The organism is Aquimarina intermedia, from assembly GCF_008124785.1.
GTDB lineage: Bacteria > Bacteroidota > Bacteroidia > Flavobacteriales > Flavobacteriaceae > Aquimarina > Aquimarina intermedia.
Genome location: NZ_VNHU01000004.1, coordinates 230,687 through 288,357, shown reverse-complemented (window position 1 = coordinate 288,357; position 57,671 = coordinate 230,687). Strand labels below are relative to the sequence as shown.

Genomic DNA, 57,671 nt, shown 5'->3' with positions numbered 1-57,671 from the left:
AAAAATACCACAGCGAATGATTCAGAATTTATAGAACTTTTTCATAAAATGAAATCAAAGGACATAATTTTTGAACCAACATTATCTGCTTGGAGCCTAAAACTTCGACCTAGAAAGGCTAAAACAGAAAATAATTCAGAAAGTGATAATCCAACTAAGCATCTTTCTATAGCTGGAAGTAAAATGGATGTAGCCTCAATGGATAACTGGGCACAGAGAATAACCACAGAAGCATATAAAAATGGCGTAACCATAGCTGCGGGAACTGATTTAAATCAAAACATTAAATGGGTTCAAGATGAAGTCAAATTACTGACTGAATGCGGATTTTCTAATATCGAGGCTATTAAGGCAGCAACTCTAAACAATGCAAAAGTTATTGGAATTGACAATATGTATGGTTCTATTTCGGAGGGAAAGGTTGCAAATCTTTTAGTACTTTCAGAGAATCCTTTAGATGAAATTGAGAATATTAGGACAGTAGTTTCGGTATTTAAGAACGGAATTGAATACAAAAAATAAAAAGGTATGCTAACAACTAAGCATTCATGCGGTTGGTACGACCGAGCATGAATGCCGTGTTGACTAAACTGGATCACTATTAGTTAGTATTGGGATTGCTGTGCAAATAACCACGTGCTATGATGCCATGGTAACTGGTGTAGACAGAACTAGCAAATTTAAAACACTACAACAAGCAGGCGATGATGCAGTCATCGACTCTACAAAGAAGACTTTATTAAAAGTGGGATGAAGTACAATTACAACCTGAATATGGCGAGGCATTGGCCCATGTTAGACAACAAAAAGCACTCAATAAAGAGGGCAGATGCCTGCCCGTTGGTTGCTCCTCTCTGCTCATACTGAAGTGTATCTTATTCGGTCACTGTTTTCTCTGTTCAGCGGCAAAGAGCTATAAATCTTGGCTCATCAATCAAATAAATACATAGATGAGCTGCTGCGTATGGAAAGCGGAAGAAATCTTAAGACGTACGTAGACGGTATCTTTTCCTTGCAGATGAACTATTTTGGGGATGGGAAATGCCTGGGAAAACTGAATATATCAATAAAAAGACTCATTGCAACTAAAATCATTGGCTTCCTTAGGACCTATGTGCTAATAAAGGGCTACAATAAGCAGTAGATATAGGTTGAGACTAAAATGAAGAAATAGCCATGCTTACTGAAAAGCGAAGCATTCAGCAACATATTCAAAACTCTTTCTTTAGGATAAGTGAATCCAATTTATAGACCTCAATTCTGGTGGTGTCTCCAGCACGATTAAAAAATACCCAAGTAGAATCCTTTAAGTATGGCCCATTTGGCTCCAGCCTTTTTCGGTAGGTTAAAGAGACGGGCTTACCTCCTCTATAGGTTACGAGGCGCTCTAATGTTTGACCACCCTCAAGAAAACTGAGCTGTTTACCCGTAGTTTCATACGGATTGGAAGAAATGTAAACCACTGCAATAGGCACCAAAATACTCATAAATAAAAGAATGATCGTACTTCGTGCTCTTTTATTATTAAACCAGCTTTTCCATTTAACCAGTGACCAGATAATGAAAACGAGTGATGATAAAAACAAGTAAGCAAAAAACGCCAATCCACTAAAAATAGCCATACCATGATTTTGGCTTTCTGAGTTGCTTATCAACTTGATTATGATTATCACATGTATAATTATCAACACAGTTAGCTTCCAATTCCAGTTCTTCCTCATGTAGATATTGCTTAATTCAATGTTTATTTAGTAGCTAGACAAATTCAATTAGCAACAAATATACCAAGATTTAAAGGGTGAACCACATTTAGATTGCTCATAATAAAAAATAAAAACTTATAATATGAGATTTAACAATAAAGCGTGATATCATTGGCACTATAATTGACAAACTTCTGTATCGATAATTAATCTCTTATGAAATATCTCTCATATATCTTCATTGCATTTCTAATTGCCTGCAATGATAAAAATGAAACAACGCGTGAAAAAGCACCAAATATCTCAAAAAGGATAGTTGACATGAAGCAGATGGAGCCGGAGATTGCCGATTATTCACATAAGACTCTTCACTCAAGTATTCAATCATATAAAGCACCTATAGCTTTGCTGGAAACAGAGAAATTTCGCATTCGTATTGACAAACTGGAGGACGGAGGTTATCGCTATGCTTCTTGGAACAGAGGGGCATCTATGAAGGTCAAACCCAGCCTTGCACTGAGGATGGACAAAGAGGAGCTTATCCAAAAGGGTGAAAACGACATCTATTCCTTCAATAATGGTAAATATACCTACACCGTAATAATCAACCGTGAAAAGCAAGACCGCTATCACCTGTCTACCCTACGCGTAGATAATGGCAACAGCAATCTCTTGGAAGTAACAGCAAAATTTCGATCCTACACGGATGAAATCAATTTCCCTTGGGCCGTCCTTACCAGGACAGGTTATAATCCCAAGTTTTATAGTGACTCTACGCTCATCATTGACGAGAAGCTTTATGAAAAGCTTCAAATGAACAAGGTTTTTGACTTATCATCTTATGATCGAACCATCGTAAACTACCTATATGAAACCAATGATATTCATCATGTTGAGATCAATGTTGATAGTATGGAAGAATACTTCTACTTCCTTGTCACTTATTCTCATGATTTGCAGCTGATCGATCATCAGCAGGTAGGCAAGGGTGATCCACATCATGGATTTTGGTATCAATCATATGACATCATCCCTCAAGCAGAGGCCAGTTTAATTGTGAGATCTTCCTACAGGTTGAATGACAAAGAGGACATACTGAAAGCAAGAGACACCTTGATGCTGCTGCATAACGGAACCTTTACCAAACTTAGTTTAAACTCTAATAGGTATGGAGGAACTTTTGCTTATCAATCTGAAGGTGACGGACCTTATGGAACTGCATACCTTTATCCAAATAGTGATAACACTTTACTTTTTCATTTGGATCTTAATCGAGGAGCTCCCTCATACAACATGGGCTCAATCACTGGGCAAATGCATTTAAAAACTAATGGTACAGCATCGTTCATCCAAGTAGAGCCAGCATATTTAAATTGTAATCTTAAGTTTGTTTTTAAAGATGACCTTCTAATGGTGCGGACTGTAGGTCAGGCCAACGCTTGCGGTTTTGGATTTGGGGTATCTGCCAATGTTGACTTTAAGAAAACCAATACAGAGGTGCCACAATATTTTCTGAATGGTGAAGGGGACCAAGTATGGTTTAAAAAACTAAACATGAAATCTTCATTCGGTAAAAAATAGCCAAGAAAGTAAGTACTAACACCAAAATTACAAATGAAGCGGATCACTATTCAGATATATAATGGTATTATTTACCCGTTTTAGCCCAATAGTACTTTAATTACGCAAATCGTTTATCAAATTGTTTTTTGCTAACAAAATAGAAAGCGTTGTTGTTCATATTTTACGTCTAATATCAATATCCTTGAACCGTTCATCTTTTAGTTCTTTACATAATAATCGTGGATCAATTTTATCAGTTTTTTGAAACTGAGCTTTGGCCGGTCTATGAACATCTGCAGGATTTACCACTATACATGTCATCCAAATAATATAAATATACGATGAATAGCTAAACTTATAACTTTCAGACTCATAACAGTAATGTACCTGATGGCCCTTGAAATGTCTATCACAATATTTATTGTAGTGCATAGGCAGTTGAAGGAATGGCAAGAGTCGCCCCATCAAAAAGATCTGTGGCTGTATGAATTTTTCAACTTCGCTTGTGTACGTCGATTACAATAAATAACTTTGGGTTGGTGGTATGCTTTGTTTTCATAATAAATTAGTTAAGAGTTCTTTATTATATAACTTAGTATACCGCTTTTACATTGTTGCTAAAATTCATTGCTAATGTAATCTACTTGTCTAATTGGTAGCTGAATACCTAATTAATTTTACACAGGCTGTAAGAATGGAAATTACAGAATACAAACAAGTGTGGAGTATATGGAATAAATCTAAAGAGAAGTTGTATGGATATGTCTTATCACGATTTGGAAATACAGAACTTGCAGAAGAAGTTACGCAAGAAGTATTATTAAAAATTCATAAATCATGTTGTTCACAGCACGAAATAAACAATTTAAACTCTTGGTTATATCAAATTGCACATAATGCATCCTTAGATATTCTAAAAAAAGAAGCAAAAAAAAGAGAATTGATTGGAATAGATGGAGATCAAGAAAATTTAAACAAATGGGAAGAGTTATCATTGTTTTTAGAACCTCTTGTAGATTTTTTGCCTAAAAAATATGCGGTTCCTTTAAAGATGGCAGATTTTGAAGGGATTTCTCAAAAACAAATAGCTGTTAAACTAGGGCTTGGTATTAGTGCAACTAAAAGTAGAATACAGCGAGCTCGGGTATTGTTAAAACAAGAAATTATAACCTGTTATCATCTGGAAACATACAAATATGGAGTTCCCATACATATTGATCTAAAAGGTACTTGTAAGCCACTTATAGCTTTGAAGAAAAAAAAATAGAATTTTTTGCGTCTTTTTATTACAACTGAAGTCTTGACATAAATAGTAATCATTAAAACAATAAAAATGAGAAGATTTCATGTTCACGTAAGAGTAAAAAATTTTAAAGAGAGTATAAATTTTTATAACGCTTTATTTGGTAAAGCCGTCACATTGGTGAAACCTGATTATGCTAAATGGATGTTAGATGATCCAAGCATTAATTTTGCGATATCAACAGGTCACAAGGAAACAGGTATAGAGCATCTAGGGCTTCAATTAGATACTGCAGAAGAGTTACAAGTTGTATATTCTAATATGGAAAAAGCAAAAGGAGAAATATTTGAAGAGGGAGATTGTACCTGTTGTTATTCTAAAAGTCAAAAGTCATGGATAACAGATCCACAAGGTGTTGATTGGGAAGCATTTTACACACATGGCACCGCAACAGTTTATGGAGAAGGAATTAATGCCAGACCAGCACCGGAGGTAATGGAGGAATGGGAAGGAAATGATGGAATTAATGCAACTATAGATCAAACAAGTGAAACTTGCGATGGAAGTTGTTCAATATAAATAGAGTAGTAACATCAGAAACCAGCCGGTACGCTTATATAAAAACAATAGCGGTTTTTGTGTTTACACAAAAACCGCTATTGTTTTTTAATTTAGTAGGTTACTATTTGAAAACCTAGATTTAATCTGTAAAAGTTTGTTTGCTACTCTCTATGTATTTTATAAGTATAGTACGTCCTATGTGGCTTTTTGATCCTATAAAAGAATCTTAAAAAACTCTACTAGCAAAAAAATGAGTTCATTTTGTAACATTTTTCCGAGTCATCTTGTCCAATTAATATGAGCGCTCAATACATAAAGTATTCACAATTAAAATTGACAAAGATGAACCCATTACCAACCCTAATGAAAAATTCTATAATGTTACTGTTTTGCACAGCATTAGCTTTTAATTCTTATGCCCAATCAAATAAGAAAATGATTACCGCAGTTAATGGAAATAAAATTTCTTCAACTACACTTGACGCAAAAATTGATAGTATCCTTAGAGCAGTACATATGCCCGGGTTATCCATCGCAATAATAAATAATTCAAAAATGGTATATCATAATACGTTTGGAGTTATAAATAGTGAAACTAAAGAAGCTGTTGACAAGCAGACTATTTTTGAAGGAGCTTCTCTAAGTAAGCCTATTTTTGCATACTTCGTTATGAAAATGGTCGAAAATGGCAAACTTGACCTAGACAAACCGCTATATGAGTATTTACAACATCCAGGAATAGCTGAAAACTCAAAAGAAGCTTATAAATTAATAACCGCGCGTATGGTGTTATCGCATCAAACTGGATTTCCAAATCATGCAAACGGTAAAGAAATTGAACTCGCCTTTACGCCAGGTACCGATTTTATGTACTCTGGAGAAGCTTTTCAGTATCTAGCTGCTATTATTGGGATGTTGAATGGTGTTGGTTTTAAAAGCGAACTAAATAGCCTTTTTCGAAAAGAAGTCACCCAACCCTTAGCTATGACCCATACAACATTTGTGTGGGATGAATATTTGGACAAACACAAAGCCTTTGGCCACGATGACGATGGAAAGCCCACACAAAATAACCCATCTTATGGTGGTTGGAGTGGTAACTCTTTTAATGCATATTCCAGTTTACACAGTGAAGCAAAAGAATATGCTCATTTTTTAATTGCATTACTTAAAAGAAAAGGCTTGAAAGATGCAATCTTTAGCGACATGCTAACCGAGCATACACATTTCAGAGATGACAATCCATTGAAAAAGGAAATTGGGCAAACAGGCTGGGGATTGGGAATGGCTCAAAAATCTACCGATAACGGAATAATGCATATGCATACAGGGAACAATCATGACTTTCAATCCTATATGATGATACATCCAAAAAAGAAATTTGGAATTGTTTTCTTTACCAATAGCAATAAAGCAATACCTTTTATCGAAAGTTTAAGTACTGTAATTGGACCTGTCTTTTAAAAAAATAAAACTATGAATACAACAACACAAGAGGTTATTTTTGGGATAGCATTCTTCGCCCTAATAACCACAGTAATTTTTATAATCGCTCGCTATACGTATTTGATACGAAAAGCGATGGCAGAAAGTGGATTGCAAGCCCCTAAAACTCTTACAAAGAGCAGGTTGATGCACATTGGCGGTATTTTAATCGGTCTTGGTCTTGGATTAATGGTTTCCTCTGTTTTTACCTTATGGGAGCTTAATGAGGATACTGCAGACTTGCTCATTTGGGGAACGATAGTGCTTTTCGGCGGCTTTGGGCTAATTGGCGCACATCTTTTGGACGAGAAATTTGGGAGATAAGATACAGGATAGTGATATCGAGCTTATAACTAAGGTACGGAATGGCGATTTAAACGCCTTCCGTAGTTTAGTGAATTTGTATAAGGACAAATCATTGTCATTAGCAGTCTCGATTGTAAAGAATGAAACTGTGGCAGAAGACATTCTGCAAGATGTATTCATGAAGATGTCTAGAAACATTGGAACGTTTAAATTTAAATCAAAATTTTCAACTTGGCTGTATAAAATAGTGGTCAATACGTGCTATACCGAATTAAAAAAGAAGAAAAATAATATTTCACTTGAAGAAAATGAAGGTGCTATTTATTACGTTTCTGTCATGGAGGAAGTTCCAAGTCTAAAACTGGAAGACCAACAATTATATATCCATAAAGCAATGAAGCGATTGAAGGCAGATGAGGCATTGGTATTACGACTCTTTTATTTATGTGAAATGAGTCTAAAAGAAATCGAAATAATTACAAAATTTAGCACCTCAAAAATACGGGTAGATTTACATCGGGGCCGTAAAAATTTACATTTAATACTTAAACAACTGCTTGGGGATGAAATTGATAATTTACTATGAAAGATAAAGATATCAAAAAACTTATAGAAAAGAGTGAAGTAGCTACAAGTGTTGACTTTACCGATAAGGTAATGCAGAAGATTGAAGCTCAAAATGTGCTACCGAGCTCAATCACCATCTGGTCATTGCGTCAAATAATTGTTGGATTTATACTGGTAACAGTAATTTCTATTTATTTGATCCATCATTTTTTAGGACTTAAAATTTTAGCTGGCAATATTGCAGTTCCATTTTTTTGGACGTTACTTTTACTAATGGGTTTAAACTATTTGCTAACAATTAACAGATATAAAAAAATATAGGACCGACTCATTTTGATTATTCGATTCGTCTGCATAGTATAGACATAAAATGCATGTCATGTTTGGCAACTTCAAGGTATACGGCCAAGTACACAGCAGGTTCTAATACCTATTACAAAACGAATTTATTGAGTGAATCTTTTTTTACACTACATACTATTACCAATTCAACTGAAAAAACGTAACTTTTGATCCTCAACGAATTGCTATAAGAACCCATTGTGTTGAAAAACCTGTACTAAAAAAATAAGTTAAATTATGCTGGATATACCTTTTAAAGACTTACAAAAAGATATGCGTGACGCCTACGTAGGAGGCGGAACAGGTGTTTTAGCCTCAAGTATTGTATGGTTTGTCTCAGGAATAGTTGCAATTTATGCAACCAAAGAAATGAGTATTTTAACTTTCTTTCTAGGTGGTATGCTGATCTACCCTTTAGGAATGGTTTCTACAAAGCTATTCAATAGAACAGGTAAGCACCAAAAAAATAATCCTCTCGCTTTTTTGGCTTTCGAAAGTACCATAATTTTGTTTATTGGTCTATTCATGGCGTATGCGATCTTCCAAATAGAAAAACAATGGTTTTTTCCTGTAATGCTTATGATAATTGGTGCAAGGTATTTGGTGTTCCAATCAATTTACGGAATGAAAATATATTGGCTATTGGGACTTTTATTGACAGCATCAGGAATAATATGTTTGATTTCTAATCAACCATTTCAAATAGGTGGAATAGCAGGTGGAGTCGTTGAAGTCATTTTTGGGGGGTTGATCATTCAATTAGATAGAAAATCTAATCAAAGTTGATTCCCAAAGAGCACAGGGCGCTAACTAATTTACTGTGGAAGCCTAATTTTAAACTTATGTAAAGGATGTCTCTTACCGAACGGCTGCACTGAATATCAGATCTATTTTGAAAATTTTTCAACCACAGAATCGCCCCAATCCGCAATGGATTGAATTAACGGAATTAAAGTCTTTCCAAAATCAGTTAGAGAATATTCAACTTTTAAAGGCGGTTTAGAAGTAAAGACCGTTCTTTTAATTAAACCATCTTCTTCTAAAGCCTTTAGTTGAAGGCTCAAGGTTCTTTCAGTTACGGTTGGCATTGATTTTCTCAATTCGTTATACCTCAATTTTTCATTCATCAAATGAAAGAGGATAACTGTTTTCCATTTCCCACCAATAATTCCCATTGTTAAACTTGCACAACAAGGATATACATTCCCTCTAAATTCAAGCATTTTTGGTTCCGCTGTTTCCATATATTTTATACTATCATTTTTGACCGTTATTGCAAAGATAGAATACTATACTTAAGTTTGCAACTATAAAATATATAGCAATTAAAAATCAGCACATTATGAAAGTAATGATTGTCAATGAATATGGGGAAAACGCAAGCTTTGAGTCAAGAGAAATAGAAAATCCAACGCTTAAAAGTGGCCAGGTATTGGTAAGGATTTCTGCATCTAGTATCAATACAGTAGATACAATGATTAGAAATATGGGAAACGATTTACCCTTTGCACCAGCAACACCAGCAATACTAGGAATGGACTTTGCGGGAACAATTGAAAAAATAGGAACAGACGTTACTGAATTTTCGGTGGGAGATGAAGTCTATGGTTGCGCAGGGGGACTTGCAGAATTACAAGGAACATTGGCGGACTATATTGCTGCTGATAGTAAATTGATTGCAAGAAAACCAAATAACCTGACAATGAGAGAAGCTGCTGCGCTGCCTTTGGTAGGTATAACTGCTTACGAAGGTCTAATTCGAGCAAATATCATAAGTGGTCAAAAAGTTTTGGTACATGGCGGAACCGGTGGTGTTGGGCACGTAGCTGTGCAATTAGCCAAACATTTTGGAGCAAATGTATATGCAACAGTTGGCGGAGAAAAACAAATGCAAGTTGTGGAAGATTATGGTGCAAAAGCCATAAATTATAAAACAGAACAAGTAGAAGATTACGTCAATAAACATACAAATGGCGTGGGATTCGATATCGTGTTTGATTCCGTAGGTGGAGAAAATATGCTTAAATCTTTTGAAGCAGCAGCTCTTAATGGTCAAGTGACAACAACAGTGTCTTTATGTGAACTTGATTTAACTACAATGCACTTTAAAGGGCTATCGCTACATGTTGTATTTATGCTTATACCTATGTTACACAATTTCAAAAGAGAACAACACGGAGAAATTTTACGCAACATCGCAAAAATTGCCGAAGCAGGAGCATTGAAACCTTTGTTAGACGAACAACAATTTTCTTTAGATACTGTTCAAGATGCATACGCAAGACTTGAAAGCAAAAAAGCAATAGGAAAAGTAGTGGTGGAAAACTAAGAAATAATGTTATGACTTTAAGATTTGTATACACAGCACTAATTGTATCATTTTTGTTTTTAACCTCTTGTAAAGATAACAGACAGCTAAAAAATGAAGCTGAAAACAATAATTTTGAGCAGGTAGAAAATCCAACAAACAAAGTTCTGTTAAGTAGCGAAATTAAATGGGAAAAATTAAATCCTGCAAGAGGAGATCAAAGTCCACAAGCGGGAACCATTTGGGGTGATAGAAACGATGAAGTTGCCACTGGATTTTTGGCAAAGTTTGTTGACGGATTTTCATCACCACCACATATTCACAATGTAACTTACCGAGCTGTAGTTATTAAAGGAAGTATTCATAATGACGATCCACAGGCTGCAACTATGTGGATGAAACCAGGTAGTTTTTGGACACAACCCAAAGGAGAATCACATATTACTGCTGCCAAAGGTGAAGAAAATTTAGCATTGGTTGAAATTGATAAAGGACCGTATTTAGTGCAACCAATAGAGGAAGCGTACGACAACGGAGAGCGACCAATTAACATTAATGCCTCAAATGTAGTTTGGCTAAACAGTAAACATACAAATTGGATTGATTCTAATAGTAAAGCTGAACTAAGTTTTCTATGGGAAGCCAAGGACTCAAAAGGACTTTTTATAAAACTTCCAAAAACATTTAGTGGAAGCCTACAATCAGATAGATCGGTTTTACATTCGGTGGTAATTGAGGGTGAATTGAACTATACACTCCCTCAAAATCAAGAAACAAAAATATTAGACGCTGGTAGTTATTTTAGTTCAACTAACAAAGCAATTCATTCAATTTCAACCTCAAAAAATGACGTTATCCTTTACATAAGAACAAATGGGAGTATAAAAATTAATTAACTATGAAAACAATATTAATTACCGGAAGTACAGATGGAGTTGGTAAACTTAGTGCCCTAAAACTTACGTTTTTAGAACAAGTCTTGATTCTTATTTTAAAAGAAGATAAAAACTCAATTAAACCAAAGTTTTGGTGATGAACCTATAACCATTTAATGGGGTGTATTGTACCTACTAGTACCTGCTGTAAACAAATTAGACGTGGCCACCGTAATTATTCCTATGGTAAATATGGATAATAAACAGCATAGCCCAAATCAGAATATTAGAATCGGAGACATAAGAGATGCTATAAAGATCAGTTTATATATTCTAAACATGCCTTCAAAATATCATTTAAAGCATTTTGTCTAATAATCTTTTAATAGTTCCAATTAAAGTCCTTAAGTAAGCATTAGCGAGGTAGGTGTTACAGGAAATAAAAACAGCGCTGATTGTACTGAGTTAGTATTTTTACTTTTATGGATTGTATAATGCGCGTAGCTACTTCTTAAGTTCCAGAAGTCTGACGAGATATTTGTCTGAGACATAAGCATACTTTGCGCTACTTTAAATATCGCTAATAGCTGTTTTTTCAAAAAGTACTCTTTACTGCAGACCGTAAAAGAAAAGCAAGTTTCAACCCGCTACTTTTTATATATTCATAAAAGCAAAGGTTAATCCTATGGTTGATCCTCATCCGGACACACAGGACAAATGCCACTACTGGTACATGTCACATCACACGGGTCGCATGTACAACTTTGATAGCCGCCACCGTTAATAAATTGTTGTTCTGACTTACTCAGGACTTTACCTATATTTAATAAGGTTTTCATATTAAAAATGTTTAAAAATTATTTGAAACTATGAACATTTACCGGGAATCACGTAATACACTCTTCCTGTTTTCAAGGATGTATTTACTATCCTAAAATAAGAAATATAAACCACATCACAAAAAGTCTTATCTTTATAAATACTCTAGAACGATGACTACGTCTGTTTGAAGCGCATCACACTAAAATAATATGTAATAGATTAAAACATCGAATCAAATTAACTAAGATTTCTTACGCCAGTTCGTTTAGTTCACATTTTGCGAAATCTCTATTTGGATTTGATTTACTATATTAGTTAGTGAATCAGGTAACGCATTAATACAGGAACACGTCGCTTACAACTTTAAAAATGAATTATATAATTAACAGTATACCGTTTTTAATCATCGGAATCATTTTATATTTCTCATTGAAAAAGCAAATGAGAAAAGAGGATAAATATTTTGGTAAAAAACTACCTCTGACAAAAAGGGAAAATAAGATACTGGAAAATTATAAAGCAGTATATGTGGAGATTGCCTTTGATGCTCGACTACCAACTTTTGAGAAGGATAAATTCGAATTAGTGGATATAGCTAAAACTGCTACTGAAATTATTTATGACCATCCAATTCCAACTAAACAGGAAAAAGAACGAGTGGGGACAAAGCGTTTTGTGAAATTAAAATTCTTGGATAAAAATTTTGATGTAGAAAGAATTTGGGTAGAGATAACCGAAAGGGATGGAAAACTTTTTAAAGGAATGTTGAGAAATGAATCGTTATCAAATGATGCGTTGCAAAGTGAAAAGGAGTTTTGGTTTCATTCAAATCATATATTTCAAATTAGAAATAAATAAAACTGGTTACAGTTGGTTTCCCGATTTATATTTACGTTGCAATAATAGGTCTTGACTAAATCTTCTTAAGTTTGAAAGAATAGTTTGTCTAACCTATTCAGAAGAAATTACAAAACGTGAACAATTACGTAAAACGTGAGAAACTGGAGACCTATAGTATTTAAACATAATGTAATTCTCAATAATCGTTTTAGCTATGCATGATAACTGGACCAAAAAATGGGATGATAGGTATGAGCAAGAAGCGTATGCTTACGGAGTAGCACCTAATGTTTTTTTAAAAGATCAACTTCCCAAACTGAAACCCGGTGTCATACTTTTTGGTGCAGAAGGTGAAGGAAGAAACGCAGTGTACACTTCAAAATTAGGTTGGGATGTTAAGGCATTTGATATTAGTGAGCAAGGCAGGAAGAAAGCACTGCAATTGGCTGAAGAGAGTAGGGTAACTATAGATTATCAGGTTGGTTTGCTGCCTCAGTTAGATTTTCAAAATGCATCTTTTGATGCTATTGCCTTGTTTTATGCACATTTTCCGCCCAAAATTAAATCGGGTTATCATAAAATACTGGATAAGAAGCTTAAACGAGGTGGATTCTAATATTTGAAGCGTTTAGTAAAAATAATCTCGAGTACCGGAAAAAAGACGAAAAAATAGTTGCACCTCCGGATGTAGCTTCCTTACTTTCTATCGATGAAATAAAAGGAGTTTTAATAGGTATGACATACAACTCCTAGAAGAAAAAGAAATTCAATTGCAGGAGGGAGGCTATCATAATGGAAAAGGCTCGGAAATACGCTTTGTAGGAGTAAAAAGGTAGTTCAAAAAGGATACGAGGAACATCCATTAGTAAAATAATCAGAAAGTCACCCGAGCACTTACCTAAGGGAGATATTACGTCAATTACCTCAATAATTAATTCTAAAGGAATCATACAAGTTACATATTGTGTCGAGCGCTTTTAAATAGCTACACGTCATATATTCTGTATTCTCATTGTAAGATTTTTGAAGAAATTTATAACAAATAATGTAATGATAGGAACAAATGAAGAAATTGTCTTGCAGTTGTAATGTTCTGATAAACAACTGTTAATATTTACTTGTATTACTCATGAATATTATATGCGTAACAAAAGATACAAACTTGCGTCACACTATAAATACTTTAATAAAAAGATACAATGAAAAAATATTCTATAGTAGTAATACTCGTATTTTATTTATTTCCATTAATGACTAGGGCACAAGTTGATAAAACACAACTACTTGTGTTGGGAACCTCCCACTTACATCAAATGGCTGGTTTTGAAAATCAAATGTTATCCAATGTTATATCGAAATTAGATAGTTTTAATTTTGAGGTTATCGGAATTGAAAAAATGTCTGGTGAACTATTGAATGACATTGTATCAAGACGTGACAATGCATTTGACGGGATTACAAAAGGAGGTTTTGGGAAACCATATCTTAAAATGGCTGACACAATACAAATTGTTAAAGATTTTACGTTTGTAGAAGCTCAGAAAACTAGTGAAACCTTGTTGAGAAAAGAGCAGCTTACACCAAATGAACGGAAAGAATTAATATATAATTTACTCGCTATTACAGATATTCCATCTGCAGTATTGCAATATACTTACCTTGATGACACGTCAGTTTTTAAAACTGATTTTGATCAATATGTAGCAAAATTCTTGGAACAAAAAAGAACCAATCACAACGAATTTTATAGTTTGGCTGTTTCTTTAGCGATACAAGAAAGGATTCCATCCTTAGTGCCCATCGATAATTTTCAGGATGAGTCATTGTTACTAAAATTTTATCCTCAATTCATGCAGGATTTTCAGAATAATTCTGATATTTTAAAGAATATTGGTCAACAACCAATCTTCCATAAACTTAATAAAATTACCCAAGAAGGGATACAAGTAAAAGATTTATCAGAGTTATATACATTTCTCAATAGTCAAGAATTTATGGATCAAGACTATAGCGCACAATGGAAGGTGTGGCTTGAAACCAATTTTCCGTCAAAATCGGATCGTGCCAGATTTTCTTTGTGGGAAATGAGAAATTTGCAGATTACCGCAAATATCATGAATGTCATAGCACGTAATCCGGGAAAAAGAATATTGGTCATTATAGGTGCATCACACAAAAGTTTCTTGGAAAAATATCTTAAGCAAATAGAATATGTTGAAGTTCTTCAATATTAATAAGTAAACCATATACATCATACAACATTTTGTTTGATACGTGAATTACAGCAAACTACAATAATTTGTTGAAATATTAATTTTTGTACCGGATTACTATCTTAAATTTTTCTAGTTCATTGAAGGATAACACTATTATAGGTATGCAATAGATCAAAGCAGCTAAGTAATAGAGAGAATCAAGAACGGTCGCATTTATAGCAGTACGAAATAAGGTTGAAATATAAAGAAATCAAGTAACCAACGCGCAGATGACGAAAAACGACTCACATCATACTGAATATCAATTATTGTGATTACTCGTGTTCGCCCAAACACGATAATTGATTGAAAGAACTTCATTAAAAAAAGAAATCAATTTGCCAACTACATTGCAAAATTATCACATATGAAAAATAAAATAAGTATATTCATAGCTGTCCTTTTACTTGGGTATGGTATAATTAGAGTTGGTGTTGGTGGCGCATTACTCGCTCAAACATTTGAAATTGTAAATATTTCAGAATTGAATGAGGCGACCTTGGAAGTAAAACAGTTTATTGATGCTAGGGCAAGCAAACAACAGGTATCTTTAACGCCCATAGAATATTTTGCATATATCTCGATGATGGGTGTATTGCTAACTGTGGGTGCTATCGGAATTATTGCTCGCAAAAAATGGGGGTTTATTTTGCTATGGATTTATATAGCAAGTCATGCTGCATTGTTCATAAATTTCAAGGAAATTAACCCTAAAATTTTTGTCCTATTACTGCAAGTGATTTTACTTGTTGTTTTGATTTATTTACGACCATCAAGATCCTCGTATGCTTTAGAAGAAACAAATTAAATATAAATAACAAAATTTAAAATATTTTCAATGGAATGGATTTATAATTTTAAGGACCCACTTTGGGAAACATTTGTAGGAAGTATATTAATTTTTGTGGCTGTCGTTACCTTAACACGGATTATTGGGCTGAGATCTTTTGCAAAATTCACAGCATATGATTTTGCATTCACAGTTGCAATTGGTAGTATCATATCCTCAACGCTAACATCGAGTACGAGCATTTCACACGGTGCAACGGCAATTGCTAGTTTACTGATTCTAACATATATATTTTCCTACTTGCAAAGAAAGTTCTCTATGGTGAGTGCTATAATTTCTAATAAGCCATTGTTGCTTATGAATGGGAATGAAATCCTGTACGATAATCTAAAGTACGCTCGTATCGAAAAAACGCAGCTAATCGCCAAACTTAGAGAGGCTAATGTATTAGATTTTGACCAAGTTGAGGCTGTAGTTTTAGAGTCTACAGGGGATATATCTGTGCTACACAAATCAAGCTCGGAAATGAATTTGAATTCGGATATATTAGAAGGGGTTAGAAAAAAACCTTAATCCAAGTATACTAGTAAGTTATCCTAGCGCACAGTTTACTTTCATAACGACTTTAATTATATGTCATAGTAGATACTTACATTTAATACTTATGAAAGAGTTTTTTCTTTTTGTAACTAACAATATTCTTGAGAGTGCCTATAAATTGCTGATGATGTTTGATTATGGTAGAATAATGCTGAAAGAAAGAAGATTAGATAATAACAATCAACCTAATGTTTGTTAATTCAAGCAGCGTATAAATATTAATAATTTATTAGCCTATGACAGCAGCTGAACTAATAGGGAAAGTGTTCCTGCCACTATCTCTAGCAATTATTATGTTAGGAATGGGAATGACGCTAGTTCCTGCCGATTTCACGAGAATCGTTAAATTTCCGAAAGCTTTTTTGATCGGTCTTACCAATCAACTTATTTTCTTACCTATTATTGGCTTTCTGTTAGCCATCACTTTTGATCTGAGTCCGGTCATGGCTGTGGGCGTCATGATTTTGGCAACTTGCCCTGGCGGTGCAACCAGTAATTTGATAACGCAGGTATGTAAGGGAAATATTGCGCTATCCGTTACCTTGACCGCTTTTGCTAGTGTTGTAAGTATATTTACCATACCGTTTATCCTATCGTACGCATTGGCCTATTTTGATAGTACTACAGATATCGCAATACAATTACCTGTACTAGATACTATCGTACAAATAATGGGAATAACGGTTATACCTATTTCCATAGGAATGCTCATTCGAAAATATAAAACCAATTTTGCAAAACGAATGGAAAAACCAATGCGTACGGCTTCTACGATAATTTTTATATTAGTATTTATAGCAGTATTGGGAGCCAATGCGGCTATTTTAGTGGATGGAATGAAAGCTGCCGGACTCGTTACACTAGTATTAAATCTTGTGACCATGGGTGTAGGCTATTTGACAGCCAAATTATTTAAGCTGAAATTAGAAAGCGTTATTTCAATTACAATTGAGAGTGGTATTCAAAACGGCACATTGGCGTTTGTAATTGCAACTTCAATATTAAACAATATAGAAATGGGAATTCCAATCGGTGCTTATTCTATATGGATGTTCATAACAGGGGGAATTCTAATGTGGCAATTTGGAAGGAGAACTGTGACAGCCTCTGTTTAGGATAAATACAATGATCAAAAAATGTAGGTACTAGTCAGCCATATTGAAGTATATTTGTGAGTTTAACATCAATCCTGCTTTAATTGTCAACAAACCTAAGGAGTGCTTTATAATGGGAGCAAGAGTTTTAAGGTGGGTGACTGGGTTGATTTTTATTTTAAACAATTAGGATGGAGCTATCAGAATGGAGTAGAAGAAATGAACCGAAAGAACTACCGAAATTAAATATAAAAGACTGTGTAACTATTCAAACTATATGATTCCTTTGTTTGAGCTTTCGTGTATTGTCTTCGTAAAACTATGTTTAGACGTGTTGGTTTGACTTACAAGTAGTAGATAGATGCTATTCTTTTTTCTATAATAAATGGTTTTTAGTACTTTTATTACTGTATATCGGTCAACGCTTCTTGCATAGTATACTCGGCAGATAAAGTACAAGAAGAAATCATACTATTTCATTTCCAATGATAATTGTAATAGTATCGAATTTGAATCGTCTCTAAAGTAAAGTTAGTAATAATCCATATTTTTTGTTTAATATTTTTAGTACTATTTTGCATGTCAGGATACTCACAGTCAATTTCTGATATTGCTACCCTTGAAATATCAATTAAGAACAAAATATCAAATAAAGAAATTCCTTCTGTTGTATTTGCTGTCTCAAAAAATGGAAAGACTATATATCAAAAGGCATTTGGAAAAGCAGATATAGCAAACAATATAAGTGCTACTATAAATACTACCTATCAAATAGCGTCTATATCCAAAGCTTTAACCGTCACCGGAATAATGGTTCTTGATGAGCAAAATATAATTGATATAGATCTTGCTGCTGAAAATTATATGGGGAAGTTACGTTTCCAAAATTTCTTTGACGTAAAAGGTACGGTTACAGTGCGTAATTTGCTAGATCATACTTCGGGCTTTGGTACCTATTTCGACATAAGTTATGCTGATGAAAGTAGACCTATACCTTCTTTTGAAGAAGCATTTGATACATTCGGAACCCTTCATCATCCCCCAAATCTCATTTCTGAATATTCAAATTTAGGGTATGGGTTGTTGGATTATATTATTACTACTAATAGCGGAAAGACTTATCATGCTTTTATGCAGGAAAAAGTGTTTGATCCGTTGGGCATGAAGCATTCTTATGTTCAAGGATACAAAAATAGTTTGAAGGAAGAGATTCAAGAAGCCAAGAAATATACTGCTGGTTTGGTAGAGCTTCCGGACGTTATTAATAATACTCCGGGCTCAGGAAATATCTATACAAGTATTACTGACTTAATTCAATTTGGAAATTTTCATCTAAAAACACACCCGAAAACCATTTTGTCTGCTCAAGGCATAGAACAAATACATAATTACAAAAATCCAGATGCGCTTTTTCATTATCATAAGTATGCATACTATGGACTCGGATGGTATGTGAAACCAAACGATAATGGTTATAGGATCGTTTGGCACGAAGGAGGGATGATGGGAGCAAGTGCTACACTAAAGCTTATACCTGAAGAGAAGATTGCTATAACGGTCATGATCAATTCATCAAATAGAACTATATGTAATGAAATAGTTGATGAATTAACCAAAATAGTTTTACCGGCTTACTCTCCAACCAAATTAAATGAAATCACAGAAATAAGTGAGTATAGGTCAGTGGTGAACGATGAAAGATTTTTAGGAACCTGGTCTGGAAATGTTACCGTTGATAGTTTACAAATTCCGTTTTCATTAAATTTTAAAGAAGATGGAAGCACCATAGCATCCTATTTAGACCATACATATAAGTCCTAATTTACTCAAAATAACCCCATGCCCAATACAGAAGAACTTACAATGGCTATTTCAAATAAAAATTCTTTTATAGGACTAATTTTAGGGACGGTACCCTATAAAGCTTTGAGAAAGGAATATAGCCACCTACTCTCCCTCAAACTTTACCTCCAAAACGAGAGGCTAACGGGTATAATTATAGCGCTTGCGGCAGCTGAGAGGGAATATTACGCTTATCCATTTCATATTGATCTCAAAAAACAAATAGAAGAAGATTGATAGGGGTATAGCCATCATAATAGTGTAGTATTCGCTACTTAGTAATCATATTTCTTCCTCGTTTGCTAGTCTCTTTTGCATGTATCTTGTTGTTTTATCATTTCCTAAAAGAACAATGTCTTACCTCGTGTATCAACTGCGATTAACCATTCAAAATATTTTGACAACGTTCTGTTGCAAGTCTTCTTATTCTAAGCCAGCTCTTTACATATTCAAATTTTATATTGAAGATTATTTTGCTAAATTGGTACGCATAAATATCATATTTTTTAAAATTTAACCACTATTTACACCAAATTAATCCTTTTTAAGTCAATCGACATGAATCTTATCCATACAGTGTTATTACTCTTATTATCAATATCTACCCTGGGGTACAGTCAGGTAAAATCTAATCTAGAACTCATAGATATTTTTAATATGGAATTTGTATCTGACCCACAGATATCGCCAGATGGCTCCAAAGTTATCTATGTGAGAAATTTCAAAGATGTAATGACAGATAAAAATCTTTCAAATCTTTGGATCGTTAATTTTGATGGTTCTAACAATCGACCACTAACAACGGGCAACCAAAATGACTTTTACCCTAGATGGTCGCATGATGGAAAAAAAATAATTTTTAAATCTAACTCGGCCGATAACAAAATGAAACTCTATCTGATGTGGATGGATACTAAGGAGTATGTAGCTTTGACAAATAGCACTGAGGTACCTAAAGAAGTAACCTGGTCACATGACGATAAGAGTTTAGCATTTAACATGTTTGTTCCCAAAAAGAAAGAGTCCATTGTGAAAATGCCTAGTAAACCTGAGGGGGCCGAATGGAACACACCTCCCACATATATTGATGATATAAACTATCGTGGAGACGGGCAAGGGTATTTAAAGAGCGGTTCTACCCAATTGTTCACTTTACCAATTGAAGGTGGTACCCCAAGACAGCTCACCTTTACTGATTTTGATCATGGACGGCCCGTTTGGTCAAAAAACGATGCATTACTTTACTTTAATGCTAATTTCCACACACCAGATGAAATGGAGCCGATTGATAGCGAAATATATCAGTTAGCCTTAAATGATGGTAAAATCAAACCTTTAACAACGCGTTATGGACCGGATAATACCCCTGTGGTATCACCTAACGGAACTAAAATAGCTTATGTAGGGTTTGACGATACTTATCAAGGGTATCAAATTACAAATCTATATGTAATGAATGCGGATGGGACAAACTCTGAATTGATTTCTGCCGATTTTGATAGAGATATTAAAAATATTAACTGGAGTAAAGACGGTAAGGGGCTTTATTTTCAATATGATGACCAAGGAAAGACTAAATTAGCATATATCACGTTAGCAGGAAAAGTCTCTGATATAATTGAAAACATGGGCGGCTTGTCACTTGGAAGACCTTATAATGCAGCAGATTACTCTGTATCCTCTACTAATAGATTTGCTTATACTCATGGGGGAATAGATCATCCAGCTGATTTGGGTGTGGCAGATTCAAAATCCAACAAGCGTATCACTAGGTTTAATGACGATTTGTTTTCCTTTAGAAATCTTGGAAATGTAGAAGAAATATGGTGGGAATCGTCATTTGATAAGCAAAAAATACAAGGATGGATCGTAACTCCGCCAAATTTTGATGCCAGCAAAAAGTATCCCATGATATTAGAAATTCATGGAGGACCTTTTGCAAGTTATGGATCGGTGTACGCTGCAGAAATTCAGGCTTATGCTGCTGCTGGCTATGTGGTGCTCTATTCTAATCCAAGAGGTAGCACAGGATATGGTGAGAAATTCGGAAATTTGATACATCATGATTATCCAAATCATGATTATGATGACCTTATGTCGGGAGTAGATGCAGTTATTAAAAAGGGATATATTGATGAAAATAATTTATTTGTAACCGGTGGAAGTGGTGGTGGCGTACTTACCGCCTGGATCGTAGGTAAGACCGACAGGTTTAGCGCTGCAGTGGTTGCTAAACCAGTCATCAATTGGTACAGTTTTGTTCTATATGCAGATGGAGTTCAGTATTTTTCAAAATATTGGTTTGCTAAAAAGCCATGGGAAGATCCTGAGAGTTACATAAAACGATCACCTCTATCCTACGTTGGCAATGTAACTACACCTACCATGTTGCTTACCGGGGACCAGGATTTTAGAACACCCATAGCAGAATCAGAACAATTTTATGCAGCCTTAAAGTTAGAAAATGTTGAATCTGCTATGGTTAGAATACCTGGAGCTTCTCATGGAATCGCCAACAGGCCAAGTAACTTAATTGCCAAAATAGCAAGTATTTTAGCGTGGTTTGATAAGTACAAGAGTGTTAATTAAGGATCTTTTTAAAAAACCCATGTATTAAAGTATTGGTTACAGTTAATCTATATAATTAAAGTTTATGCAACCATCGTATTTATGACTTTAGGATGAAAAGAAATGAGACAACAGCTTTAAGAATGTTTTACCTCATATAATTGAGCTAGAAAAGTGATACCTCAGTTAATACATTGTAACCTTTTCAACATAGATTTCCTTTTGACAAAATTTTAAATTATCGGATTTTAAAATTTTAAGTTTATTTTCACCGGACACTTACAATTAGATTCATAAAATATATAGAATGAACAAATTAATTTTATTATGTACCGCAGTAATACTTTTTTCATGTAAAAATGAAAATACTGAGAAGGAAGAATCATCGCAAACTAATTTCTCAACACTTCTCAAAGAATATAATGAAGAAGGCTATGAGTTGGATCCTATGATGGCAACCAATGCAGGTGATAGCAGATTTAATACGAAGTTTCCAAATGTTTTATCAGAAGAGTATAAGGCTAAAAAGAAAGCTTATTATACAAAATATAAGACAGTTCTAACTCAAATTGACACTTCTCATTTAACTGAAACAGAAAAAATGAGTAAAGCTGTGTTGTTGTGGGATTGCAACATTAATTTAGAGGCAATGACTTTTAATACCGATTTAATGCCTTTGGATCAGATGTGGTCTATTAATTTGTACTTCAATCAATATGCAGGTGGAACAAATGCGCAACCTTTTAAAACTGTTCAGGATTATAAAGATTGGTTAGTTCGAGTAGATGCATATCTCATTTGGCTCAACTCAGCTAAAAAAATGATGAAGAAGGGTATGGAAACCGGATACGTTTTACCCAAATCGTTAATTGTAAAAGTAATTCCTCAATTTGAAGCATTAGCAGAGCTTCCTGTTGAAGAACATTTGTACTACGCTCCTATAAAAAATATACCAGACAATTTTACAAAAGAGGAGATAAAGGAACTAACCGAAGCTTATAGAAGTATGGTAGAAACTAAAATCATACCGGCACATAAAGAAATGGTAACATTTTTGAATGGGGATTATTTGAGCAGCGGAAGAATGTCCAGCGGCATTACAGACACACCACTTGGTAGTGAGTATTATGCGCATCAGGTAAAAAAATATACTACTACAAATATGGCAGCTGATGAAATTCATGAACTAGGGCTGAAGGAAGTTTCCAGAATTCGTTCAGAAATGGAAGCTGTTAAAGAAGAAGTTGGTTTTAAAGGAGATTTAAAAGCTTTTTTTATGCATGTCCGAACAAACAAAGATTTAATGCCGTTTACAGAGCGTTCTCAAGTGATTGCGTTTTATGATAGTATTCACCAAGTTATGAAACCACAAATTGATAAACTTTTCGGAAATCAACCTACAACCGCATTCGAAGTAAGAAGAACCGAACCTTTTAGAGAAAAATCAGCAGCGGCAAATTACAATCCGGGCTCCATTGATGGTAGCAGACCAGGAATATTCTATACACCAATTCCAGAGGTAGAAAAATATAATATATACGATAAAGAAGATCTGTTTTTACATGAAGCCATCCCGGGACATCATTTTCAAATTTCATTGGCACAAGAAAATGATGAACTTCCGGATTTTAGAAAAACATTGTGGTATAGTGCCTACGGAGAGGGTTGGGCATTATATACCGAATCAATGGGTAAAGAGTTAGGATTGTATAAGGATCCCTATCAGTATTTCGGAATGTTAAGTGGAGAGATGCATAGAGCTGTCAGATTAGTAGTAGATACGGGTTTACACGCTAAGGGTTGGACTAGAGAACAAGCCATTGCATATTCTTTAGATAATGAAGCCGAATCCGAGGCCAGCATAACAAGTGAAATTGAAAGATATATGGCCAATCCAGGTCAAGCCTTGTCTTATAAAATTGGACAATTAAAAATCAGAGAATTACGTGCAAAATCGGAAGAATTGCTTGGTGAAAAATTTGATATTCGCGAGTTTCACAATCAAGTGTTGGAAACAGGATGTATTCCCCTTCAATTACTTGAACAAAAAATTGATACTTGGTTAATGGCTGGTAAATAGCTAGGTTTTGAGTACACTATATCTCATGGACTGTTTTAAAACGGATACTCATCCATTACTTAAATCATTTTTGGCAGCTCTGGATCGTAGAGCTGCCATTTTTATAATTAGATTACTCAAGTACTTTTTGCTAATAAATATTAACTGAGAGTTGATTATAATTCAACTTCATTCGTAAACTACTTTTTTATTGTGTAATTACCTAGGATCAACAGGATGTTGATTTCCTAACACAATTGTGCCCAGTATTATGAAATGCTAATTAATCAGCGTAAAAGGAGGGTATTCTTATTGACCTCTTCTGCTTTTCATTCTCTTGAAAAAAGACAGTTAAAATTTTAAATAAAAATACTGTCCTAATCTATTTTAGCTGCTATTTTAATGAAATATGATTTATTTTTACTTTAAAAAAATTGCACATGAATTTGATGATTTATAAAGAGGAATTGGTGTATACTTTAGCACTTATATGCTTGTCGATAGCTATTATCATAATTACTAAAAGAGCGATCAAAAAATTCACCTTTGTGCGGGCCATCGAGGTAAATCGAAGAAAAGTAATCTTTAATCTGGCATATTTATTAACATACCTGATTACCGGAACGATTTTGGCAATTATATGGGGCGTGGATATTAAACAATTTTCTGTTTTTATTTCTTCAATTCTGGCAGTACTTGGCGTTGGTTTCTTTGCGCAGTGGTCCATACTTTCCAATCTAACCTCAAGTGTAATTTTGTTTTTTAATCATCCTGTTAGAATAGGGGACAGGGTTAGAATATTAGATAAAGATTTTGACTGGACGGGAATTGTTCAAGACATTACCGGGTTTTACTTTTTTATGCAAACAGACAAGGGTGAGAATATATCGTTACCCAATTCGTTGGTTATGCAAAAAGGTATACAAATATTAGATAAAGAAGAAATATTAGCTGATGAACTATATGCTAAAGATTCTGCATCTCCAGTAGTCAAAAAGAATGAAGATTTTACCGACTAGCTGGTGATATAAGAAACATTTAATTTAAATCTTCAGGATCCATTAATTTTTCTTCTAACAACTGTTTCATCACAATCTCTGTCATGTCACTTTTGAAAGCAAACTCATAACGAATATCGATAACATAGGCTTTTAATCTCATTTTTAAATAGGATCGTTTCTCCTTTACTTCGTTAAAAAATAATACAGCAATAGGTTTATTCAGATAAATATATTTTGATACTTGGGCTGATTCTATAGCGACTTGTCTAACGCGGTTTGTATTTACCGTAATCGGAAGATAAATTTCTGCTACCACCTGGCAATTAGCTTCTCCATTATTAGCATTTGAGACAGATTTGTTCATCAACTCGCCATTAGGAATACTTACCAAAGAATCATCAGGTGTTATAATGCGAATCGATCTCAATCCTATTTCGATTACCTCTCCATAAAAACTACCAACCTCAATTTTATCACCCACTTTGAAAGGGCGATCTAACAAAATCATCACTCCGCCAAAAACATTTTTAAGAATATCCTGAGCAGCAAATCCAATAGCAATACCAAGGGAAGCCATGACAGCGATCACGGTAGCAGCAGGGGGTTGAAAAATACCAATAACAATAAGTATCATGACAAAAATCCATCCAAAGATTTTTACGATAGGAATCAAGCCTTTGATAGTAATACGTTGCGTAGTAAATTTTTCAGCAAAACGTTCGAGAACTGTGACAATAAAACGGATTAGAAGGTATCCAATAAGGACCAACAATAACGACCAAAATATTTTACTGAAAGAAAAGAATTTCCAAATAGGAGGGGGGGTAAGATCTTCAATTAGTTCTTTTTCTACTTTTTCTGCAATTTCTTGTGTAGTCCCTTCTACCTCAATAACTTTTAGGGTGTCTACACGTACCGTGCTATCCTTTTGTATAGGTGCTATTTGTTGCGCGCTAGCAAACAGGCTCACCAATACTAACAGTAGGATCCAAAAATTTTTGATCATGGTTTTTAGTATATAAAGTTTTTACTCCTTAAGAGGGTTGTTATTTGTCGGTATAACAAGATGTTGATGTTATAATAACCCTCCTCATCTAGTGTCAATAAGCCATTTTCATACAAAGAATTGATGATACGAGATACTTTTTGCCTATCAAAACCTGATAAACTAACAATTTCCTCAGCTTTTAATTTTTCTTGTAAAACTATAGCATGTAATATAAAGAGCTTATTAGAAGCTAATTTCTCAAGAAAGGTTACATCAATACTTTTTAGCGAGCGCAACGTAATCACGTTGTCTGATACGGTTGTAGTAGAGCGTAACCAATAGGTGAATGCTATCTTAGAATTACTTCTTGCAATTTTGTTTAAATCCTTAAAGAAATCTTCTCTTAACATTCGCTGTTTGTCTTTATCGTTAGATTTCAATAATTTTTTAGTCATGTATTCTTTAGGAGGTTCTTCAAATAACAGATCGTAGCCACTTTTTTTATGCCGCTGCAACAAAGCATGGGTCATGGTATCATTATCAATGTCATCAATATCTATTCGATAGGGAAAATGCTCCGAAATTTGTAAAGATTTATCGAGGTATTGATAGGAATATTTTGAACAAGTAAGTATCCATAATACTGAAGCATGCGTAGCGTATAGGAGTTCGGAAATTTGGTGTAGTACTGCAAAGCCATTGACTTTTCTGACAAATAAAAATTGAATATTCTCTAAAACTACAACTTTCTTACTACCCGAATTGAAATATGTGACCCACTCCTCAAAAGTTTGATATTGCTGTCCAAAAGATTGATTTAAAAAGGCAAAAAATTCTTGCGTTGTATATAAGGTGTCTTTTGGCGCTAATAAATAGGTTTTAGTCGCTTTAGGAATTGTATTGATGAATGAATGTAGCAACGAAGTTTTACCAGATCCTCGTTCTCCGGAAATAATAACCGTTGCGTAACGATTACGTTTCCAGGATTCAAGCGCTGTGTTAAGGGTAGCCAAATCTTGTGTTCTACCCACAAAAAGATCCTCGTTTGTAAAAGTTTCCGAATGAAACAATCGTTTATAGACAAAAGGTAACTGTTCCAGAGCTTCTTTTTCTTCTTTCAAAAATTCAGAAAGATCCTTTGATATGGACGTTGCAGGTTTATAAATCCCGGTTCGCAATAAAAAACCTTGTATAGTACCTTTGGACTTGACCCATGTTGACCGTAGCGTAGCGAGTGCAATGGGTATAAAGTTTTTGATGGTTGTTACAACCTTTTGTTTGAGCGCTTTACTTTTTTCAACAGATTTAGCCTTGGCAATTGTTAGTCGTATATTATAAATGTTCTCTGTCTCGGTAAGCGCTATACTGTTTTTAATAAAATCATCTATTCCAGGATATAGTATTTGATGGTTAGTAGTTTCCCATTCGAGTACTGATTGTTTTAAAGTTGTTATTTTATCAAGACTTCTTTGTATTCCGTCAACTGCTACTGTCTTAGGATCATCTCCAATAGATTTTTCATCAAACAATGATAAAGCTGATTCCAGATTAAATTCAATAATCTGACCAAAAGCTTCAATGGTTTCTACCACCTCATTAATACGAACTGACATATCAATCTTTGCGGTATTTATTTTTTTAGAAAATAACGGCCAACTTTCATAATTAATTAGTTCAGAAGGCGAGGTGTAATTTATATCTGATGCTTTGGTAGGTGTCAAGTAATCACTATCCGTACTGATTGCTCGCTTTTGCGAAACGTTTTTAAGCTGCTCTTGTATTGCCGACTCAAAATTTGTTAGCACTACTGGGAGATCTTGTGATGAGATGAAAGTAGTAGAATCAACTATGATTTTCGGAATGAATTTTTTGCGTATCGTCTCAATTTCGTCCTTGATCATTACTTTGAGCTCCGAACCTTTGTCAGTTTCTAAAATTCTGTTTTTAATTACGTTTAAATACGCAACTATAGTATTGAGATGTGTAGAGATTAAAACCGCGCGATCAGCGATTTGTTTTTTAGCACTATAATAATCAGACAATATGGTAAAAACTATACTGTAGATTTCATTATCCAGTCCCCAATCGTCTTTTAGCACTTCATAGGTACTGTCCCAGCGCTGTTCATTTTTGAGTAATAACAGCTCTGTTTGCTTTTGTCTTTCACTTAACTTTTGAGGGCTAAATTCGTTTTTGGACAACTCAACTGTATCAGCTTTAGAGATAGCATCCTTGTATAAGGTAAAAACTTCATTAAAAATAGCATCGACCTTTTTACTCAGCGCTTCAATTTTGTCAGTTATCCGTACCCTTAATTCTAAGGAGGCTATAGAGAGTGAGGATACATCAAAACTCTCATTTCCTTCTAGAAAGGAATTAATTTTTTTATCAATTTCGTAGTCTATAGACCAATACATGTTTGTTACCGCAGTAATTTCTTTATAAGCTTCATTAACCAGCGGCAGGAGTCTGTGTGTAAACTCAGATTTAAAATAAAATTGAGTAAGGTTTTTTAAAGGAATTGTTTGCTTCCAATAATGAATTGGTTTTTCAGTTTTTTTGAATAATCGTCTAAAAATGTTGGCAAAGCGAACAGGAAGTTTACTTAACTTAAAGGCTGTTCGCTTAGTGTATTTTTTGAATTTTATAGTTCTTGTATCTGTGGTATCTGGATAAAAGCGCGCGCTATCCTGAACTCTGCTAACCGTTTCTTCCAATGTTTCAAGATATTGATCGAGAACTGCATGATATTCTTGAAATGGGTGATTGGAAATCGTATACTTATGGGGTGTGAAATAGTTCTCTATGTATTTATTTAGATCTTTCTTATAAGCTATGAAACTTTTGAGCGCATCTTTCTTTTCAGAAGCTGTAAAAGTCTTGGATTGCAACACTTTTTGAACCTCCTGAATGCTCAATATAATAGTATGATGCATCTCTAGCCGCTGGTTAAAAACCGGTAGAAGTTTTTCTCGATAAATGTTTTCTAGTGATTCCCTAGACTTTAGTATACTTTCTTCCATAGAGAAGATTCGTTAGGAATTAGGTTTTTAATGTATAGTTACTGTTCTATTAGAGAGGCGAAATATAACTAAAAGATTTAGTATTGGATGATAAAAATATCATACTTGAAAATTATGGTAACCGGTAGCATTATTCACACTTCATAGTTACAATTTCAAAGTACATGTATTGTAATGTCTTTAAGTATGAGGTACAATTGAGTATTCTAAACGGTCATATGATACTATGATTTTTCAAATATACTGTACTAATTAGTGGTTGAAGTTAAAGAATTAGAAAGAAGTAAACCAGTATATATGTTTACGTACTTTATAAAAGATTTAACACGATTAACGCTATCCATGCGAAATTTGGGAGTTTAATTATGTATTGATTTCACAATATTATGTACTTTTGTAGGTAATGAGAAGTCTATTCAACAAATTTATGGCAGCTTTCATGGCATGTATAGTGCTAGGGACTACTATGTCATTCACTGTTGATATGCACTTTTGTGGGGATACCATAGTAGATTTTTCATTTGTTCAAAAAGCCAAATCTTGTGGGATGGATATGATTCATGGATCTTTGGATTGTGAATCTCCTTTAATCTCGCAAAACACGTGTTGTTCTGATACTCAACTTTTGGTAGAGGGACAAGATGAATTAAACACCTCTTTTGATTCATTAGCTTTTGAGCAACAAACTTTTGTTGCAGCATTTTTTTATTCCTATTCACTTCTTTTTGATGCGGTTGATAGCCATACTTTGACAAAACCTGATTACAGGCGGGCATGGGGAGCACAAGATCTGCATATCCTTCATCAGATCTTTCTTATTTGATTTTTAAATAGTTATCCAGTAGGTTCAAAAACTTAAATTTTTTGGATCCATGCGGGTGCAGTTTTTATTTCATAAACTGTACTATGTTTATAACATTTAACTATCTAATGCTATGCTTAATAAAGCTATTAAATTTTTAATCGAAAACAAGCTTGTTGCATTTCTTACACTGATCTTATTTATTGGTTGGGGACTTGTACATGCTCCATTTGGTTGGGATACCGGCTTTTTACCATCAAATCCCGTCGCTGTAGACGCTATTCCGGATATTGGTGAAAATCAACAAATTGTATTTACAAAATGGGAAGGTCAATCTCCGCAAGACATAGAAAATCAAATTACGTATCCCTTGACCACCTCATTGCTGGGAATTCCCGGAGTAAAAACGATTCGAAGTTCTTCGATGTTCGGTTTTTCCAGTATTTATGTCATTTTTGAGGAGGATATAGAATTTTACTGGTCCCGTAGCCGTATTCTTGAAAAGTTGAATTCATTACCTTCTAATCTACTGCCGCAAGGAGTGAATCCATCTCTTGGTCCCGATGCTACTGGTTTAGGGCAGATTTATTGGTATACTTTAGAAGGTCGAGATACAGACGGAAATGTAACCGGAGGATGGGACTTACACGAATTGCGTAGCATTCAGGATTACTATGTGAAGTATGCATTATCCGGTGCGAGTGGTGTATCAGAAGTGGCATCCATAGGGGGGTATGTACAAGAATATCAGGTGGATGTCAATCCTGAATTAATGCGCCAATATAATATCGGACTTACCGATATTGTCAAAGCAGTCAAACAAAGTAATCAGGATATTGGCGCGCAAACCTTAGAAATTAATCAAGCCGAGTATTTAGTGCGGGGCTTAGGGTATATAAAGTCTATATCGGATATAGAGAACGCTGTAGTATCTTCAGAAAATTTTACGTCCCTTAGAATTAAGGATGTGGCTAATGTAGTGTTGGGACCTGCCACCCGACGCGGAATACTTGATAAGGAGGGTGCAGAAGTAGTAGGTGGTGTGGTGGTAGCTCGTTACGGAGCCAATCCAATGGAAGTAATCAATAACGTAAAGGAAAAAATCGATGAGTTAAAAGGTGGGTTACCTGCTAAAACTTTGTCTGACGGACGTACCTCACAACTTACCATTGTTCCATTTTATGATCGTACAGAACTTATAAACGAAACTTTAGGAACGCTTAGTGAGGCACTTACCTTGGAGATTCTCATTACTGTTTTAGTGATTATTATCATGGTATTTAACATAAGGGCTTCTATTCTTATTTCGGGACTTTTGCCGGTAGCTGTGTTGATGGTTTTTATAACAATGAAGCTTTTTAATGTAGATGCAAACATCGTTGCCTTGTCTGGAATTGCCATAGCTATTGGTACGATGGTGGATGTCGGTGTTATTCTGGCAGAGAACATGATACGACATCTGGAAGACCCTGATCGTAATCCTGATCTGTCAACCAATGAGATTGTGTACAATGCAACTGCCGAAGTTTCCGGAGCTATCTTAACAGCCGTATTAACGACTATCATCAGTTTTGTACCTGTATTTACCATGATAGGTGCCGAAGGAAAATTATTCAGACCCTTAGCCTTTACTAAAACTATGGCGCTGTCGGCATCTCTGGTAATTGCCCTTTTTCTAATTCCGCCGATTGCAGCTTACTTATTTAAGAAGAGAAAAATCAAGACTTCCTTTCAATATATTGTCAACGGCGTATTAATGCTTGCAGGAGTTTTAAGTCTAATCTACGGCTACTGGCTAGGAGGTATTCTAATCGCTTTTGGAGTCACTGGTATCTTGAGTTCAAAAGGATCGCTTTCGCGAAAGCAAACGAATCTGATAAACATTGTTATTTCAGCTCTCACAATTGTATTGTTACTGGGAGTATACTGGCGACCCCTTGGTTTTGATCGCAGTATTTTGATAAATCTCATTTTTGTGGCAATAATCTGTTTTGGGCTATTAGGAATTTTTTCGCTCTTAAGGATCTACTACGGCCGAATATTAAAGTGGGCTTTGCAACATAAATTCGTATTTCTAATCATACCGGCAACCATTCTGATATTGGGAGCAATCATCATGCAAAACACGGGAAAAGAATTTATGCCCTCACTCAACGAAGGCTCTTTTCTATTGATGCCAACCTCACTTCCGCATGCCGGAGTTGAAGAAAATAAACGTGTATTACAACAACTGGATATGGCAGTTGCTACGATTCCGGAGATAGAAACGGTAGTTGGAAAGGCAGGTCGAACCGAATCAGCGCTTGATCCTGCACCGCTTTCTATGTATGAAAATGTCATTCAATACAAGTCAGAATACATGCAGAATGCACAGGGTGAGGAGCAGCGATATAAGGTGAATGAAGATGGATGGTTTCTACTGAAAGATGGGAGGTATACGAATAATCCAAATGCCGAAACAGAAGAGAATGCCGGAGCATATGATAACTCAAAAGTAGTAAGTCCTTTTACTATTCATAAAGAACAATTAATAGCAGATGATGAGGGTGAATTCTACCGAAACTGGCGACCGGAGATTAAAACTCCAAATGATATTTGGAATGAAATCGTAAAAGTCACAAAATTACCCGGTGTCACTTCAGCTCCCAAATTACAGCCCATCGAAACCAGATTGGTAATGTTACAAACCGGTATGAGAGCTCCGATGGGCATCAAGGTAAAAGGGCAAGATCTGGCCAAAATAGAAGCTTTTGGTTTACAACTGGAAGAAATTCTGAAAAAGGTAGAAGGGGTAAAGAAACAAGCAGTCTTTGCAGACCGTATCGTAGGAAAACCCTACTTACTTATAGATATAAAGCGTGATCAACTAGCACGCTATGGAGCATCAATTACCGATGTACAAGAAATTTTGCAAGTGGCCGTTGGTGGCATGAGCCTCACGCAAACTGTAGAGGGACGTGAACGCTACGGGGTACGTGTACGCTATCCAAGAGAACTTCGCAGTACCCCCGAAGATCTCAAAAATATTTATGTTCCGGTAGAAAATGGAAGTCCGATACCTTTGGGTGAACTTGTCGAAATTCGTTATGAGCAAGGCCCACAAGTTATTAAGAGTGAAGATACCTTTTTGGTGGGGTATGTACTCTTTGATAAACTGGATGGTTTTGCAGAGGTGGATGTGGTTGAGAATTCCCAAGCTTTGATTCAGGATAGAATAAATTCTGGAGCACTCAAAGTTCCTAAAGGAATTAGTTATCAGTTTACAGGTACCTATGAAAATCAACTACGTGCCGAAAAAACACTTTCGGTGGTGGTACCATTAGCGTTGGCTATCATTTTCTTAATTCTTTATTTCCAGTTCAAATCGGTGTCAACCTCTCTCATGGTTTTTACCGGAATCACGGTGGCTTTTGCAGGTGGTTTTATTATGATCTGGCTCTATGGACAAGATTGGTTTTTCAATTTCAGTCTTTTCGGTGAAAATATGCGAGAACTCTTTAATATAAAAACTATTAATTTGAGCGTCGCTGTATGGGTTGGATTCATTGCACTGTTTGGTATTGCTACAGATGATGGGGTCGTGATGGCAACCTATCTTACACAAACATTTGACCGAGAGCAACCACGGGATGTAAAGCAGATAAGACGTGCTGCCTTAGAAGCTGCCGAAAAAAGAATACGTCCATGTCTTATGACTACAGTAACCACTACCTTGGCATTACTGCCCGTACTAACGTCTACCGGTAAGGGAAGTGATATTATGATCCCGATGGCCATTCCGATTTTTGGTGGGATGGTAATCGATATCACCTCCTATTTTATTGTCCCGGTACTGTATAGCTGGAAAAAAGAGTTTCAGCTAAAAAGAACTGAGAGAATAGCTCTCAAAGAGTAAAGATTTGTCTGGTCCAAGAAGGGGCTAGCATGAATTTGTAATTACTCTTTTCAGGAATTATATAAAACAAGTTTAATAGCTTTTAAATAAAATTAAAAAAGAACCATAAGTAACAAAAAAATCTATTCATTTTGATTTTGCCCTACATCTGAATCAAGTACTAAGGTAGTTTGTATAAAATAAAAACTACTATAAAATACTAGCGTTGTTAAAACATGTAATTGATAAGTATATGATGAAGAATATTAAAATAGAAATAAAAAAAGTGATGATGCTATTTTTCGTATGTACCACAGTTGGCACATTTGCACAGGAGATACTAATCACAGAGGGCAATGTAAATAATTTACCAGTAAAAGAGTACAGCTTAACATTGAATGAGATGGCTGTAAATAAGGCAGGAAAGCAGGTTAAAGGTATGACAATAAACAGGAGTATTCCAGGTCCTGTTTTGGAGTTTACCGAAGGTGAATATGCAGTTATTCATGTAAAAAATGAGATGAGTGTAGAAACTTCGATTCACTGGCATGGACTATTATTACCTAATTTTTATGACGGAGTTCCTTACTTAACAACACCGCCGATTGAACCGGGGCATACATTTACATATGAGTTTCCTATAAGACAATCTGGGACCTATTGGTATCATTCGCATACAATGCTGCAGGAACAAAGCGGAGTCTACGGTTCTATTGTCATACAACCCAAAGAGCAAACCTTGGAGTATGATAAAGAATTAGTTTTAATGTTGTCTGATTGGACCAACGAAAAACCGATGAATGTTCTTCGTAATTTAAAAAGAGGTAATGAATGGTATGGTATCAAAAAAGGAACTGCAACACCGCTTAATCAGGTGATTGGTAAGGGAGCTTTTGGAGCGCAACTCAATTTTTGGAAACAGCGCATGGAAGGGGCCGATATAGCGGATGTGTATTATCCTGCTTTTTTAATAAATGGAGAAGAACGAATAGAGTATCCCAACTTCAAACCTGGTGAAAAAGTACGCCTTCGAATTATAGATGGTGCGGCATCCACCTCTTTTTGGATGACTTTTGGTGGTGGTTCTCCGGTACTTGTGTCGTCAGACGGAGTAGATGTTATTCCAATTGAAAGACATAAAACTTTTATAGCTGTTGCCGAAACCTATGATTTTATCATAACAGTTCCCGATGAGGGAACGATAGAATTTAGAATTACGGCACAAGATGGATCCGGTCAGGCCTCTGCTTTTATTGGTAGTGGTAAAGTATTGCCAGCTATCGATATTCCAAAACCGGATAAAATTGAAATGATGCAAAAGATGGCAAAAATGGATATGAAGATGGGAGCGCATGCTTTAAAATTTCAACCCGATAAAGATGAACGATTTCAATTAAAACAAGAATATGGTATGCAGATGGATCATTCAAAAATGAATCCTACCCAAATGCCAGAAAAGGATGAAACTAACGATACACTTACCAAAAAGAAAAATGTTCAAGATTCTATGGAGATGGATCATTCAAAGATGCACCACTCCAAAGGGAAAGATACAAATACTAAGGATACTCAAATGGAGGGAATGGAGGATATGCAGGAAAAGGGTATGTTTTCTGAATACAACTATGACTATCTTAAATCCCCTCGAAAAACGCAGTATGATGCTTCTATTCCTGTAAATGATATTTTATTAAATCTAACAGGTAATATGAATCGTTATATCTGGAGTATGAATGGGGTGCCACTATCAGAAACTGATAAGATAAAGATAAAGGGAAATGAGATTACACGCATAACATTCAATAATCTGACCATGATGCACCATCCTATGCACTTGCACGGTCACTTTTTTAGAGTTATTAATGAGAATGGAGCATATTCACCGGTTAAGCATACGGTAAATGTGCCACCAATGCAGAAGGTGATAATAGAATTCTATGGAGATGAAGTAGGAGATTGGTTTTTTCACTGCCATATTCTCTATCATATGATGGGAGGTATGGCGCGTGTTATGAGCTATGATACGCCTAGAGATCCTAGAATGAATGAATATCCGGTGCAAAGTCTTATTGATGAAACCAACCAGTGGTATTCTTGGGGAATGGTGGATGTTGCATCCCATACAACCGGTGTTAATTTGATTACATCAAATATTAGAAACCAGTTTAACGCTACGTTTGAATATGGTTGGAATGAGAATTTAGAAGCTGAAATAACATATGAAAGATACTTCCATGATTATCTGCGCATTTTTGGAGGTGTAAATACAGAAAATGAAATGCCTGATAGTCTGGATCAATTTGAAACGACGGCGATCGTAGGAGTTCGTTATCTAACGCCCTATTTGTTTGATCTGGATGTACGAATTGATAATCAATTAAGACCTAGAATTGCATTGGGTAGAAGCATCATGTTATTTCCAAAACTATCTGTTTTTGGATATTACGAGTATCAATTAGATTTAGGATTCATCAATAATCTCCCAGGAAATAAAGATTTTATTTCAGAAACGGTGTGGAATGCTGGGGCAGAATATATGCTGTCTAAAAATTTATCATTAATGGCAAGTTACGATAATCGATATGGCGCCGGCGGTGGAGTATCGATCAGATTTTAAAATCATAATTACACAATAATAAAAATAATAATCAGTAAATACAATAAAAATGAAAAACTCAAAGATTACAACAGGAATTTTATCAATCGCAATAGCCACTTTTACAATTTCTTGTAAAGACGCTAAACAAGATCTAAATAAGGATCAAGAAAATCATTCAGAAATGAATCATGAGCGTACGAACGAACATCAGGATGCAGATAAGAAAGAAATGGCGATGTACACCAATCAAAGTGGTGATGCAGAGATTGTTTTGAAAGATTATTTTAACCTCAAAGACGCATTAGTAGGAGATAATAATGAAAAAGCAAAAGAGCTCGGAGTAACATTGGCCGAGAGTTTTAAGAATTTAGATGTCTCAAAATATACGGATGCTCAACAAACGGAATTAAAGGAAATCATAGAGGATGCCGTAGAACACGCAGAACATATATCGGATAGTGATATCAAGCATCAACGTGAACATTTCAAAACATTAAGTAAAGATGTAACCGATTTGGTCACTATAACTGGTACAACAAACATTTTGTACGAGCAGTTTTGTCCAATGTATGATGGGGGTAGTACTTGGTTAAGTATGAACAAAGAAGTACGCAACCCTTACTATGGTAGTTCAATGTTGAAGTGTGGTAAAATACAGAGGGAAATTAATTAAATGAAAGCTATTAAAATTATAGCAATTATTATAGTTACAGCGCTCGTGGGTATTCAATTTATACCCACAGAGCGCAATCAAATTGAAGGTAATCCACTTACAGATTTTAGGAATGTATATGAGGTGCCAGATACGATTCAACGCAGGTTAGAGGTTAGCTGTTATGACTGTCATAGCAACAATACTTATTATCCTTGGTATAGTAACCTACAACCAATTGCTTGGTTTCTTGAAACTCATATCAAAGAAGGAAAATCTGAATTAAATTTTAATGAATGGGGGCACTATTCGGACAGAAGAAAGAAGAGCAAGTTACGTTCAATAATAAAACAAGTTAAAAATAACGAGATGCCACTTGAGTCCTATACATTTATTCATGGTGATGCAGTGCTTACAACTAATGACAAAAAAAGACTGATTATTTACATGAATAAATTACAGGATAGTTTAGAATAAAATTCGTTATGACTAAGGGTCGAGGAAATGTAATAGTAAACCTTGAGCTGGTAACTATTCAGGATTAAAAATGCAAATTTGAATCTGAGCCTTTAGAAGTTAGTGAGATTGAAAAAATTATTAACAATTGAAGAATTAAAATTGTTTGGCTAAAATTAACTAAGAAAATACACGTAAGAAATTTGACGAGTTGCATCCATATTTTTCATACATCAAATTGATATTTTATGAATTATTTTTTATTGAGCTTTGGCATTTTTATCTATATAGTGGTCGTTAGTGATATGGTAATGACAACGCTCACTATGAAAGGTGGTGGTTGGTTAACAAGTAGACTCTCTCATTGTGTATGGAATTTAGCCTTACGTAGTTGTGGCAATGAAGGAAGATCAAATTTGTTGACTCACATTGGCTATCTATTACTTGTACTTATAGTATTGGTTTGGATTGGTTTGTTGAATTGTAGTTTTAGTTTAGTGTTAATAGCTCAAGATGATTCTGTAATTAATGCTAGCACTAAAGTACCTGCAAACATTTGGGAAAAAATTTATTATTCTGGTTTTGTATTATCCACGTTAGGAATAGGAGATTTTGTGGGATCCACCGTTATATGGCGAATAATTACGAATGTGTATGCTTTTACTGGGTTTGTTCTGATAACCATGTCGGTAACGTACTTTATACCGGTTCTGGGTGCTGTCAAAAAGCAACGAAAATTGGGTATCAATATAAGTGGTTTAGGACCAAGTCCACAAAAAATTATTTTAAATGGGTGGAACGGTGAAAATTTTGATTTTTTGAAGTTTCAATTGTTTAGCCTGTCAGATGATTTGGTTGAGCATAATCAAAATCACAGGGCTTATCCTATAATTCATTTTTTCCATAATAGCAAAAGTGATAATGCTATTATAATCCAGATAGCAGTTTTAAATGAAGTTATTCTTCTTTTTGAAAATTATATAAGAAAAGATATAACATTAAATAAAAATGATCTGTTGTCCATGCATTCTGCATTGAATAATTATGTAGATGTAATCAAAGAGGTAACTAGAGTAAAAATCGGGAAAACGCTAAGCAAAGATACACCCCATGAACTGTTGGCAGCAGAAGGACTCATAGTTGACAACAATGAAAGAATTGATCTAAATGAAACACTACGTAAAAACCAAAGGGTATTTCAATCGCTAATTGTACAAGACGGTTGGCAATGGGAAGAGGTTATAACATAAATAATTACTTATGATATGGTTATTTTAGAATTGAGATATTGTTCACTACATACGACAATATTTATATAAATAGTACGATTAAAAATTAAAATAAGGCTTAAATATTAATAATTATAAAATCAGAAAACAATGAATTCACACAAAGAAACAAACAGTAAAATGAGTAACAACAATTACACAAAATTTATTTTGATGCTCGCCGCATCCTTTATCGCGATGTATATAACGATGTATCTAAACACCTATGCAATCGACCATGTCTATTTTAGCCTTACTAGATTTTATATGAGTTGTTTAGGTATTTCAGCTATGGCAATCATTATGTTTGTGGCGATGCGCAGTATGTATCAAAATAAGAAAAAAAACATAGCCATTATTGCAGGTAGTATCCTTCTCTTTGTAGGAGCCTTAGGGTTAGTACGAGCACAAAAGCCCATCATCGGTGATATATTGTGGATGAGAGCGATGATACCGCATCACTCAATAGCCATTTTGACCAGTGAACGTGCCGATATTCAAGATCCGGAAGTTAAAAAATTAGCAGAGGATATCATCAAAGCTCAAAGAAAAGAAATTCAGGAAATGAAAGATATGATTAAACGTTTGGAGGAGCAATAACATTTGTCATAAACAAACTATAGAAAGACCATAATGCTTAATTATGGTTTTTTTTTAGAAAATTCAAACTGTTCCTTTATTAGTTGTCAATGCGTTTTACTTTTGAAGAATTGTTTAGTCCTAGTTAGTAATTCAATTCTAAATTATAAGTAATTTGGAAGAATATAGTTACTTCCTTAAAATTTCGTTGTCCTTTTTAATAATTGTATATTAAAAGACTTATCTAAGGAAGAACAATTATCAAGTTATAAATATCTTCTAAGCAGAAAATGCTATAAATACCTATACAAAAACTATACAACCGTAGTTTTTTAGTTTATTTTTAAGGGTTTAATACATAATAACAATAGTTTTAAGGATTATATAATTATTAAAATTTTAACATGGTTATTATTTCCTTCGTGGCATTTACTCTTTTGGTTGCTATTATCTCCTATGTTGCTACCTTAAAAACAGATGAAACCTCATCAGATGGCTTTTTTCTAGGCGGTCGTAGTTTAACAGCTGTGGTAATTGCAGGATCTTTATTATTGACTAATTTATCAACAGAGCAAATAGTGGGTCTCAATGGCCAATCCTTTGCAGAAGGGATATTGGTGATGGCTTGGGAAACGTTGGCAGCGGTAGCTATGGTTATTACTGCAATTTTTTTATTACCAAGATACCTAAAGGGTGGTATTACCACAGTTCCTCAATTTCTGGAGAGAAGATATGATACTACAACAAAAGCGATCACATCAGGATTGTTTTTAACGGGATATGTTGTGGTGTTATTACCTATTGTGTTATACTCAGGATCCTTAGCGATTAGTACCATGTTTGATTTACCAGGCATGTTAGATATATCTAAAGGGGCTTCTATTTGGGTATGCGTCGTAGGAATTGGGGTCATAGGATCTATATACGCCATATTTGGAGGTTTAAAAGCGGTCGCTGTTTCTGATACACTTAATGCCGTAGGGCTTCTTGTTGGGGGTATTATGATACCGGTATTTGGCTTGTTAGAAATAGGAAATGGAAGCATCACTGAAGGAGTTGAAATTATCATGAGTACTAACCCTGAAAAATTTAAAGTATTAGGCAGTGATAATTCTTCAGTTCCCTTTGCTACGATATTCACGGGAATGATGCTCGTTCAATTGTTTTACTGGGGTACTAATCAGGCTATCATACAAAGAGCTTTAGGTGCTAAAAATTTAAAAGAAGGACAGAAAGGGTTATTACTAGCTTCGTTTATAAAAATATTGGGACCTATTATCGTAGTATTACCGGGGATTATTGCCTTTCACATGTTTGGAGCAACCTTAACCAATGCTGATGAAGCATATCCTACCTTAGTGAGTAAAGTACTGCCGTTATCGTTAGTCGGCTTTTTTGCTGCCGTTTTATTCGGTGCTATTTTAAGTTCTTTTAACAGTGCATTAAACAGTTCTGTGACACTCTTTGGAGTAGATCTTTATAAACAGTACATAAATAAACAGGCTACAGAGAAGCAAACTGTCAAAGCAGGAAAATTATTCGGTGTTGGATTAGCTATTCTGGCAATCGGAATCGCCCCATTAATCGCAAATGCACCCGATGGATTATTTGGGTATTTACAGCAAGTTAACGGATGTTATAGCATACCAATCCTTACTATTATCATTGTGGGTTATTTGACGAGACGAGTTCCTGCAATTGCAGCCAAAATTGCAATCGTCCTAGGAGCAACTTTATATTTGGTATATGTCATTCTGGATGCTACTATTTTGAAAGGTGCATTTCCTCACTTTCTCCACGTAATGGCTATTCTTTTTGTTGTCAATATACTTATCATGTTAATAATTGGTAAATTGTATCCGAGAGAAGAAGCGTATGTACAACAGTATACCAAAGAAGTGGATATTACTCCTTGGAGGTATACCAAAACAGTAGGAGCTGTAATATGTGTCATTGTGATAGCTATCTACGTATATTTTAGATAATTGACTGTTCAAAAAAAAATAAATTTTTCCTTTTTGTTCCTACTATCGTTAATCACGATGGCGCAGGAACTTCCGCCAATTGAGAAATATTTACCCGAAAGTTATGAAGGCGAAACTCAAAACTGGTCCATATCTCAAGCTACAAATAAGAATATTTATATCGCCAATAACGAAGGCTTGTTAGAGTTTAACGGGGCTGATTGGACGTTGTATCCGACACCCAACAGGACTGTGATGAGATCTGTTAATGTAGTGGATGACCGTATATACACGGGTTGTTATATGAATTTTGGCTATTGGAAAAAAAACGATTTAGGAAAATTAAAGTATATATCCATTAGTGATACCATCAAGGATCAATTAATCGAAGATGAGCAGTTTTGGGGCATCGTATATCAGGATAACTGGGTGCTTTTTCAGTCACTCCAAAGGATTTACATGTATAATACGACTACTCAAAACATTACAATCATTGACTCGCAGTCTGGGATACGTAGTATATTTAATGTTGACGGTATAATTTATTATCAGGATTTAGTAAAAGGTATTTTCAGAATAGAAAAGGGTAAACCCATTCTGGTTACTAATTCTCAAGTATTGGCAAATGATAAAGTTGTAAGTATTTCAGGTACTCAAAATAATCTTTTAATACTGACGAGTAATAACGGTTTCTATAGATATACCCCAGATAGTTTTAGCAAGTGGGCTATTGCAGCAGATGAAGTGTTACGGGGATCAAAGATATATAGTGGAATACAGCTTAAAAATGAAAATTTAGTTTTAGGAACAATCTCCAAAGGCATAATTTATCTTTCATCAACGGGAGATGTTTTATATCAAATTGACCAGAACAAAGGGTTGAGCAATAATACGGTATTATCTGTTTATGAAGATATCGAAAGGAATGTTTGGATAGGTCTTGATAATGGGATCAATTGTATAAATATTACATCACCAATTACACTCTTTAATGATGAAAAAGGGAATTTAGGGACTGTATATGCTTCAGTTATTTTTAACGACCATTTGTATTTGGGTACCAATCAAGGCTTATTTTATAAAAAAGTTGATACTGAGGATACTTTTCAATTTGTTAAAGGTACGAACGGACAAGTTTGGAGTCTTTTTGTATATGATGACACCTTGTTTTGCGGTCATGATTCAGGCACTTTTATCATTGATAAAAACGAATCTGAGTTAGTATCTGAGATTACGGGAGCATGGAATTTTAAAACCATACCTGGGCAGCCAAACAATTTGTTACAGGGAACCTATAGCGGATTGAGTATTTTAGAAAAAACAGGTAATAGCTGGAGTTTTAAACATGTGATTGAAGGATTTAATTATTCGGCAAGGTATGTTGAAGTAGAGGATAAAACGATTTGGGTAAATCATGAGTATAGAGGCCTCTTCAAACTCACTATGGATGATCAATTTTCAAAAATAATTGATATAGTTGAAGACTTTTCAATAGAAAAAGGTAGGAATTCGAACATTTTAAAGTTTGAGGAGAATATTCTGTATACGCATGAAACAGGTATTTATTCTTACAATAAACAAAAAAAAATCTTCGAGCAAGAATATCTGATAAGTAAAAATTCAGATACCAAAAAAGAGTATATAGGTAAGTTGATAACTGATAATATTGGCGGGCTATGGAGTTTTTCTGACGATTATTTAGGTTATATTTCTTATGATCAGTTTTCAGAAAAATTGCAATTGATAGAAGTAGCTATTCCGAGATCACTTCGAAAAGAAATGTTTGGTTTTGAAAATATCACCTATATAAAGCAGGACTCCTATCTATTAGGAACAACAAATGGCTATATGATTATAGAATTGTCCAGAATAAATTTTAAAAAGTATAGCATTTTTTTAAATAAAATAGAAGGTAAAAATAAAGGATCAGCCTTTGAGACCATCTCATTGTTACAAGAAGAACCAACTTTTGAATCTCAGCGTAACACTTTCAAGATTTCGTATACTGTTCCGGAATACGACAAGTTTTTAATTACTAAATTTCAGTATAAGCTAGAAGGGTTTTATGAGCATTGGAGTGGTTGGAGCACAAATTCAACTACTACTTTTGAGAACCTTCCATTTGGTAGTTATACCTTTAAGGTAAGAGCTAAGACAGGAAATATTTTGTCCGATAATACTGCATCTTATAGCTTTAATATAGCCAGACCATGGTATTTTTCAATGACCGCAATTTTCATGTATAGTTTGGTTTTAATAGGAGTTTTATTTCTTACTCATAAAGCTTACAAAAATTATTACGCAAAACAAAAACAAAAATTAGTAGAGTATAATAAAAGACAATTAGCGTTAAAAGCCTTAGAGAGCGAAAGAGAAATCATGAAGTTGAATAATGAAAAGCTTATGCAGGATGTTGAAAGTAAGAATCGTGAACTTGCTACATCCACCATGAACATTATTAAGAAAAACGAAATACTGAATACTATTAAAAAAGAACTTCAAAAATCTGAAGCCGAACGGAGCGGTTTGACCAATGTAGAACGAATAATTGATAGAAACCTCAATAATAAAGATGACTGGAGACATTTTGAAGAAGCCTTTAATAACGTAGATAAGGATTTCTTAAAAAAGCTAAAAGTTAAACACGACAAGTTAACACCAAATGACTTAAGATTTTGCACCTACCTAAGATTGAACCTGTCTTCAAAAGAAATCGCACCTTTATTGAATATCTCTGTTAGAAGTGTAGAAATCAAACGTTACAGACTTAGAAAAAAACTTGATCTAAAACACGAAGAAAGTCTAGTTAATTATATTTTAGATATTTAACACTACATCATAATCTTATTTTACCACAACATTACCTATACTCTAACGTTGTAGTTGCGCTCAAACAGGATGATTCTGTCTAGTTTTAACAGTTTAAAATAGCTATTTTTTTAAGCAAATACAGCGATTATGATAAATTTTATCATAATTATTTGATATTTATTCACTAGTGTTGATTTTTTGTTGTGGTGGTTTTTAACAGTTTCTTAATCATTGTATATACATTTGAGTAATCAAATAATACTATTTATGAAAGTTATATACTTCTTATTAGCTGTGTTTCTAACAACGTTCTCCTACGCACAGGAAATTCAAGTACAGGGAAATGTAAAGGATAACGATGGATTAAATTTACCAGGAGTAAATATTATAGTCAAGAACACAAATAAAGGGGAGGTTACCGACTTTGATGGAAATTATAGTATTGGTAATATTTCCAGAGGAGACATTCTGATTTTTTCTTACTTAGGCTTTGCTAGTAAAGAAATTACCGTTGGTAACAATACTACTATTAATGTTATTTTGGAGGAGGATAGCGAATCTCTTGAACAAGTTGTTGTTATTGGTTATGGTACACAAACTAAAAAAGAAATTACCGGGGCAGTCTCAATTGTTTCCTCAGAGACTATTGAAAAATTAAATGTAGTTCAGGTCGAACAGGCACTACAAGGACAAGTCGCAGGGGTAAATATTACTTCACAATCCGGAGCACCGGGAAGCAACGCAACAATTTCCATTCGAGGAGTTTCTACGAATGGTGATAACCGTCCGTTGATTTTGGTTGATGGTAACGTGATAGAAGATCTGAGCGTTTTGAACCCAAATGATATAGAAAGTATTAATGTATTAAAAGATGCTACAGCTGGTATTTATGGTGTGCGAGCAGCTAATGGGGTTATTTTGATAACTACCAAAACGGGACGTAGAGATCAGGAGCTGAAGTTTGAGTTTGATTCCTATGCTGGTTTTCAGGAAACTACCCGAAAGATACCGGTACTCAACGCTACCGAATATGGACTTATAATAAATGAATCGTTTACCGCTGGAGGTGGTTCCCCTCAATTTTCTAATATCTCTCTATTAGGAGAAGGTACAGACTGGCAGGATGAAGTGTTTAAAACAGCTGCAATTTCAAGTGTGAATTTAAACGCTTCAGGTGGTACTAAAAAGTCTACTTACTCAGGCGGTTTATCCTACCTTACTCAGGATGGTATTGTAGGAAGAGGAAAAGCCGGATTTGATCGTTTAACCGCAAGATTAAACTATGGGTTTCAGATCACTGAAAATTTGAAGTTGACAACTACTGGAATTTTTACCAGAACAAATAGAAAAACACTTCCAGAAAATGCTTTAGGATCGGTACTATTTAATGCACTTAACATGACGCCCATCTTATCAGTTTACGACCAAAATGGAGATTTTACAATTGCCGAAGGATTGGGGAATGAAGTAATTAATCCTTTAGCTCAAATAGAAAATACATTCAATGACAGTCAGGTGAATAAAATTGCTGCAACTATTGGCCTACAATATAAGTTTTTCAATGATTTTACGGCAGAAACCAGATTTCAAGCGAATTATGCAGATGTAGAGAGTATAACCTTTGCTCCAGAGGTCTTCTATGGATCCGGTAAGGTTTTTAACATTGATAGAAACAGAGTCACAGAAACAGATAATTATTTTAGAGATTATACGTGGGATAATTTTTTAAAATATGAAACAGTGATAAAAGAGGATCATGATATAAAGGTACTTTTAGGAATGTCCGTTTTTCAAACCACAGGTTTATTTAATGAATTAACCGGATTTGAAATTCCTGGAAATTCTTTTGATAATGCATCTATAGCGAATGCTGTTGATATTGCCGATAGGTATGTTAATGGGGGAGATGAATTTGATGCGCGGTTATTATCCTATTTTTCGAGATTGCAATATAGCTATAAAGGGAAATATTTACTATCTGCAGTTATAAGAAGAGATGGGTCTACGAAGTTTGGCCCCAAAAATAAGTTTGGATATTTTCCTTCGGCATCTGTAGGATGGGTAGTGTCTGATGAAGCTTTCCTTGCAGAAAACAACTATTTGAACTTTTTAAAATTAAGAGGTAGTTATGGAATTATTGGTAATGATAGAATTGAGGATTATCGATTTGTTTCGTTATTAAATGGTCAGGGGCGTTATGTAATTAACGGAGAGGTTGTTGATGGCAAAGCTATCGGGGCGCTTTCAAATCCTGAGATTAAATGGGAATTACAAAAGACACTAGATATAGGATTCGATGCAAAATTTTGGAAAAACAAATTTGACATAACTTTTGATTATTTTGTAAGACGTACAGAAGACCTATTACTTCAAACCCCTGTGGCTGGTATTCTCGGCGTACAGGCTCCCGGATCCGCAGTTCCTTTTGTGAATGCAGGAACTATTGAAAACAAGGGATATGAATTTGCAATAGCATTTAATGATAACTTTTCTGAAGATTTTGAATTCAATGCAAGCTTTAATATGACTGTATTAAAAAATGAGGTTATTGAGGTATCAGGAGAGAATAGTTTTGTAGAAGCTGGCAATTTTGGTGTAGGCACAAGTTTACCACCTTCCCGTATGGAAGCAGGTAAACCTATTGGGTATTTTTATGGATTACAAACCGACGGTATATTTCAAAGCCAGGCAGAAGTAGATGCGCATGCTACGCAGGTGAATGCCGCGCCTGGCGATTTACGTTACGTGGATATAAATAACGATGGTCTAATTGATTCTGAAGATCGAGTAGACATTGGCGATCCTATACCAGATGTTACCATGGGACTCAATATCGGATTTAGATTCAAAAATCTGGATTTCAGTTCGTATACTTTTGCCTCCATTGGCAATGATATGATTCGTAATTATGAGCGTAATCAAAATCTTGTGAATCGTAGAAATGCTTCTTTAGGTCGATGGACGGGAGAAGGAACAACCAATGACTTTCCAAGAGTCACCACCAGCGCAAATTCTAATGGTCTGTTTTCTGATTTCTATGTAGAAGATGCTTCGTATGTTAGAATACAAAATGTACAATTGGGATATACGATCAATGACAAGTTTATGGATGTTATGGGCATAGATAAGTTCAGAATTTATGCTTCGGTAAATAATTTGTACACGTTTACAGAATATCAAGGCTACGATCCATCAGCTTCATCGGGAGATCCTATTGGTGGAGGTATTGATCAAGGCTTTTATCCAGTACCCAGGACTTACTTGGTAGGTGTTAACCTTAAATTTTAAAAAATGAAAAAGATGAAATATATAGTGAAATCCGCAATCTTTTTTATGACAATGTCTGTCTTATTCTCTTGTAGTGATGACTTTGTAGACGTGGCTTCACCTGATCCAAACTCAGAGGATTTTTTTAATACAGAACAGGAGTATCAGGATGCTCTAATCGGAGCTTATGATTTATTGCAATCCACCTATCTTAATGTTATGCTAGGTGAGATAGCTTCAGATAATACCATAGCGGGAGGAGAAAGCGCATCTGATGTACCGGGAATACAAGAAGTGGATAAGATGGAGCACACTTCGGTGAATGCCCAGCTCAGAGATATTTGGAACTGGATGTTTGCCGGAATAAACAGAGCAAATTATATTATGGAATTTCAGAACAAAATTGATTTTTCTGGGAAAGAGCAAATTATTGCTCAAACCCGTTTCCTCAGAGCCTATTACTATTTCGAATTAGTAAAATGGTTTGGTGATGTGCCGTTAGCGATTGATAAAAGAATTCTTTTTGGGGAAGAAAGTGGGATTGAACGCACCCCCAAAGAGGTTGTTTATACTCAGATTGAAGAAGATTTACTATTCGCCGGAGCTAATTTACCTGCAACACAGGCAGAAGCAGGTAGAGTGACGTCAGGTGCAGCCCGAGCTTTATTAGGAAAAGTTTATTTGTACCAGGATAAATTTTCTGAAGCAGCAGCGGTTCTGGACCAAGTAATAGCGGGACCTTACGATTTGGTAGCAGACTATAATTCTATTTTTGAACAAGAAGGAGAGAATAACATAGAATCTGTTTTCGAAGTGCAGTACGACGATAATTTTCCAGGAGCCGGTTTTGATTGCCTGCAATGTAGTGAAGGGAATGTAGCAGTTGGGTTTAATGGAATACGTAATTACACGGGGCCGCTATTTGAATCTGGCTTTAGTTTTAACTTGCCAAGACAAGAAGTAGTGGATGCATTTGAAACCGGAGATATCAGAAAAGATGTGGCGATTCTGGATATTGAAGCGTGGGCGGAAGAGACAGGAGCAACATATTCTATTGGATATCAAACAGGTTTCGAAGTTGGACATACAGGATATTACAATCGCAAATACATAGCACGTCAAGGGGACCTTAATACCGGAGACCCAAACCTCACAAACCCTAACAATTACCGTGCAATTCGATTTGCAGATGTATTATTAATGGCTGCAGAAGCACATAACAGAAAGTCCCCAAGTAATGATGGGCAGGCACTTATTTATCTAAATAGAGTGCGCAATAGAGCACAATTACCGGATGTTACCGCTACAGGGAATGCACTAACAAATGCTATTTATCAGGAAAGAAGAGTAGAATTGGTTGGTGAAGGACATCGCTTTTTTGACTTGGTTAGAACCGGAAGAGCGGCTCAGGAAATAGAAGGTTTTATGACAGGAAAACACGAAGTATTTCCTATACCGCTAATAGAAATCCAATTAGCTGGAAATAGTTGGGAGCAAAACCCAGGATATTAAAATATAAAATAGAATAAAATGAAATTTTTTAAACACACATTCAGATTATTTCTTTTGCTATTGATCATTCAAGGATGTAACGACGACGATAATTTCGATTACCTTAATAAAGTGGATGCACCTGCAAATATAGCTGCTGCTATCCAGCTGACTCAGGATAATACCGGGTTAGTAACCATTACTCCAAAGGGAGATGGCGTGGTATCCTTTGATATATACTTTGGAGATGAAACTGAGGCACCAGTTAACATACAACTGGGAGAGGTGATAACGCATGCATATACAGAAGGAACCTATGATCTAAGGATAATCGGTATAGGAATTACAGGATTAAAAACAGAAGCAATTCAACAAGTTGTAATATCCTTTAATGCTCCCGAAAACTTAGAGGTTGTGATCGCAAATGATGAAGCTACCTCCAAACAGGTAAATGTTACTGCAACCGCGGATTATGCGATGTCTTTTGACGTGTATTTCGGAGAAGAAGGAAATGATGCTCCTGTATCTGCTACTATCGGTGAAGTAGCATCGTATACCTACCAACAACCGGGAACTTATACAATTAAAGTGGTAGCAAAAGGAGGAGCTATCGCTACTACTGAGTATTCTGAAGTATTTGAAGTTACAGAAATTCTACAACCGGTGGCATCTGCACCAACCCCGCCCGCAAGAGCCGCTCAAGACGTAATGTCAGTATTTAGTGCTGCTTATACTGATGAACCGGGAACCGACTATTTTCCGGATTGGGGTCAAGGAAGCCAGGGTAGTAGTTGGTCGTTATTTGATCTTAATGGCGATGCAATGCTACAATACATAAATTTAAGTTATCAGGGTATTCAATTTGGAGCAGCTGTAGATGTTAGTGCTATGGAATTCTTTCATATGGACGTATGGACGTCTGGAGACGTAACTGCAATCGAAACATCACTTATTAGTCAAACAAATGGTGAAAAGCCTTTTTCTAATGATTTGGTCGCTGGGCAATGGACAGCTATTGATATTCCTATTTCAGCATTTACAGATCAAGGACTTACAGTAGCAGATATTCATCAGTTAAAATTTGTTGGAACTCCCTGGGCAGAAGGAACAGTTTTTATAGATAATATTTATTTTTATAAAGGAAGCGCACAGACGGTTACAGCAGCACCAACACCTACTGTAGCGGCAGCAAATGTCATTTCTATGTTTAGTGATGCATACACAGATGTTACCGTAGATACATGGCGTACTTCATGGTCAGATGCTGTATTAGAAGATGTGACAGTAGAAGGTAATGCAACAAAAAAATACAGTGCTTTAAATTTTGTGGGAATTGAAACCACTTCGGCACCTATCGATGCAACGGCTATGACGCATTTTCATACCGATGTATGGTCAGATGATTTCACAGAATTTAAAATAAAACTAGTAGACTTTGGTGCTGACGGACTTTTTCAAGGTGGTGATGATGTAGAGCATGAAATCACTATCTCAAATCCGGCAGTAGGAGAATGGGTTAGTTTAGCTATTCCACTGTCAGATTTTACTGGATTAACCACAAGAGCCAATATAGCACAATTAATTTATGTTGGATCTCCTACAGGAGCTACAACCGTGTATATTGACAATGTATATTTTCATAACTAATGGTAATAAATAAAAGTATGAGCTCAATAATAAATATAAAATACCTCCTGGGAACGATTATTTTTCTCTTAATAGGCTGTCAAGAAGATGACGTGTCAGTAGGAGCAATAATCGCTCCTACCAATATACAAGTCACAGCAGATATAGTAGGTTCAGATGAGAGCAATCCAAATGGCGACGGTAGCGGCACAGTGATTTTTAAAGCCAATGCAGAAAATGCCATAGCTTACCAATTTGTATATAACGGCAATGTGCAATCATCGCCATCTGGAATACAGGAGTATACTTTCGGAAACACCGGGCTGAGTACCTATCAGGTAACTGTTATAGCGGTAGGGGCTGGTGGCGTGTCATCAAGTACTACGGTTGAGGTAGATGTTTTGGTGCTATATGAACCTCCTATCGAATTAATAACGATGTTAACTACGGGTTCGTGGAGAATAAAAAGTGAGGTTCAAGGACATTTTGGTTTAGGACCCGTTGAAGGTGAAGAACCGGGACAATTTTTCTCTGCACCACCAAATAGTAAAGAAAATGTAGGTATGTATGACGATCGCTATATTTTTGGGGAAGATGCAACATTTACCCATATTACAAATAATGAAAATGATGATCCAACGTTGAATCCTGAAGGTACTGTCTTTGGCAGGATAGACCTAATTGATGAATTAGCGGGACCGGGTACAGGAACCGTTGATGGCGCCGATGTATTAAATTATCCGTATAGTGATTACACAGGTTCTTGGGCAATTAGTGCACCAGGAGGCGTGGAGACCATTAGCTTAACTGGTACCTCATTTATCGGTTATTATACCGGAGGCAACCATAAGTATGAGCTTTATAAGTACGCAGAACAACCCGCAAACGAATTAATTCTGAGAACCACAGACGGAAATAACGAATTTGACTGGTGGTTTATAATTACCAATAAAGAAGAAAGTTTTCAAACTACATTTAATTCCTTATTGTGGTCTGATGAGTTTGATGTAGAGGGAGCTCCAAATTCTGCGAACTGGTCGTATGATTTAGGAACAGGAACCAATGGTTGGGGTAATGGAGAAGCTCAGACTTATACAAATGATCCGGGTAATGTTTCTGTGCAGGGAGGACTGCTTAGGATAACAGCAAAAGCAGAAAACGGGGGTTATACCTCAGCCAGAATAAAAACAGAGAATTTATTCTCGTTTACTTATGGTAGAGTGGAGATACGTGCAAGATTACCTGTTGGAGGAGGAACTTGGCCTGCACTCTGGATGTTGGGAGCTAATTTTGAAACGATAGGATGGCCGGCTTGTGGTGAGATGGACATTATGGAACATGTAGGGAATAATCAGAATAACATATCAAGCGCTTTGCATTTTCCTGAGAATAATGGAGGAAACGCAATTGTCAAAGAAATAACTGTTCCTGGAGTTTCTACTGATTTTCATGCTTATAGTGTGGATTGGACACCAGAAGAAATAGTTTTTTTAGTAGATAATCAGGTATATCATAGATTTCAGAATACAACAGCAACGCCGTTTTACGAAAAAGACTTTTTTTTAATACTGAATCTGGCTATGGGAGGTAATTTGGGAGGTGCTATTGACCCTGCCTTTGTATCATCTTCCCTGGAAGTTGACTATGTAAGAGTATATCAATAGAACTTTTTTATCAGCCATTTATAACGTACAAGTTGGTAGGATGGGGTTATTTATTGTAATGATACCCCTCAACCTAACATTTCAAAACCGCTTAAATCCTATACTTTATATGAGAAATAAAATCTTTATTATCATAGCAATTGCTTTGCTTACTTTGACGGCCAGTTTTGTACAAACACATCCTGTAAGTAAAAGACCATCTTCAAGTTCGAATACCGATGTCATTAGTATTGATAGTGATGTGGATCGAAAAGTTGATTCGTTACTTTCTCTAATGACATTAGAAGAAAAAATAGGGCAGATGAATCAGTACAACGGTTTTTGGGATGTAACAGGTCCTAAACCAAAAGACGGTATGGCTGCAAAAAAATATGAGCATCTACGTAAAGGCTGGGTAGGATCGATGTTGAATGTTCGCGGCGTAGAAGAAGTACTTTCGGTACAAAAAATTGCTGTAGAAGAGTCACGACTGGGCATTCCGCTAATTATTGGGTTTGATGTGATTCATGGTTATAAAACGATGAGTCCAATTCCCTTGGCAGAGGCTGCTAGCTGGGATTTACAAGCTATACAAAAATCTGCTGAGGTCGCGGCAGATGAAGCTTCGGCAGCTGGAATTAACTGGACATTTGCTCCTATGGTAGACATATCCAGAGACGCCCGGTGGGGACGTGTCATGGAAGGAGCAGGCGAGGATCCCTTTCTAGGGGCTAAGATCGCCATAGCACGTGTAAAAGGCTTTCAGGGAGAGGATCTATCTAAAAACAATACGATTGCAGCATGTGCCAAACATTTTGCTGGCTATGGATTTGCCGAAGCAGGCAGAGACTATAATACAGTGGATATTGGAACCTCTACCTTACATAATATTATTTTTCCTCCTTTTAAAGCGGCCACTCAGGCTGGAGTGAAAACTTTTATGAACGCGTTTAACGAACTTAATGGTATTCCTGCGACGGGTAATAAATTTCTACAACGTGATATCTTAAAGGACGCTTGGAATTTTGATGGTTTCATGGTTTCGGATTGGGGTTCTATTACCGAAATGATAGCTCATGGCCATGCAAAAGATGGAAAAACAGCAGCAGAAATTGCTGTTAAGGCAGGATCCGATATGGATATGGAGTCTTATTTGTACGTGGAGCATTTGGCAAGTCTGGTACAGGAAGGTAGTGTTCAAGAAAGCACGATTAATGATGCTGTAAGAAGGATTTTGAAGGTAAAGTATGAATTAGGTTTGTTTGATGATCCTTATCGCTACTGTAATAAAGAAAGAGAACGCACAGTTATAGGTAGTAAAGCCAATCAAGAGGCTGTTCTGGATATCGCAAAAAAATCCATTGTATTATTAAAAAATGAGAAGCAACTATTACCACTTAAGAAGGAAGGTCAAAAAATAGCACTTATCGGTGCGTTGGCGAGCGATAAAAATAGTCCGTTGGGTAGTTGGAGAATAGGGGCAGATGACGATACAGCCGTATCGGTGTTAGAAGGAATGCAGGAATACAAAGGAAATACATTGATGTACGCCAAGGGTGCGGATGTGTCTGTAGGTAAAACGGCTTTTATAAAGAAAGTAAAGATCAATGCTACAGATACAAGTGAATTTAACGAAGCACTAAAAGCAGCGCAACAAGCTGATGTAGTGGTGATGGTTTTGGGAGAAGTTGGTTTTCAGAGTGGAGAGGGAAGAAGCAGAACAGAACTAGATTTACCGGGAGTCCAACAGGAATTATTAGAAGAAGTATATAAAGTAAACAAGAATATTGTTTTAATACTTAATAACGGTCGTCCTTTAGCTATCAACTGGGCAGATAAGCATGTGCCTGCAATTGTCGAAGCTTGGCATTTAGGTTCGCAAAGTGGGCATGCAATTGCTCAAGTGTTGTACGGGGATTACAATCCTAGCGGAAAATTACCGATGACGTTTCCTCGGCATATAGGTCAAACGCCTATGTATTATAATTATAAAAATACAGGGAGACCTGTAGAACCTGATCCCGATGTTGTTTTTTGGTCGCATTACTCAGATCAGAAAAATAGTCCGTTGTATGCATTTGGTCATGGCTTAAGCTATACTACCTTCGCATATGAACATCTAGAAGTTATCCCCGTAAACACTTCACATAAAGCGCCAAAAATTGAAGTTGCTGTGAATGTTACAAATTCTGGTGATTGTGAAGGCAAAGAAGTCGTTCAATTGTACATAAGAGACCTTTTTGCCAGTATAACCAGACCGGTTAAAGAATTAAAGGGTTTTGAAATGATTTCATTACAACCCGGTGAAAAAAAGAAAGTCCGCTTTGTATTGGACAGCACTACCTTGGGCTTTTATGATAATGATGGTCATTGGGTCCTAGAGCCTGGGGAGTTTAATGTATTTGTTGGAGGAAGTTCGGACACAACTATAAAATCTAATTTTGAAATACAATAACAAGAGCTGCAGGAAAACCTGAAGTATATATTATTTATGATGTTTATTGCTTACAGAAATTCGATAGGAGTAATCTAACCAAATAATTTTGATGGAACTCAGTCAGATACCCCTTGTTTGTCAACTACGATAATATTTATAACATCTAGTTAATATAACATGAGCCCCTCCCTATAAACAGGTCCTATTAAAATTGGAGAATTCAGGACGAATAATTCTTTAACTTTGAATACCTAATTGCTTTTGAAAGGATTCAAGTATTCTTAGTCGCAGATTGTATTTACAATTAAATAGGTGGAAACGGGTATAGGTATCCAAGAGTTCTACCGAAAGGAGGGAATCAGCGAGCCCACCTTTTACAATTGGAAGAAGAAATGCCGTGAACCAGACGTATTGTAACTATGCAGACTGAAGAAGCTTAAAGGGGAGAACTCGCTGTTAAAGAAACTGGGCGTCGTCTTTAGTTTGCGAGTAACAGATCCTATAGGACGTGCCTACAATAGTACTGAGACAGTCCCGAAAACGCCGGATAGTCCGTTAACATCGGGATGGAGTATAATATTTCCATTCAGCGTTGCTGCATTTTAATATTGCTTTATAAGGCGTAAGATTGTTTTTTACTTCAAGGCCGAGAGAGGGCATATCGATGAGCTACTCTGCATGCGGATGTACGAGATAACCTCATTAAGCGTACTCTATGGGGCATAACGAATCCATATCCTGTTGAGAAGGGAAGTCTTCATATTCAACCACAATCGTATGTATTTGGTTTATTGCTTGGAAAGTTTGAAACTAAGAAGTAAGCGCCCAAAACGAAGTCGTATGGGTGTACATAGACACTCAAGTTAGGAACAAGAATTAAAAAACAATAGTTTTAAGCTTTAATATCTTTAAATTTTTATTAAGGTCTAAATAACCTATTTCTCCAAAAAAGTAAGCCTCAACCTTATTTATTGTATCCTAAGTCCATACTCATTATTCTTTTTGTGTTTTTAAATTGCTTCAAAAAGTTAACGTGGTAGACTGTTTGATAATTGATAAAGATAAAAAGGCCGTTGAAACCATAAAAGCGGTGTGTGAGGATTTTACTGAACTATCATATAGTGTGATAAAAGAGAATCAGGAAGTTGCTTTAAACACTATTCTCAAAAAAAAACCAGAAGTTATTTTTATCAATATTGATTCAACCGAAATCAATTTTTTAGAATTTCTTTTTGAATTATCACAATATAGTGAATATCAACCCTTTTTTGTAGCGCTTTCCACTTCAAAAGAGAAAGCGTTTGATTCGTATAAGTATAATTTTTCAGACTTTCTATTGAAGCCTTTAAATGAGCTCTCCATAAGAAAGAGTCTTCTAAAATATCAAAAGAAGCATCAATTTGATGAAATCGAAACCATTTGTTTAAAATCTTATAAGGATTATCAATATTTAAATATAGAGGATATTTTATACTTAAAGGCAGATAATAATACTACAGATTTTCATATGGCTAATGGTAGAATTATAAGAGCCTATAAAACACTAAAAATTTTTGAAAATTTATTACCTCAAACTTTTTTGAGAATTCACAAAAGTTATATCATAAATATACATTGTATTTCTCGAATTCATTATGGAAAATCTGTATGTATCATTAATAATGAACATAAAATCCCCTTTACTAAAACCTTTATAACTAATATAGACTTGATAAATCAAGTTTTATTGAAAAATACGATGCTCACTTTAAACTAACTTTACCATAGTAAAGTAGCGTTTCACTCGCAGATTAATAGCATTCACTAAAAACATGTTTTTTTTATAGTTAGCATATAGTTAGCTCTCTATTTTAGCCAATGAATATTCTTAAGATTGCGATTAAAAAGCAATCAATTGTGCACAATTTTAGAATTATAAGGCTGTGTTTTACTGCCTATAAACTTTGTTTAATCTTAAAATTCAAAAAACATGAAAACCTTAAAATCAATTTTTTTCTTATTTCTGTTCTCAACAATTGTCTACTCTTGTACACCAGAGGAAACTGAAGACTATTCAACCAATACGATTGATAATACACAAGCAACAGGTGATGATAGTGCTACTACTGATGATGGAAGTAAAGATTGAAACTCAGATAACAAAATCAGCCTTTAATTTAATAATTAGAGGCTTTTTTATAGATTTGTCTAAAACACAAATTATTTGAGTTGTAATCGAATATATCAGATATTATTTATATCACTATCAGTTAGTTTTATTAACCAATCTTGTGTTCATAATAATGAAAGAGTCAACACCGAGTTGTTGAATACTGCAAACGATAGTGTTAATTCTTGGATCAACGCTGCAAAGAATTCTTCATATTCTAAAATAACAAGAAAACAGTTCCTCAAAAAATCTTATCAAAGTATAAAATCTTCAAAAATTGACACTTCACAGGTTTCAAATTTAAGTGTTATAGCATATCAAAGTTTAAAACTTGGAGATACCTTACTTTTTAAAAAACAAAATAAAGAAGCTCTTAGTATTGCTAAAAAATTTAATGATTCATTTGCATTGGGTGATGTGCATTGGAATTATGCAAGCTATTACAACAAAAAGCAAGTGTATGATTCTGCATTCTATCATTTTAATTTAGCACATACCTATTTTGATAAAAGCGGGCATTTATATGAGTCTGCAAAGACTCAATATGGTATGGCTTTTACTAAAGGGCGTTTTAAGGATTATTCAGGTAGTGAAGTATTAACGTTTAAAGCAATTAACAAATTTGAAACATTAGAAAACTATAAGTCTTTGGCCTCATGTTACGATCACCTAGGTCAATTACAAAATGATATATATGAGTATGATAGAGCCTTGTTATACTATAACAAAGCAATAGAATATTCTAATAAGGTGGCAGGTAATCACTATTTGAAAGAAGCTATTCTTAACAACATTGGAATTGCATTATTAAGAAAAAAGGAGTACGCCAAAGCAGCAAGTTACTTTAGTAAAGTGTTAGAAAACGAGAATATTAAGTCACAAAACATAAGTCACTATGCTAGAGTTTTAAGTAATAAGGCATACGGTAATCTTTTAATGAGAGATACAATTGATATTGCTCAATATTTGAAAGAAGCTTTGCATATTAGGGACAGTTTAAATGATAAAGGAGGTATCATAATTAGTAAAATTCACTTAGCCCATTATTATGTCTACAAACAAGATACCGCTGCTGCTATCAGTTTGGTGAAGGAAGCAAATAGTTTAGCAGAAAAAATTAAGAACAGCAGAGACTATCTAGAAACCTTATCTTTATTAGCACAATTAGATATCAAAAATGCTGTAGAACATCTAAAAAAACATATTCAATTTAGTGAT

General features: G+C 35.1%; 46 protein-coding genes (2 of these 46 running past the window's edge). 40 read left to right on the top strand and 6 right to left on the bottom strand.

Annotated features, from left to right (window positions below; genetic code table 11):
• On the top strand, window positions 1–522 hold the 3' end of the coding sequence (locus BD809_RS08345; protein WP_148782510.1) for an amidohydrolase family protein. 684 nt of this gene lie to the left of the window's left edge; 522 of the gene's 1,206 nt are visible here — the last part of the coding sequence; the start codon falls outside the window, past its left edge; the stop codon is at window positions 520–522.
• Between the two features lie 689 nt (window positions 523–1,211).
• Here BD809_RS08345 and BD809_RS08340 read toward each other — a convergent pair.
• Window positions 1,212–1,622: a hypothetical protein gene (locus tag BD809_RS08340; RefSeq protein ID WP_148782509.1), complete on the bottom strand. Its 411-nt coding sequence runs from the start codon at window positions 1,620–1,622 to the stop codon at window positions 1,212–1,214.
• Between the two features lie 573 nt (window positions 1,623–2,195).
• On the opposite strand from BD809_RS08340, the gene BD809_RS08335 reads away from it, so the two are divergent.
• Window positions 2,196–3,284, top strand: coding sequence for a hypothetical protein (locus tag BD809_RS08335; protein WP_148782508.1), 1,089 nt, complete (start codon window positions 2,196–2,198; stop codon window positions 3,282–3,284).
• Between the two features lie 156 nt (window positions 3,285–3,440).
• On the opposite strand, the gene BD809_RS15595 is transcribed toward BD809_RS08335, so the two are convergent.
• Window positions 3,441–3,587 carry a hypothetical protein gene (locus BD809_RS15595; protein ID WP_170251829.1) on the bottom strand — a complete coding sequence of 49 codons (147 nt, stop codon included), beginning with the start codon at window positions 3,585–3,587 and terminating at the stop codon, window positions 3,441–3,443.
• 373 nt (window positions 3,588–3,960) lie between these two features.
• On the opposite strand from BD809_RS15595, the gene BD809_RS08330 reads away from it, so the two are divergent.
• From BD809_RS08330 to BD809_RS08300, 7 genes are all read left to right on the top strand, one after another.
• Window positions 3,961–4,533 (top strand): sigma-70 family RNA polymerase sigma factor, encoded by a 573-nt coding sequence (locus tag BD809_RS08330; RefSeq protein ID WP_148782507.1) that lies wholly within the window; start codon window positions 3,961–3,963, stop codon window positions 4,531–4,533.
• Window positions 4,534–4,599: 66 nt separating this feature from the next.
• Complete coding sequence (locus tag BD809_RS08325) at window positions 4,600–5,088, top strand: VOC family protein (RefSeq protein WP_211356703.1); 489 nt, start codon at window positions 4,600–4,602, stop codon at window positions 5,086–5,088.
• Window positions 5,089–5,412: 324 nt separating this feature from the next.
• A complete protein-coding gene (locus BD809_RS08320) occupies window positions 5,413–6,534 on the top strand; it encodes a serine hydrolase domain-containing protein (RefSeq protein ID WP_246131473.1) in 1,122 nt (373 codons plus the stop codon).
• A 12-nt stretch (window positions 6,535–6,546) separates the two neighbouring features.
• Window positions 6,547–6,879, top strand: coding sequence for a DUF6249 domain-containing protein (locus BD809_RS08315; protein WP_148782506.1), 333 nt, complete (start codon window positions 6,547–6,549; stop codon window positions 6,877–6,879).
• Complete coding sequence (locus BD809_RS08310; RefSeq protein WP_148782505.1) at window positions 6,869–7,447, top strand: RNA polymerase sigma factor; 579 nt, start codon at window positions 6,869–6,871, stop codon at window positions 7,445–7,447. Before BD809_RS08315 ends, BD809_RS08310 begins: the two co-directional genes overlap by 11 nt.
• Window positions 7,444–7,749 carry a hypothetical protein gene (locus BD809_RS08305; protein ID WP_148782504.1) on the top strand — a complete coding sequence of 102 codons (306 nt, stop codon included), beginning with the start codon at window positions 7,444–7,446 and terminating at the stop codon, window positions 7,747–7,749. Before BD809_RS08310 ends, BD809_RS08305 begins: the two co-directional genes overlap by 4 nt.
• Before the next feature lie 258 nt (window positions 7,750–8,007).
• Entirely contained in the window at window positions 8,008–8,556 is a 549-nt protein-coding gene (locus BD809_RS08300) for a DUF7010 family protein (protein WP_246131472.1), read from the top strand.
• 101 nt (window positions 8,557–8,657) lie between these two features.
• Here BD809_RS08300 and BD809_RS08295 read toward each other — a convergent pair whose 3' ends face one another.
• Complete coding sequence (locus BD809_RS08295) at window positions 8,658–9,014, bottom strand: winged helix-turn-helix transcriptional regulator (RefSeq protein WP_246131470.1); 357 nt, start codon at window positions 9,012–9,014, stop codon at window positions 8,658–8,660.
• A gap of 98 nt (window positions 9,015–9,112) precedes the next feature.
• Between BD809_RS08295 and BD809_RS08290 the strand changes: the two genes are divergently transcribed.
• Genes BD809_RS08290 through BD809_RS15960 form a run of 3 tightly spaced genes read left to right on the top strand, consistent with a single transcriptional unit; the run spans window position 9,113 to window position 11,111 of the window.
• The gene (locus BD809_RS08290) at window positions 9,113–10,099 is read left to right on the top strand and encodes a zinc-dependent alcohol dehydrogenase family protein (RefSeq protein WP_148782503.1); all 987 of its coding nucleotides are present in this window, start codon (window positions 9,113–9,115) and stop codon (window positions 10,097–10,099) included.
• An 11-nt stretch (window positions 10,100–10,110) separates the two neighbouring features.
• The gene (locus BD809_RS08285; protein WP_148782502.1) at window positions 10,111–10,974 is read left to right on the top strand and encodes a DUF4437 domain-containing protein; all 864 of its coding nucleotides are present in this window, start codon (window positions 10,111–10,113) and stop codon (window positions 10,972–10,974) included.
• A 2-nt stretch (window positions 10,975–10,976) separates the two neighbouring features.
• Entirely contained in the window at window positions 10,977–11,111 is a 135-nt protein-coding gene (locus BD809_RS15960) for a hypothetical protein (RefSeq protein WP_262712884.1), read from the top strand.
• Window positions 11,112–11,636: 525 nt separating this feature from the next.
• On the opposite strand, the gene BD809_RS15590 is transcribed toward BD809_RS15960, so the two are convergent.
• Entirely contained in the window at window positions 11,637–11,792 is a 156-nt protein-coding gene (locus tag BD809_RS15590) for a hypothetical protein (RefSeq protein WP_170251827.1), read from the bottom strand.
• Between the two features lie 352 nt (window positions 11,793–12,144).
• Between BD809_RS15590 and BD809_RS08280 the strand changes: the two genes are divergently transcribed.
• From BD809_RS08280 to BD809_RS08230, 11 genes are all read left to right on the top strand, one after another.
• Window positions 12,145–12,633 (top strand): hypothetical protein, encoded by a 489-nt coding sequence (locus BD809_RS08280; protein WP_148782501.1) that lies wholly within the window; start codon window positions 12,145–12,147, stop codon window positions 12,631–12,633.
• Window positions 12,634–12,829: 196 nt separating this feature from the next.
• On the top strand, window positions 12,830–13,231 hold the full coding sequence (locus tag BD809_RS16000; RefSeq protein ID WP_317130859.1) for a class I SAM-dependent methyltransferase: 402 nt from the start codon (window positions 12,830–12,832) through the stop codon (window positions 13,229–13,231).
• Window positions 13,232–13,814: 583 nt separating this feature from the next.
• The gene (locus BD809_RS08270) at window positions 13,815–14,849 is read left to right on the top strand and encodes a DUF5694 domain-containing protein (protein ID WP_148782500.1); all 1,035 of its coding nucleotides are present in this window, start codon (window positions 13,815–13,817) and stop codon (window positions 14,847–14,849) included.
• 388 nt (window positions 14,850–15,237) lie between these two features.
• Window positions 15,238–15,678, top strand: a complete 441-nt coding sequence (locus BD809_RS08265; RefSeq protein ID WP_148782499.1) for a hypothetical protein — start codon at window positions 15,238–15,240, stop codon at window positions 15,676–15,678.
• A gap of 30 nt (window positions 15,679–15,708) precedes the next feature.
• Entirely contained in the window at window positions 15,709–16,233 is a 525-nt protein-coding gene (locus BD809_RS08260; protein WP_148782498.1) for a DUF421 domain-containing protein, read from the top strand.
• Between the two features lie 263 nt (window positions 16,234–16,496).
• The gene (locus BD809_RS08255) at window positions 16,497–17,375 is read left to right on the top strand and encodes a bile acid:sodium symporter family protein (RefSeq protein ID WP_148782497.1); all 879 of its coding nucleotides are present in this window, start codon (window positions 16,497–16,499) and stop codon (window positions 17,373–17,375) included.
• Window positions 17,376–17,933: 558 nt separating this feature from the next.
• Complete coding sequence (locus BD809_RS08250; RefSeq protein ID WP_148782496.1) at window positions 17,934–19,175, top strand: serine hydrolase domain-containing protein; 1,242 nt, start codon at window positions 17,934–17,936, stop codon at window positions 19,173–19,175.
• A gap of 18 nt (window positions 19,176–19,193) precedes the next feature.
• Window positions 19,194–19,433, top strand: a complete 240-nt coding sequence (locus BD809_RS08245) for a hypothetical protein (protein ID WP_148782495.1) — start codon at window positions 19,194–19,196, stop codon at window positions 19,431–19,433.
• Between the two features lie 321 nt (window positions 19,434–19,754).
• Window positions 19,755–21,785: a S9 family peptidase gene (locus tag BD809_RS08240; RefSeq protein ID WP_148782494.1), complete on the top strand. Its 2,031-nt coding sequence runs from the start codon at window positions 19,755–19,757 to the stop codon at window positions 21,783–21,785.
• Between the two features lie 286 nt (window positions 21,786–22,071).
• Window positions 22,072–23,844: a DUF885 domain-containing protein gene (locus tag BD809_RS08235; RefSeq protein WP_148782493.1), complete on the top strand. Its 1,773-nt coding sequence runs from the start codon at window positions 22,072–22,074 to the stop codon at window positions 23,842–23,844.
• A gap of 419 nt (window positions 23,845–24,263) precedes the next feature.
• The gene (locus tag BD809_RS08230; protein WP_246131469.1) at window positions 24,264–24,842 is read left to right on the top strand and encodes a mechanosensitive ion channel domain-containing protein; all 579 of its coding nucleotides are present in this window, start codon (window positions 24,264–24,266) and stop codon (window positions 24,840–24,842) included.
• 19 nt (window positions 24,843–24,861) lie between these two features.
• Here BD809_RS08230 and BD809_RS08225 read toward each other — a convergent pair whose 3' ends face one another.
• Window positions 24,862–25,830 (bottom strand): mechanosensitive ion channel family protein, encoded by a 969-nt coding sequence (locus tag BD809_RS08225; RefSeq protein WP_148782492.1) that lies wholly within the window; start codon window positions 25,828–25,830, stop codon window positions 24,862–24,864.
• Between the two features lie 5 nt (window positions 25,831–25,835).
• Window positions 25,836–28,835 carry an AAA family ATPase gene (locus tag BD809_RS08220; protein ID WP_148782491.1) on the bottom strand — a complete coding sequence of 1,000 codons (3,000 nt, stop codon included), beginning with the start codon at window positions 28,833–28,835 and terminating at the stop codon, window positions 25,836–25,838.
• Between the two features lie 427 nt (window positions 28,836–29,262).
• Here BD809_RS08220 and BD809_RS08215 point away from each other — a divergent pair, with 427 nt between their 5' ends.
• The 17 genes from BD809_RS08215 to BD809_RS08145 all read left to right on the top strand — a co-directional run.
• On the top strand, window positions 29,263–29,658 hold the full coding sequence (locus BD809_RS08215; RefSeq protein ID WP_148782490.1) for an HYC_CC_PP family protein: 396 nt from the start codon (window positions 29,263–29,265) through the stop codon (window positions 29,656–29,658).
• A gap of 112 nt (window positions 29,659–29,770) precedes the next feature.
• A complete protein-coding gene (locus BD809_RS08210; protein WP_148782489.1) occupies window positions 29,771–33,532 on the top strand; it encodes an efflux RND transporter permease subunit in 3,762 nt (1,253 codons plus the stop codon).
• A 235-nt stretch (window positions 33,533–33,767) separates the two neighbouring features.
• On the top strand, window positions 33,768–36,128 hold the full coding sequence (locus BD809_RS08205; RefSeq protein WP_148782527.1) for a multicopper oxidase domain-containing protein: 2,361 nt from the start codon (window positions 33,768–33,770) through the stop codon (window positions 36,126–36,128).
• 49 nt (window positions 36,129–36,177) lie between these two features.
• On the top strand, window positions 36,178–36,783 hold the full coding sequence (locus BD809_RS08200; protein WP_148782488.1) for a DUF3347 domain-containing protein: 606 nt from the start codon (window positions 36,178–36,180) through the stop codon (window positions 36,781–36,783).
• Window positions 36,784–37,239: a heme-binding domain-containing protein gene (locus BD809_RS08195; protein WP_148782487.1), complete on the top strand. Its 456-nt coding sequence runs from the start codon at window positions 36,784–36,786 to the stop codon at window positions 37,237–37,239.
• 227 nt (window positions 37,240–37,466) lie between these two features.
• Window positions 37,467–38,468 (top strand): potassium channel family protein, encoded by a 1,002-nt coding sequence (locus tag BD809_RS08190; RefSeq protein WP_148782486.1) that lies wholly within the window; start codon window positions 37,467–37,469, stop codon window positions 38,466–38,468.
• A gap of 129 nt (window positions 38,469–38,597) precedes the next feature.
• Entirely contained in the window at window positions 38,598–39,086 is a 489-nt protein-coding gene (locus BD809_RS08185; protein WP_148782485.1) for a DUF305 domain-containing protein, read from the top strand.
• 383 nt (window positions 39,087–39,469) lie between these two features.
• A complete protein-coding gene (locus tag BD809_RS08180) occupies window positions 39,470–41,050 on the top strand; it encodes a solute:sodium symporter family transporter (RefSeq protein ID WP_148782484.1) in 1,581 nt (526 codons plus the stop codon).
• A gap of 57 nt (window positions 41,051–41,107) precedes the next feature.
• Entirely contained in the window at window positions 41,108–43,858 is a 2,751-nt protein-coding gene (locus tag BD809_RS08175) for a triple tyrosine motif-containing protein (RefSeq protein ID WP_148782483.1), read from the top strand.
• Window positions 43,859–44,107: 249 nt separating this feature from the next.
• Window positions 44,108–47,128 (top strand): SusC/RagA family TonB-linked outer membrane protein, encoded by a 3,021-nt coding sequence (locus BD809_RS08170; RefSeq protein ID WP_211356702.1) that lies wholly within the window; start codon window positions 44,108–44,110, stop codon window positions 47,126–47,128.
• A gap of 3 nt (window positions 47,129–47,131) precedes the next feature.
• Window positions 47,132–48,619 (top strand): RagB/SusD family nutrient uptake outer membrane protein, encoded by a 1,488-nt coding sequence (locus BD809_RS15750; protein ID WP_211356701.1) that lies wholly within the window; start codon window positions 47,132–47,134, stop codon window positions 48,617–48,619.
• A gap of 18 nt (window positions 48,620–48,637) precedes the next feature.
• Window positions 48,638–50,245, top strand: coding sequence for a hypothetical protein (locus BD809_RS08165; protein ID WP_148782482.1), 1,608 nt, complete (start codon window positions 48,638–48,640; stop codon window positions 50,243–50,245).
• Window positions 50,246–50,262: 17 nt separating this feature from the next.
• Window positions 50,263–51,888: a glycoside hydrolase family 16 protein gene (locus tag BD809_RS08160; RefSeq protein WP_170251825.1), complete on the top strand. Its 1,626-nt coding sequence runs from the start codon at window positions 50,263–50,265 to the stop codon at window positions 51,886–51,888.
• A 109-nt stretch (window positions 51,889–51,997) separates the two neighbouring features.
• Window positions 51,998–54,322, top strand: a complete 2,325-nt coding sequence (gene bglX / locus BD809_RS08155) for a beta-glucosidase BglX (protein ID WP_148782480.1) — start codon at window positions 51,998–52,000, stop codon at window positions 54,320–54,322.
• A gap of 1,027 nt (window positions 54,323–55,349) precedes the next feature.
• Window positions 55,350–56,060, top strand: coding sequence for a LytR/AlgR family response regulator transcription factor (locus BD809_RS08150; protein WP_170251823.1), 711 nt, complete (start codon window positions 55,350–55,352; stop codon window positions 56,058–56,060).
• A gap of 213 nt (window positions 56,061–56,273) precedes the next feature.
• On the top strand, window positions 56,274–56,432 hold the full coding sequence (locus BD809_RS15585; RefSeq protein ID WP_170251821.1) for a hypothetical protein: 159 nt from the start codon (window positions 56,274–56,276) through the stop codon (window positions 56,430–56,432).
• Between the two features lie 177 nt (window positions 56,433–56,609).
• Window positions 56,610–57,671 carry the 5' portion of a tetratricopeptide repeat-containing sensor histidine kinase gene (locus tag BD809_RS08145; RefSeq protein ID WP_148782478.1) on the top strand. The gene runs 873 nt beyond the window's last position, so only the first 1,062 of its 1,935 coding nucleotides appear in the window; the start codon lies at window positions 56,610–56,612; the stop codon falls past the right edge of the window.

Excerpts from the sequence above, each read along its gene's own strand:
- BD809_RS08340 (WP_148782509.1), bottom strand. The coding sequence starts at position 1,622 with ATGGCTATTTTTAGTGGATTGGCGTTTTTTGCTTACTTGTTTTTATCA.
- BD809_RS08335 (WP_148782508.1), top strand. The coding sequence starts at position 2,196 with ATGAAGGTCAAACCCAGCCTTGCACTGAGGATGGACAAAGAGGAGCTT.
- BD809_RS15595 (WP_170251829.1), bottom strand. The coding sequence starts at position 3,587 with ATGACATGTATAGTGGTAAATCCTGCAGATGTTCATAGACCGGCCAAA.
- BD809_RS08330 (WP_148782507.1), top strand. The coding sequence starts at position 3,961 with ATGGAAATTACAGAATACAAACAAGTGTGGAGTATATGGAATAAATCT.
- BD809_RS08325 (WP_211356703.1), top strand. The coding sequence starts at position 4,600 with ATGAGAAGATTTCATGTTCACGTAAGAGTAAAAAATTTTAAAGAGAGT.
- BD809_RS08320 (WP_246131473.1), top strand. The coding sequence starts at position 5,413 with ATGAACCCATTACCAACCCTAATGAAAAATTCTATAATGTTACTGTTT.
- BD809_RS08315 (WP_148782506.1), top strand. The coding sequence starts at position 6,547 with ATGAATACAACAACACAAGAGGTTATTTTTGGGATAGCATTCTTCGCC.
- BD809_RS08305 (WP_148782504.1), top strand. The coding sequence starts at position 7,444 with ATGAAAGATAAAGATATCAAAAAACTTATAGAAAAGAGTGAAGTAGCT.
- BD809_RS08300 (WP_246131472.1), top strand. The coding sequence starts at position 8,008 with ATGCTGGATATACCTTTTAAAGACTTACAAAAAGATATGCGTGACGCC.
- BD809_RS08295 (WP_246131470.1), bottom strand. The coding sequence starts at position 9,014 with ATGGAAACAGCGGAACCAAAAATGCTTGAATTTAGAGGGAATGTATAT.
- BD809_RS08290 (WP_148782503.1), top strand. The coding sequence starts at position 9,113 with ATGAAAGTAATGATTGTCAATGAATATGGGGAAAACGCAAGCTTTGAG.
- BD809_RS08285 (WP_148782502.1), top strand. The coding sequence starts at position 10,111 with ATGACTTTAAGATTTGTATACACAGCACTAATTGTATCATTTTTGTTT.
- BD809_RS15960 (WP_262712884.1), top strand. The coding sequence starts at position 10,977 with ATGAAAACAATATTAATTACCGGAAGTACAGATGGAGTTGGTAAACTT.
- BD809_RS15590 (WP_170251827.1), bottom strand. The coding sequence starts at position 11,792 with ATGAAAACCTTATTAAATATAGGTAAAGTCCTGAGTAAGTCAGAACAA.
- BD809_RS08280 (WP_148782501.1), top strand. The coding sequence starts at position 12,145 with ATGAATTATATAATTAACAGTATACCGTTTTTAATCATCGGAATCATT.
- BD809_RS16000 (WP_317130859.1), top strand. The coding sequence starts at position 12,830 with ATGCATGATAACTGGACCAAAAAATGGGATGATAGGTATGAGCAAGAA.
- BD809_RS08270 (WP_148782500.1), top strand. The coding sequence starts at position 13,815 with ATGAAAAAATATTCTATAGTAGTAATACTCGTATTTTATTTATTTCCA.
- BD809_RS08265 (WP_148782499.1), top strand. The coding sequence starts at position 15,238 with ATGAAAAATAAAATAAGTATATTCATAGCTGTCCTTTTACTTGGGTAT.
- BD809_RS08260 (WP_148782498.1), top strand. The coding sequence starts at position 15,709 with ATGGAATGGATTTATAATTTTAAGGACCCACTTTGGGAAACATTTGTA.
- BD809_RS08255 (WP_148782497.1), top strand. The coding sequence starts at position 16,497 with ATGACAGCAGCTGAACTAATAGGGAAAGTGTTCCTGCCACTATCTCTA.
- BD809_RS08250 (WP_148782496.1), top strand. The coding sequence starts at position 17,934 with ATGTCAGGATACTCACAGTCAATTTCTGATATTGCTACCCTTGAAATA.
- BD809_RS08245 (WP_148782495.1), top strand. The coding sequence starts at position 19,194 with ATGCCCAATACAGAAGAACTTACAATGGCTATTTCAAATAAAAATTCT.
- BD809_RS08240 (WP_148782494.1), top strand. The coding sequence starts at position 19,755 with ATGAATCTTATCCATACAGTGTTATTACTCTTATTATCAATATCTACC.
- BD809_RS08235 (WP_148782493.1), top strand. The coding sequence starts at position 22,072 with ATGAACAAATTAATTTTATTATGTACCGCAGTAATACTTTTTTCATGT.
- BD809_RS08230 (WP_246131469.1), top strand. The coding sequence starts at position 24,264 with ATGAATTTGATGATTTATAAAGAGGAATTGGTGTATACTTTAGCACTT.
- BD809_RS08225 (WP_148782492.1), bottom strand. The coding sequence starts at position 25,830 with ATGATCAAAAATTTTTGGATCCTACTGTTAGTATTGGTGAGCCTGTTT.
- BD809_RS08220 (WP_148782491.1), bottom strand. The coding sequence starts at position 28,835 with ATGGAAGAAAGTATACTAAAGTCTAGGGAATCACTAGAAAACATTTAT.
- BD809_RS08215 (WP_148782490.1), top strand. The coding sequence starts at position 29,263 with ATGGCAGCTTTCATGGCATGTATAGTGCTAGGGACTACTATGTCATTC.
- BD809_RS08210 (WP_148782489.1), top strand. The coding sequence starts at position 29,771 with ATGCTTAATAAAGCTATTAAATTTTTAATCGAAAACAAGCTTGTTGCA.
- BD809_RS08205 (WP_148782527.1), top strand. The coding sequence starts at position 33,768 with ATGAAGAATATTAAAATAGAAATAAAAAAAGTGATGATGCTATTTTTC.
- BD809_RS08200 (WP_148782488.1), top strand. The coding sequence starts at position 36,178 with ATGAAAAACTCAAAGATTACAACAGGAATTTTATCAATCGCAATAGCC.
- BD809_RS08195 (WP_148782487.1), top strand. The coding sequence starts at position 36,784 with ATGAAAGCTATTAAAATTATAGCAATTATTATAGTTACAGCGCTCGTG.
- BD809_RS08190 (WP_148782486.1), top strand. The coding sequence starts at position 37,467 with ATGAATTATTTTTTATTGAGCTTTGGCATTTTTATCTATATAGTGGTC.
- BD809_RS08185 (WP_148782485.1), top strand. The coding sequence starts at position 38,598 with ATGAATTCACACAAAGAAACAAACAGTAAAATGAGTAACAACAATTAC.
- BD809_RS08180 (WP_148782484.1), top strand. The coding sequence starts at position 39,470 with ATGGTTATTATTTCCTTCGTGGCATTTACTCTTTTGGTTGCTATTATC.
- BD809_RS08175 (WP_148782483.1), top strand. The coding sequence starts at position 41,108 with ATGGCGCAGGAACTTCCGCCAATTGAGAAATATTTACCCGAAAGTTAT.
- BD809_RS08170 (WP_211356702.1), top strand. The coding sequence starts at position 44,108 with ATGAAAGTTATATACTTCTTATTAGCTGTGTTTCTAACAACGTTCTCC.
- BD809_RS15750 (WP_211356701.1), top strand. The coding sequence starts at position 47,132 with ATGAAAAAGATGAAATATATAGTGAAATCCGCAATCTTTTTTATGACA.
- BD809_RS08165 (WP_148782482.1), top strand. The coding sequence starts at position 48,638 with ATGAAATTTTTTAAACACACATTCAGATTATTTCTTTTGCTATTGATC.
- BD809_RS08160 (WP_170251825.1), top strand. The coding sequence starts at position 50,263 with ATGAGCTCAATAATAAATATAAAATACCTCCTGGGAACGATTATTTTT.
- bglX (WP_148782480.1), top strand. The coding sequence starts at position 51,998 with ATGAGAAATAAAATCTTTATTATCATAGCAATTGCTTTGCTTACTTTG.
- BD809_RS15585 (WP_170251821.1), top strand. The coding sequence starts at position 56,274 with ATGAAAACCTTAAAATCAATTTTTTTCTTATTTCTGTTCTCAACAATT.